This is a genomic window from Pseudonocardia sp., assembly GCF_029263155.1.
GTDB lineage: Bacteria > Actinomycetota > Actinomycetes > Mycobacteriales > Pseudonocardiaceae > Pseudonocardia.
This window is the reverse complement of record NZ_JAJCYB010000087.1, coordinates 1-46,745: the sequence shown is the minus strand read 5'-3', so window position 1 is coordinate 46,745 and position 46,745 is coordinate 1. Positions and strand designations below refer to the sequence as shown.

The following is a 46,745-nucleotide window of genomic DNA, read 5'->3' as shown; positions in this document are numbered from 1 at the left end:
GGCCACACTGCGGAACCTGGCCATCAGCCTGCACCGCCTCGCCGGAGCCACCAACATCGCGAAAGCGCTACGACATCACGGCCGCAACGCCCTCCGCCCACTCCGACTACTCATGATCAACTGACTTTGCCGACCCCCTGGCTGCCCTACCGGGAGAACCCACCGGACCGCGTGATCGGCGAGGACGACATCGTCTTCCTGGATTTCGGACCGATCTTCGCCGAGTGGGAGGCCGACTTCGGCCGCACATTCGTCCTCGGGCAGGACCCGGTCAAGCTCGCGCTGCGCGACGACCTGCCGCGGCTGTGGGCCGCGGGGCGCGCCCACTTCGAGGCCCACCCGACCATCACCGGCTCCGAGCTCTACGCCCATGTCGCCGCGCTGGCCACGGGTGCGGGCTGGGAGTTCGGGAACGTCCACGCCGGGCACCTCGTCGGCGAGTTCCCGCACGAGTTCGTCGACGGCGACAGGATCGACAGCTACATCGCGCCCGGCAACCCGCACCCGATGCGGCGCACCGATCGCGCCGGTCGGCTGTGCCACTGGATCCTGGAACTGCACCTCGTCGACCGCGCCCGGCAGATCGGTGGCTTCCACGAACAGCTCCTGACGCTGCGCTGACGACGCCGATACGGTCGTCGATCCGGCCGCTGCCGGCATGTCCCGCGCACGGACGCGACGGCCTGTCCTGCGCGCCTGTCCACGTCCACCGACATGATCAGATGGTCGAGCAGCGCCCGCGGACGACGAACGGCCCGATCATGGCGCATCAAGCCTCAGGCGACATCCGTGCGTGGTGAGACCCGCACGGTCAGGTCGGCGTCCAACGCCCGCGCGATCCGGCCCAGCACCGGCAGCGTCGGCACCGTGCCCCCCGCTTCGAACCGTGCCACGGCCGACTGCGTCATCCCCGCCGCCGACGCCAGCTCGGCCTGGCTCCACCCTCGCGCCAGCCGGAGCTCACGCACCGCTGACCCCAGCTCGAACGCCAACCGGGCGGCCTCGTACGCCTCCTCGGCACCCGGCTCGCCCATCCGCCGGTCCCGCAGCGCGGCCCACGACTCCCGCCCGTCGCCCGTTGTCTCACTCATCGTCGTCCTCCACCGTGTGCTCCTGCGCCATGCAGCGCGCCATCGCCCGACGTGCCCGCTCGACCTCGCCCGTCTCCCGCATTCGCGTCTTCGCGAACACCGTCAACAGGACGATCCGCCGCCCAGAGGCGATCCAGTACGTCACCCGCGCCGCCCGACCGTCCAGATGGCACCGCAGCTCCCGGAGCTTGCCGTCGAGCTGACGCGTGTACGGCTCGCCCAGCAGTGGACCGCGATCCGCCACCAGGTCGATATAGAACGCCGCGGTGGCGAACTGCGGGGCCGGCAGCGTCTCAAGCCAGTCCCGGACCTCCGGTTCCAGCTCGACGGAACCCCAATTTATAGCGACGATGCTATACGACGGCGAGGTTCGACAGCACCCGCTTGGGTGACCGACTGGGTGACTACCGACCTGCACAGAGGCGGTCGTCCGCGGACGAGCATGGACAGGTAAGCCCACTGAGCTGCGGAAACCCGGAGGTGCAGCACCCGTCAGACCGCCTTGACACCGAAGAGGTCACAAGTTCGATCCTTGTATCGCCCACCACGTAAGCACGGATGCCGAACGCGTTCGCCCCTGCCGAGGGAACGAGTGGTCGAGCTGCTCGCCGACTCCGAGCACCTGCCGAAGTGGCTGCGTGGCCCGGTGCTGCACGAGCCGCTGAGTGGGATGCACGGGCAGGTCGGCACCGTCTCGCGCGTCGTGATGACGATGGGGCAGCAGGAGATGGAGTGCACCGAGACCATCACCCGCCGCGAACCGGCGGACCTGCACGTAATGCCGAGCGACAGCATCGTTCACTTCGAACGCGAGATCGTCGCCGAGGGCATGTGGAGCGCCGCGCGCGAACGGCTGACCGAAGCCGAAGTGCCGGGCTGACCCCCGCGTCGGCGGTCAGGGGCGGCCGGGCCGATCTCCCCGACCGGCAGCGGTGGAGGACCCGGATCGTGGCGGCCACGGATCGTCCGCACGGCCGACATGCCGATCGAGGAGTTCGCGCCACTCCTGCCGGGCCAGTGCGAGCGCCGGCCGCGGGTCGCGCAGCGCGAACACCCCGAAGTCGCGCGTGCCACGCCAGCTGCGCAGCAGCGCCCCGAGCGACCGGGGCCGGGAGCGCAGCTGGGCCGCAGCGGCGAGCAGGTCGGGATGCATCATCACCTTCCGGCCGCTGACCGGGGCAGGCTGCGCGTCCAGGGGGAGCCCGGCCAGCGCGGCGTAGAGCCGCCAGGCGCCGTCGACGCCACAGGCCTCCGACAGCCCGAAGCTGGCCGGTATCCGCACGTTGATCTCGATGAGGTACAGCTCGCCCGTGCCCGAGTGCCGCTTCGCCTCGCAGCTGGACAGGCCCACGAAGCCGACGTGGTCGAGCAGTCGCCGGTTGAGCGCCAGCATCTCCGGTACGTCGGCCGACTCCAGCAGCGAGCCGGTGCCGTAGTCCGGTGGCCACTGGCGGATCTTGTGCCGGCCGTACTCGAGCGGGTACCGACCGTGGCCGTCGCGGATCGAGACCGCACCCTCCAGCGCGGTCTCGGGGCCCGGTACCAGCTCGGTCACCACCATGTCCTGGCCGTGGGCCAGCAGCGCGTCGGCGTGCGCGAGCAGGTGGTCCGCGGACTCGACGCGCACGGTCCCCACCCCGACCAGCTCCTTGGCGATGTGCCCCATGGACGGCTTGAGGATGCAGGGGAACCTCACCCGGTCGGCCAGCCCGGCGAGGTCGTCGCGGCTGCGCACGTGCCACATGCCGGGCGTACGGACCCCGGCCGCGGCCGCGTGGCGGTACAGCTCGTACTTGTCCATCAGGGCGAGGTGCACCCCGTCGTCCGACTCGAAGGTCCGCAGCGAACCCGGGATGTCCTCGCGGTTGCGGGCGAGGAACTCGGTGGCGGCGTCGGAGCCGGACAGCACCACCCCGTCCCGAGGCACGTCGCCGTCCGCGGCCAGGGCCGCCAGCTCATGCAGCCAGGCCTGCGGGTGCCGCCGGATGTCGGGCATCACCCGCCCCTGCACGCCTCGCGCGGCGAGGACGTAGGCGTACCGCCGGTCGGTGAACGCGTGCACCTCGATCCCGCGACGCACCAGCCTGCGGGCGACGGTCAGCGCGCCGTCGTTCGGGCAGAGCAGGACGACCCGGGGCAGATCGGGCTGATGCACCGGTCGGTAGCGGCGGGGGAGCGGCATACCTCCGACGGTAGGAGCACCCGGGTTAGGGGCCGGGTCGCAATGAATTAGGTGACGGCAAACTCGGATGCGGTTCGGCGTCAGGCCCGGCCGGGCTCCCGCACGACGACGATCACGACGGCGAGGACGGCCGGAAGGGCGCAGAGGCCGAACAGGACGGGCCGGTAGGAGTCGCTCGACGCCCGGCCGAGCGCGAGGAGCAGCGGCCCGAGAGCCGAGGCCCCCACGGCCACGGCGTGCACCACACCGCGGGCGGCGCCGATCTGCGCGGTACCGAACCAGCGGGGTAGCACGGCCGCCTCGACGGTGCGGAACGCGTTGCCGGCCACGCCGACGGCCAGCCCGTACCCGATCGCACCCCACCCCGGGTGGAGGTACCCGGCGGACAGCAGCGCGACCACCACCATGACCATCGAACCGAGCATCACCGGCTTCGCGGAGATCCGGTCGAGCGCGACGCCGACGAGCAGGGTCGCCGCGAGCCCGGCGACGGTCTGCGGCAGGAACGTCGCCGCCGCCTCCACGCTGGTCAGCCCGCGCTCACCGAGGACGTCGATCTGGTGGAAGGTCAGCGCGGTCACGATCAGCGACAGCGCGCCGACCCCTGCGGTCAGGACCCAGAACGCCGGCGTCCGCAGGATCGTCCCCAGTGCCGCGCCGCTCGCGACGCCCGGTTCGGGGCGTACCGCGCGCGGCGGCCGGCGCGGCAGCCCCAGCAACGCCAGCGGGACGAGCACCGCCCACACCGCGACGCCCTGGACGAACCACCCGGTGCTCGGACCGTGCGTGCTCACCACCCGCTCCATCAGCAGGGGGGCGAGCGATATCCCGGCGGTGCCGGCCGCGCTCACGATGCCGACGGCCGCTCCGAGGCGGTGGGTCACGTGGTAGGCGACGACGGTGGTCGCGGTCAGGGTCAGCGCGCCCTGCCCGGCGAACCGGATCCCGACGAAGCCCGCGGTGAGCCCGACGACCTCGGCCGCCGCGGCCATGCCGATGAGCACGGCCCCGAACAGCCCGGCCGTGGCCAGCAGCACGGCGCGGGCACCGAACCGGTCCAGGGCCCTGCCGACCAGCGGCATCCCGGCCGCGCCCGCGAGCGTGCCGATCAGGTACGCCGCGGCGACGGTCTCGCGGCCGATCCCCAGTTCCGCGACCATCGGGTCGACGAAGACCGACACCACCGCGGTCTGTCCCGGCGCGGTGAGCGCGTAGGCCACGGCCCCGACGGTCACGATGCGCGCATCACGCCGGACGCCGCTTCGAGGAGGTGCTACCCGGACGGCGGCGTCGTGGGTGGGCAGCGGAACTCCTGGGGCGTCTCGTGGCGGGGGCGGGCCGCGGTCCCGCTGGGCGTCACGCGTCGACCTGTCGCCGCAGTAGCATCCTATCCTTCCGCGACGGCAGATTCGGGCCGGCGCGGTAGTGTCGCCCGATGCGGCATGTGAGTTCGGCGACGTGAGGATCGGCGAGGTCTCGGCGAGGACCGGGCTGTCGATCCGGACGATCAGACACTACGACCACCTCGGCATCGTCGTCCCGTCCGGGCGCTCGGCCGGCGGGTTCCGCCAGTACTCCGAGGACGACGTGCGCCGCCTCGAACTGGTGAGGACGCTGCGTCCGCTCGACCTGTCCCTCGACCAGGTGCGCGAACTGCTGGCGGCGATCGACCTCGTGGCCTCGGGTGGGCCGGGGTCCGCCGAGGTCGACGCGGCGCTGGGGCGGCTGACCATCACGCGCGCGCTGGCCGAGAGCCGGATGGAGCTGATGCGCGCCCAGATCACCGGCCTGGAGCGCCTCGTTCGCGACCTGCGCACGCTCGAGCGCGGTGCCGACCGGTCGACCTCCCGACGATCCTGAACCTCACATCGGGATAGGGTTCGTCCTCGCCGACGAGTGGCGAACGGAGACGGTCCGCCGCAGGCGCCGCTACTGCTCGGCGAGCACCCGCATGATGGCCGACCTGCCCGATCCGTGGCTGCACCCGGCGCAGCTACGACGCGACAGGGGCCCGGCCGGAGGTGGGGCTGAACTCCAGGAACGACGTGAGCGGTCCGTGGTGGGTGAGATGCAGTTCGTGCATCGCCCTCGTGCAGGCGATGTAGAGCATGCACCGGTCCATGTCGGTGGCGTAGTTGGTGTCGTCCACCTGCGTGGCGATCACGGAGTCGAACTCGAGTCCCTTGGAGATGTGTGCCGAGGTGATCACGATTCCGCCCGCGAAGGCGGTGCTGTCGTAGTCGAGCAGCGTCGCCACGACACCGGCGTCCGCGAGGGACCGGTGGAGCTCCCGCGCTTGCGCGACGGTCTTGCAGATGACGCCGAGCGACCGGTTCTCGCCGGCCCGGTGCCCGCTCGACGAGACGCAGGATCTGCTGCTCCTCGTCCGGTCGCCCCGTGCACGCGATCACCCGCGGCGGCGCGCCGTGGCGCGAGACCGGGACGAGCTTGTCGTTGCGGGAGATCCGCTGGGCGAACTCGGTGATCTCGGTGGTGGATCGGTAGCTCTTGTTCAGCTCCAGGCAGTCGGCCTCGGGGAAGATGCGATGGATCGTCTGCAGCGACGACGAGCTGAACGGGTTGACCGACTGGTTGGAGTCGCCCAGGATCGTCATCGTGCAGGAGAACAGCTCGCGCAGCACCGCGTACTGGATCGGCGTGTAGTCCTGCATCTCGTCCACCACCAGGTGGCGGATGTGCCCGTAGTTCCGCATCCGGCTGGTCCGGACGATGGTGTAGATCAGCGGGAACACGTCGGCGTACTCGAGCTTCCTGCGGCCCAGCGGCACGAGGAGCCGCCTGCGCGCGGGGGAGCGGTAGAACCCCCGGTACATCGCGAGAGCGTCCTTGTAGGGGAACATCGCGCGGACCTGCTTGCGGACACCGTTGGTGTCGGCGGTGGACCAGGTGCCGCCGCGGTCCCGGACCTGGTTCTTGAGCAGGTCCACCGCGCAGTTGGCGACGTGCTCGAGCCGGGTGAAGATCGGGAAGGACCGGGACTCCTCGAACATGTCCTGCACCCATTCGGCGGACAGGCGCCGGTGCTTCTGCGCGATCTCGGCCGGGGCGAAGTCCTCCTGCACGGCCGAGTCGATGAACGCGCCCAGCTCGGTGACGAACTCCGAGGTCGCCTTGTAGCGCATCCGCTCCGCCGCACCGTCACCGCTGTCGCCCTCCAGCAGGGCGACCACCTGCTCGCTGAAGGTCTGATGGCCGATGAGCGAGCCGAGGAACTCCTCGGCGATCCGATCGAAGCCGATCTCCCCGATGCGCTCCTCGCCGAGCTCGGGGAGCACGTCGGCGATGTAGTCGCCGAAGACCCGGTTCGGCGAGAGGATCATGACGTTGTCCGAGCTGAGGGTGTCGTGGAACCGGTAGAGCAGGAACGCCACGCGGTGCAGCGCGATCGACGTCTTCCCCGAGCCCGCCACACCCTGCAGGATCAGCACCTGAGCCGTCTCGTTGCGGATGACGGCGTTCTGCTCGCGCTGGATGGTCGCGACGATGTTCTTCATCCGGTCGTCGGCGGTCTGGCTCAGCTCCCGCTGCAGGACGTCGTCGTTGATGTTCAGCGAGCTCTCGAGCATGTACTCGAGGTGCCCGCCCCGGATCTTGTACTGCCGCTTGCCGGTGATCTCCCCGCCGGTCGTGCCGGCGGGTGCCTCGAAGAACGCCGGACCCGACTCGAAGTCGTAGAACAGGCCCGACACCGGTGCGCGCCACTCGTGGACCACGATCTCGTTGGTGTCGGGGTCGGTGAAGCCGTGCATGCCGATGTAGAGGGGCGCGGGTTCCGCGGCGCCGTCCTCGCGGAAGTCGACGCGGCCGAAGTACGGGGAGTCGAGCAGTCGCTCGATCCGTGCGCGGCGCTTGACCGCGTGCTCGGCGGTCTTCACCGACAGGTCGATCGACGTGCGCAGGCTCGCCTTCTCGGCGAAGTCCATGTCACGCCGGTTCTCCCACATCTGTCCCTTCTGCTCGTCGATGGTCCGGGCCGAGGCCTCGATCGAGTCGGATGTGCGGTCCCGCTCCAGCGCCAGGAGCCGCAGGGTCTCGCCCAGCCTCAGGCGCTCCTGCTCCTCGTCCGTCGTCCGCGTGTCCGTCAACGTCACCTCCGCGTGGCCGCCCGTCGCTGAATCTTCCCCTGTGTGAGGGTACGTCGGCGTTCCGGGTGCGCTGACCGAGGCGGTGCGGCGTCGGTCGGCCCGGGGCCGGTCGCGGATGCGGGACCGACCGGCACAGGGCGTCGGCCCCGAACCGATCCGGCGAGGCGCCCGTCGACGCGGCCGGCCGGTGGCCGCGCCTGTTCGGAGAGTCACAACGGAGCCGGTGTTCCCTCCTGCGACGGTAGGGTTCGCGGCGACCGGGCCCCCACGGTGCGTGGCCCGCCCCTCCCGCTCCCCGAAAGTGACGATGACCTCCGCATTCCCGCGCGCGCTGCGCGCTGCCCGTCCCGCGTGGCTCACCCCGAAGACGCTGCGTGTCGAGGCCGTCTCCGGTCTCGTCGTCGCGCTGGCCCTGATCCCCGAGGCCATCGCGTTCTCCATCATCGCCGGCGTCGATCCCCGCGTCGGGCTGTTCGCCTCGTTCACCATGGCGGTCACGATCGCCTTCGTCGGCGGCCGTCCGGCGATGATCTCCGCGGCCACCGGGGCGATCGCGCTCGTCGTCGCCCCCCTCGCCCGCGAGCACGGCGTCGAGTACCTGCTCGCCGCGGTCGTGCTCGGTGGTGTGCTGCAGGTCCTGCTCGCGGCGGCCGGTGTGGCGAGGCTGATGCGGTTCCTGCCGCGCAGCGTGATGGTCGGGTTCGTCAACGCCCTGGCCATCCTGATCTTCACCTCGCAGCTGCCGTACCTGGCGGACGTGCCGTGGGCCGTCTACGCGCTGCTCGCGGTGGGGCTGGTGCTGCTGGTCGGACTGCCGCGGCTGACGACGGCGGTGCCCGCCCCGCTCGTCGCGATCGTGGCCCTGACCGGGTTCACCGTCGTCGCCGGCGTGCTGGTCCCGACGGTCGGCGACCAGGGAGCGCTGCCCGACACGCTGCCCGTCCTCGGCCTGCCCGCCGTGCCGTTCGACCTCGCCACGCTGCAGCTGGTCGCGCCGTTCGCGCTGGCCATCGCGCTGGTCGGGCTGATCGAGTCGCTGATGACGGCGAAGCTGGTCGACGACATCACCGACACCCGCTCCGACAAGACCCGGGAGTCGTGGGGCCAGGGCGTCGCCAACATCGTCACCGGGTTCTTCGGAGGCATGGGCGGGTGCGCGATGATCGGCCAGACGATGATCAACGTGAAGGACGGCGGGGCGCGGACCCGGCTGTCCACCTTCCTGGCCGGGGTGTTCGTCCTGGTGCTGGTCGTGGCGCTCGGGCAGGTGGTGGCCCTCATCCCGATGGCCGCGCTCGTCGGCGTCATGATCATGGTGGCGGTCGGCACGTTCGACTGGCACAGCATCAGGCCCGCGACGCTGAGGCGGATGCCGGGCAGCGAGACCGCGGTGATGGTGTCCACCGTCGTGGTCACGGTCGCGACGCACAACCTGGCCTATGGGGTCGGGGTCGGGGTGCTCGTGGCGATGGTGCTGTTCGCCCGCCGGGTGGCGCACCTGGTCGAGGTGACCAGCGTGCTCGACCCGGACGGCAGCACCCGGGTCTACCGGGTGACCGGGCAGCTGTTCTTCGCCTCCAGCAACGACCTGGTGTTCGCCTTCGACTACGCCGAGGACCTGGAGACGGTGGTCATCGACCTGTCCGCGGCCCACGTGTGGGACGCCTCCACGGTGGCCGCGCTGGACTCCATCACGACCAGGTACGAGGCCCGCGGCACCACCGTCACGATCACCGGCATGAACCACAACAGCCAGGCCCGCCACGACAACCTGGCCGGTCGGCTGGCGGCGCACTGATGGTCCCGGCTCAGGGTGCTCCCCGATACGTGCCGAAGGTCCACAGGTTGCCCTCGGCATCGCGCACCGTGCAGGCCCGGGTCTGGACACCCGACCCGAAGGCGGTCCGGTGGGGCGGCTCGACGATCTCGACCGCGGCCGCGCTCGCCCGGCGATGCACCGCGTGCCGCCGTGGACGGGGCTCTCGGTGTGCGCCGCCGACCCGAACACGACCGCCCCACCCTCGGGCCAGCGCAGCTCCGCGTGCACGATCGCACCCCGGTCGTCCCGGACGACCAGGGCCGCGCGGAAGCCGAGGACGTCGACGAGCAGGCGCAGGGCGCCGTCCGTGTCGGCGTAGTGCAGGATCGGCCAGACGGAGGGCTCCGGCGGGTTCGACATGCCGACACCGTAGATCGACCCGCAGGCACTCGCCGCGCTCCCCGGGGGAGGGCGCTCGCCACGGCGCTCGGGCGACGTGGCGTGGCGCGGTGGGGGTTCCTACGCCACGCGGGTGGCCCACCGGTCGAGCAGCCGGACCCCCCGGTAGCTGCCGGCCAGCGCCGCGACGAGGGCCGCCGTCGCCGCGACCGGCACCGGGTGCTCGGAGGCGAGCACCCCGAGGGCCGGCACGAACAGCAGCACCGTCACCCCGACGGCGACGCCGAGGGTCTGCAGCCCGACCACGGTGCGCAACAGCACGACGAGCAGCGCCGCGACCGGGATCAGGGCCAGCACCTGCAGGGCGTCGAGCGCGGTGCTGGAGGCGAGGAGCGCACCCAGGGCGGGCGCCTCCCGGGCGGTGCCGGGATCGCTCAGGAACCGCTCCCCGGCCACCACGACCAACCCGCCCAGCTCGGACCGGCCGATCACCAGCTCCGGCTCGCCGGGTTCCCGGTCGACGGCGACCAGGCGCGTGCTCCGGGCCTGCCCGGCCAGCTGCACGGTGGCCGGCACGCGGTCGCGGATCTGGACCCCGTAGGCCGAGGTGACGGTGACCCGGTCGGCGTCGTTGCGGGGCAGGCCGAGCTCGTCGGCCAGCACGGTGTCGATCGACGACCCGGCCACGCCGGTGCTGATCTGCGCCGGCACCACGACCGCGGCCCCGCCGGGTCCGGTGACCCGGACCAGCTCCACCTCCCCGACCTCGGCGCGGTCGTCGGTCGTGGCGGGCCCGCCCGGCATCAGGAGCGCGAGCAGGAGGGCGGCGACGAGGGCGGCCGCAGCAAGCAGCACGGTGGCCGCGGCGGGCAGGCGGCGGGGGAGCGCGGGCAGGGGGGGCGAGGTCGGCACCGGGCCGAGATTAGGGAGGGCCCATGAGCGCGGGATGCGGTGTCGATGAACGACCCTTCACCCGTCGGGGTGGGCGGACACCGGATCGACGCCGCAGCGTCATCGCCGGTCCATGCCGGGGATGACCGATGCTTCATCTTGGCCACCGACTGGCTTCATGCGGCACGGCCACGATGGATCGCATGAACCGGACCCCGCAGACTGCGACGGACGCCCGGTCGCGGCGGCCCGCGACCTCCTACCGACCCGAGCGCCGGACGCTGCGCTCCCGGCTCGCGCTCCCGCTGGCCGTGCTCGCGGTGCCGGTCGGGACGGCGCTGGGCGGCGTGTTGCTGTCGGTCGGCCCGCCACAGGCGCCGACCACGGCCGACCAGGTCGTCCGGATCGGCCGTGCCTCGGACCCGGTGGTCGCCGACGACGGCGGGCTCGCGCCCTGACGGGTGCCGCGGCGCCCGACCTCAGCAGCGCCCGAACCGCGGCAGCGCCGCAGGGACCGGCCGGTCGGCGGGCCCGCTCGTGGCGCCCGGGTCGCAGCCGTAGGGATCGGGCGGGTCACTCGCGGTGTACCGGTAGCCCAGGTCCTGCACCACCGGTTCCGCGACGACCGTCCAGGGCGAGTCGACCGACACCACGGTCGCGCCGTCGCGCATCGCCGTCGCGCGGACCGTCCCCGGGGCCAGCGGGGCGTCGAGCGTCGACACCCCCGCCGGCTGCCGTTCGGTCGTCTCCCGCCCGTCGACCTCCACCACGACCTCGGCCGGGGCGGTGAGCATCGCCAGCACCTCGACCTCGTCGCGGGCGGGGCTGCTGTCCTCGCGCAGTTCCATCAGCTCGGTCTGGCCCCCGGTCGGGACGGCGCCCGCGGGGTGGACGCGGTGCGACACGTACAGCACGTCTCGGGTGATCGGCGGCGGCGTCCCGGTGCGGAACCACTCGGTGTAGTGGGCGGTGATGTCCAGCAGCGCCGTGCCGGAGTTCGCCGACGGGGCGAACTGGGTGCCCTCGGCGTAGTCGTTCCAGGTCACCAGCTGCACCCAGTCCGCACCGTCGATCGCCTGTTCCCAGGTGAGCCGCAGGTTCTCGGAGTTGTTCGCCTCGTCGTAGACGCCCTGCGCGGGCCGCGCGTCCTGCACGGAGACCGGCTGCATCCACAGCAGCCCGCGCTCGTGCGCGTCGGCGGCGTAGGCCGTGCCGTCGACGCTGCCGGCGGGGCTGCGCTGGCCCCACCAGGACACGGCGTGGCTGATCGGCGCGAACTCCTCGACGCTCGCGCGGTAGTTCAGGAAGCACGGCACGAACGCCACCTCGACGCCGTGCTCGTCCGCGAGATCGGCCATCCACCCCGCCCACCAGTCGGCCCCGAATCGCTCCGGGTAGAACGGGGAGACCAGCAGGCGCCCGTCGTCGAGGCGGTGCAGCGACGGGTAGCGCAGGAGCTCGCCGACCAGGTCGACCAGCGCCGCCGAGGAGTCCTCGTCCAGGACGGCGCCGTCGGGCATCAGCGCGATCGTGAACCCGGTGTCCAGCTCCGCGGCGGCCCGGACGAGCAGTTCGAGGCGGTCGCGGTAGACCCCGTCGGTGGACAGGATGTCGACGGTGAACCCGTCGATCCCGGCGGACTGCGCCTGGAGGATCTCGACCTTGTAGTTGTCGATCTCCCAGGTGGCCGGCGCCCCGGGCGGGATCGGTGGCGGCCGGTCGCGGAGCAGGCCGCCGTAGGCGCGGTGGCGCCCGTCCTCACCGCCGGGGTCGAGGTACTCGCGGGTGTAGTAGTCCTGCGCGGCGGGCTCGTTGTCCGCGGAGAGCGGGTAGGGGGTGAAGTAGTGCGCGAACACCAGGCGATCCGCGCTCGGGCCGGGCGCCCCGGCGCCGGGTGCGGGCGTGGCCGCGCAGGCCAGGGGGACGAGCAGGGCGAGCAGCAGCGCGAGCGTCCTCATCGGCGGCCTGCAGCCGCGGCGTCCGGCAGCGTCCACATGGACCCGAGCGCGGTGTCGAGCCAGGCCGGGTCGAACGGGGACAGCCCGCCGCTGGGGTAGGGCGTGGTCTCGCCGAACCAGATGGTGTCGCCGTCGTCGTAGAGGTCGATGCGCATGAAGTCGAACGGCTCGCCCAGCGCGGCGGCGGCGGCGACCATCTGCTCGAGCCGCCGCGGACGGGGCACCTCCGGGCCCAGCGGCCAGCGCAGCGTGACCTCCAGGGGCGTCCAGTCCGGCCAGAACAGCCGCCGGCAGTGCCCGGTGAAGCGGCTGGTGTCGACCTGCACGAGTGCCACGCGGCCGCCGAACACGAAGAACTTGTAGTCCATCGGGGGCTCGTCGGACTCGCCGATCCACTCCTCCAGCAGCATCGTCGGCCGGGCCTGGCCGTACGCCCATTCACCCAGCTGCTCGGCCTGGTAGCTGCGCAGCCAGCCCTCGGTGAGCACGGCCAGCTCGTCGACGTCGGGATCCCCGGTACCCAGGTGCACCGTGGCGCTGCGGTGGTTGGGCTTGAGCACCCAACGCTTCGGCAGCTCCAGCGCGGCGATCTCGTGCACGTCCGTGCCCGACCACAGGGTCCGCGCCACCCGCACCCCGGCGTCGCTGCGCCCGGCGTAGTCCTTCATGGCGAGCTTGTCGCATGTCCACGCCAGCCCGGCGCGGCGGTCGCGCAGGATCCGCCAGTTGACCTTCTCGGTGAACCGCTGCGGGTGCCCGAAGCGGGGCATCCGCCGGTGGGCCCTGGTGTAGAGCAGGCGCCGTCGCGCGGCCACCGGCAACGCGTCGAGCACCGCGCGGTAGCTGCGTTCGGCCGTCTCGCGGATCGTCATGTGTCTCCCCCTCGTTCCCGGCGCCCGCTGTAGGCCACCACCGCGAGCGACAGCAGCACGACCGAACCGATGACGGGCGCCAGAGATCCCATCGGTCCGCGGATGAGCCCGAACTGCTGCGTCGCGACGACCGGCGCGAGCACGGCGAGCAGCGAGCCGGGCGCGGTGAGCCACGCGTGGTCCAGCCGCGCCCACAGCGCGCCGAGCGCGACCATGCCGACGACCACGCCCGCGACCCCGAAGTTGAGGTACAGCTCGGCCGACACCGGCAGCGACAGGTCGGTGAAGCCGTAGCCGCGGTACTCGGCGACCGTGATCGACGCCGGAACCGACTTGCCGTCCCAGACCGATCGCGGCACCCAGAACAACAGGGCCGACAGGATCGTCCGCCCCCACTCCGGGCCGCGGTCGCCGACGAAGAGCACGGTGTTGGTCCACTGCTGGAAGCCGTCGAAGTCCGGACCCGCCCAGTCCGCCAGCGAGAACGGGGAGTCCCCGGCCAGTCCCCCGGGCTTGCGCAGCGCATAGAGGATCGGATACGCGAACAGCAGCCCGACCACCGCGGAGCCGGCCAGCGCGGCCCCGGCGCGCACGCTGCGCGGAGCCAGTGCGGCCAACGCGCAGCAGCCGATCGCCGCGAAGCTGATGAACCGCGAGTTGGCCACCGGGTTGCTGTAGGTGAGCAGCATCGCCACTCCCGCCAGCGCGACGACGACCGCCCGCACGGGCCATTCCCCCAGCCGGCTGCGGCGGGCGTGCTCGCGCAGCGCCAGGATCGCGAAGTAGCACCCGACCGTGGCCAGCGCCGCGGGCAGCAGCGTGACCAGCCCGAGGGTGGCCCCGCCACCGTCGGCCGCGACCACCCCGGCCGCGTCGATCGCCGCCGACCGCTCCTGGCGGCTGACGAACAGGCTCGCGAAGCCGCCCCCGGCCCGGGCGGCGAGCGGCAGCAGCAGCACCGCCAGCCCCACCACCACGCCGGCGGCGCGCACGGTGCGAACCGGGTCGAGGTCGGCGACGCGGCGCACCTCCCGGATCGGGAGGTGGGACCCCGCGAGGAACGCCGCCAGCGACAGCAGCACGAGCAGCTGCGCGGACGTCACCGCGTCGCGCATGGCCAGCAGCGAACGGTCGCCCCACGCCACCTGCCCCACCGCGAGCTGGTAGAGCGGGGCCACCCCGAGCCAGGCCAGCGAGAACGCCCAGAACACGAGCTGGGCCAGTCGCGCGCCGCGGTCGAACGCGGCGACCAGACCCCACACGCACAGCGCGACGGTCAGCACGGCGAGCAGCCCGGAGGTCCACGGCCGGATCCCGGAGGCGGCCGGCACCGCCAGCGCGCCCGCGACGGCGACCGCGGTCACCCGGACCAGCGGTGCGCCCACCGGCGTCGGGGCGAGCAGCCGGGTCTCACGCATCGCGCCTCCACAGCAGCAGGATGCGGGCCGCGGCGACGAGGCAGAACACGCCCTCGCCCGCGGCGAACACGACGGTGGCACCCAGCGCGCCGTACGGCACGACCACCGCGACCATCGCCGCGACGCTCACCGCCGACTGCGCGGCCAGCAGCCGCGTGGTGAACCGCTCGTCGCCGAGCATCAGCAGCCCGTGCTGCTGCAGGCACCGGGCCATGGTGCCGGTGGCGACTCCCGCCGCGGTGGCCAGGCCCAGCGCCGGGTCGAGCACGAGCAGGTCCCCGAACAGGATCCGCAGCAGCAGCGGCAACGACAGGTAGACCAGCGCACCGAGCAGCACGCTGACCGCGAGGTCCACCGCGAGCGCGCCGCGCAGCCGGGCCCGCGGGTCTGCACCGAGCCAGGCCACGAGCGCCTGGGAGAACGCGGCGCTGGCGCCCAGCGCAGGCTTCTGGATGCGGTTGTAGGCCGCGAACGGGAACGCCGCGGCGGGCGCCATCGCGGCCACGATCGACACCGAGCCCATCGAGTACAACCCGTGCAGCAGCCGCGACCCGGTGGCCGGCAGCTGCGCGCGCAGGTCGGGAGCGGGCCCGCGCACCGGCACCCGCCAGGTGCCGAGGACGCGCCGCGAGTTCAGGCCCAGCGACAGGACCACCGCGGCGATGAGCAGCAGCGGGTAGACGCCCAGCGGGGCGCCCAGCGCGAGCGCCACCCCGGCCACCACGGTCGCGCCGACGCGCGGCAGCGTGTCGGCGACGACGATGCCCCGGGCGTCACCGGTTCCGGCGTAGAACCACGCCGCGGTGAGCCCGTACCCGGCGAAGGCCAGCCCGGACAGGCCCGCCACCAGCGCGTACTCGCCGACGAGCAGGTAGCCGACCAGGAACGACGCCGGGCCGAGCACGGCGAGCACGCGCAGCCGGCCGCGGATGCTGTCGGCGTAGGCCACCGCGCGCCGGGCCGGCTCGCGCGTCCGGGCCACCAGCGCCGGGCCGAGCAGCGGCCAGCCCAGCGCCACGGCGATGCCGGCCACCGCGCCGACCGACTGCCCGACGGCCGTCGCGACGATCCCCTCCGGGCCCGCGGTGCGCGAGATGACCGGGATGACGACCAGCGGGGTGACCACGGCCAGGACGGGCACGAGCCCGAACGCGCCGATCCGGCGCCCGGCCCGCGCCGCCTGCCGCACGCCGGTCTCCCGCTGCTCGGTCATGGTCGGGGTCCCCGGACGCTCACGCCGCCGCGGCCGTCGGGCGGGGCTCGCCCCGCCGTCGGGTCGCCGACGCCACCGCGACGCGGCGGCCGGTGGCCGTCCGCAGCACGTCGTCGATGCGCCGGGTGAACGCGTCGAGGGAGAACCCCGCCGCGTGCTCCAGGACGGCCCGCCGGTCGAACGAGGGCAGCGAGACCAGCGTGTCGCGCACCGACGCCGCGGTCGGCTCCTCGATCCAGCTGCCCGAGACGCCCTCCACCACCGAGTCCAGGTGCCCCCCGGCCCGCAGCGCGGCCACCGGCGTACCGAACGCGTTGGCCTCCAGCGGGGTCAGGCCGAAGTCCTCGAAGGCCACCGTGACCAGCGCGGTGGCGTGGGCGTAGAGCCAGCGCAGCTCGGCGTCGGACACCAGCCCGAGCCAGCGCACGTTCGGCGCGGGCTCCTCGTCCGGCGTCCCGGAGCCGATCACCACGAGCTCGGCGCCCGGGATCGACGCCACGGCCTCGGCGACCCGTGCGACGTTCTTGTAGCCGCGGGCCCGGCTCACGGTGAGGAAGAAGCCGGGAGCGATCCCCGCGACCGGCGCCTGCTCGCCCGCCGCGTCGATGGTGACCGGCGGGTGCACCACCTGAGCGTCGATGTCGTAGGCCTCCCGGATCCGGTCGGCGACCACGTTCGAGTTCGCCAGGTAGGTGTGCGCGCGCCGGGCGGCGCGCCGGTCCCAGCGCAGCAGGTGGGGGCGCAGCAGTCGCATCGCCGTCCGTTCCGCCGCCCCGGTCAGGTAGATGTCGGGCTGGTGCAGCCAGCGCGGCGGGTTGTGGCAGTACACCACCGTGGGCACGTCCGGCGGGCCGGCCACCCCGTGCGCCCAGCCGCTGCTGCTGATCAGCAGCGCCTCGGCGTCGTCGCTGACGACGGTGCGGTCCCATGCGGGGGCGAGCAGCGGAAGGGCCAGGCGCGGGTCGCGCCGCGCCGGGGCGAGGCGCTGCAGCGGGCCGCAGCGGACGTCGACCTCGGCGAAGTCCGGGTAGGTGCCGGCCGCGTCGTAGAGCGAGGTGTAGAGCGGGGCGCCGGGGTAGGCGCGGCAGAACTGCAGGGCCACGCGCTCGGCCCCGCCCCGCTGGGTGAGGTAGTCGTGTACCAGTGCGACCTTCATGACGTGGCCTCCCGCAGGCTGTCGACGATGTCGGTGAACACCCGGACCGAGTGGCCGGGGTGGAAGTCGGTGGCGCGTACCCGCGCGGCGCGGCCGAGGTCGCGGCGGCGGTGCTCGTCGCGCAGCACGGCGGTCAGCGCGGCGGCGAGCGAGGCCGGGTCGCGCGGGGTGTAGAGCAGCCCGCTGCCCGGCGTGACGATCTCGGCGGGCCCGCCCTCGCCCGCGGCCAGCACGACCCGGCCCCGGGCCATGGCCTGCACGACGACCTGCCCGAACGGCTCCGGCACGGTCGAGGTGTGCACGACGACGTCGTGGGCGTCGACCAGCTCGCGCACCGCGTCGACGTGGCCGAGCAGCTCCGGTCGCGGCCGGTCCATCGCGGCCGCCGCCGCCCGCACCTCACGGTGGTAGTCCTCCTCGCCGAACCAGGGACCGCCGGCGACGGTGAGCTCGAACGGGATCCCGGCCGGGACCAGGCCCGCGGCGTGCAGGCCGAGCAGCTGGCCCTTCCAGCGCGCGATCCGACCCAGCAGCAGCACCCGCGGCACGGCACCGCCGGGACGCGCGACGGGCTCGGTGAAGAACTCGCGCCCGATCACGGGGGGCATCACGTGCACCGGGCGCGCCGACCACAGCGACCACAGCGACCGCGCCGTCCACGCCGAGTTCGCGACGGCGACGTGCCCGGCGGCCGCGACCGCGGCACGGCTCGCGACCGCACGGGCGGCACCGAGGTACGGCGGCCGCAGCCCGTCGCGGACCATCGCGATCCGCCGGACGCGACGCGGCGGCCGGCACAGCGCCGCCAGCACGGCCGCGCGCAGCGTGTTGCACACCAGCACGTCCGCGCCGGAGTCGTCCAGTGCGGCCAGCAGCCGGGGACGGATCCGCGCGGCCTGGTCGCGCAGGGCCGACGCCCCGGCGAGCAACGGCCCGCCGCGACGGACACCGCCGGTGGCCGCTCCGGCCGGGTCCAGCAGGTAGGGCTCGACGCCGCGGCCGCGCAGCAGGTCGGCGAAGGGGCCGTCGTCGAGCAGCGCGACGTCCATGCCTCCGCCGAGCTCGGTCGCGAGGTGGCCGAGGCCGATCTCGGCGCCGCCCAGCTCGGCGGAGTGGTCCAGGGCCAGGACGCGGCGCGGCCGCCGGGCCGGGGCCCGCGACGGGCCGGGCGGCCGGGACGGGGCGGGCGGCGCCGATGCGGCGGGCGACGGCGTGGGTTCGGCGTGGCCCATGTCAGTGCCCCCCGCCGCGGCGCGGCCACGGCGCGGCGATCGGCGCCGGGAGCGGGCCGGCGTCGGCCGCGGGGCGGGCAGCGGGCGGGGCGAGGCCCGGAGCGCCGGCCGTTGGCCGTCCGGTCAGCCACGCCGCCCGCCCGACCGGGGTGCGGCGTGCGGGCAGGTCGACGAGCACGCCGCCGAGCACGCGCGACGACGTCGCGGCGAGGATGTCGACCGACTCCGCGACCTGCGCGTGCGAGGTCCGTCCCCGCCGGCAGACGACGAGCACGCCGTCGGCGGCGGCGGCCAGTGCCATGGCGTCGGTGACCGGCAGCAGCGCGGGCGAGTCGACGAGCACGGTGTCGTAGTGCATCCGCAGGTGCGCGAACAGGGTGCGCAGCGCCAGCGGGGACAACAGCTCCGTCGGATCGGCCGGCAGCGCACCGCTGGGCAGCACGTCGAACCCCGCCGGTACCGGGCGGGAGGCCTGCTCGGGCTCGACGCGTCCGGTGAGCACGTCGGTCAGCCCGATCGCGTCGTCGACGCCGAGCACCCGGGCCAGCGCCGGATCGCGCAGGTCCGCGTCGACCACGAGCACCCGGCTCCCGGCGGCGGCCTGGGCCGCGGCCAGGCCGATCACCGTGCTGGTGCGGCCCTCGCCGGGAACCGCGCCGGCCACCAGCAGCACGCGTGGCGGATCGGTGGGGTCGAGGAACGCCAGGGTGGCCCGGAGACGATGGAAACCCGCCGCCCGGGGGGACCGTCCGTGCAGGGCCACCGGGAGCGGGACGGTGCCGGCGTCGAGCTCGACCGTGGCCAGCGTCGGGACGCCGAGCACCTCGCGCAGCCGCTGTCCCGTGCCGATCGAGGGGTCCATCGCCCGGCGCAGCAGCACCGCGACGATCCCGATCGCCAGCCCGGCGAACAGGCCGACCAGCAGCGCGACCGCCAGGCCGGTCGACGAGGGGCTCGTGGGCACGGTGGCCGGCTGCACGACCTGCGCGGAGACGGGTGCGCCGCCCGCCACGGCGGTCGGCCGCTCGACCTCCTCCACCATGTCGGCCACGACGGCCCCGACGACGTCGGCGACGTGCGCGGCGTCCTGCGGCGAGGTCCCCGTCACGGCCAGCTCGACCAGGACCGAGTCCATCGGGCTGCTGGCGGTGATCCGGTCGCTCACCTGCTCGGGGGTGGCGTCCGTGCCGAGCCGGGCCGCCACCTCGGCGCCCACGCGGGGGCTGCCCGCCAGCTCGACGTAGGACACGACCCGCTGCTGGGACAGCTGCGCACCCTGGTAGGCCGCAGCGGGGTTGTCGGACTGCGTCGAGACGTAGAGCGTCAGGCGGGAGGTGTACTCGGCAGGCCGCACGAGCCACGACACCCCGGCGACCAGCACGGCGGCGAGCACGGCGACGGCCACGACCAGCCACTGCTCCCGCAGGATCTGCACGCTCTCGCGGACCGTCATCGGTCCACCTCCTGGTCGTCGCGAACGGTGTGCCGGCCCGGGGTGTCAGTACGCACCGGCACCGCCCAGGACGGCCCGCGCGGTGCGGGCGAGGATCTTCAGGTCCAGTGCGGGCGACCAGTGCTCGACGTAGGCGAGGTCGAGGGCCACCGCCTCGGTCCAGCTGAGGTCGCTGCGCCCGCTGACCTGCCAGAGCCCGGTCATCCCCGGGCGCACCGCGAGCCGCCGACGGGTGGCGGCCTCGTAGGTCGCCACCTCCTCCGGCAGCGCGGGCCGGGGACCGACCAGCGACATCTCGCCGGTGAGGACGTTGAACAGCTGCGGCAGCTCGTCGAGGGAGAAGCGGCGCAGCACCGCACCGACCCGGGTGACGCGCGGGTCCGCGCGCAGCTTGAACAGCGGCCCGGCGCCCTCGTCGGCGACGCGGAGGGTGTCGCGGAGCTGGTCGGCGTCGACCCGCATCGACCGGAACTTGAGCATCCGCAGGGGCACTCCGTCGCGCCCGACGCGGGTCTGCCGGTAGAACGCCGGCCCGCCGTCGCAGCGCACCGCGAGCGCGATGACCAGCAGGACCGGGGCCAGGACCAGGAGCAGCAGCAGAGCGCCTGCCGTGTCGGCCACGGACTTGAGCGCCCCGCCGATCCCGGTCACGGCGGCCGGGGCCGGGGCCGGGTCGTCGACGGCCGCATCCGCCGGCACGCACCGGCGGGACGGGCACGCCGTGGGCGGCGTCGGTCGGCCGCTCGGACGGCCGGCTGACCGGTGGGCCAGGAGGTCGGTCATCTGGAAGCTCCGCTCAGGTACGAGGGCACGTCCGAGTCGGGAGAGACAAGATCGACCACAACATTCTTGGTGGCCAGGCGTCTCGCCCGGTCGATCGCCCGGGGGGTCACTGGATCAAGAATGCGTACGGCCGGTGATAGGCCCATGAACGCCCGGTGAAGCAAACTTCATGTGACCCGGACCTGTCCGGCAGATGGCGCGCAGACACCGGCGCCCCGGGAGCCGCAGCTCCCGGGGCGCCGGTTCTCCCTGCTCAGGCCGCTGTCGTCGCCGCTGCCGCGCGAGGGGTCGCGACGGGTTCCGGGCGGCCCGGAGCCAGGTAGCGCCATCCCGCCGCCCGCCACGACCCGGCGGGCAACGCGTGCCGGGCGTCGATCACCACCGGCCTCGCCACGACGGCCGCGAGACCGCCGGGATCGAGATCGCGGAACTGCGGCCACTCGGTGGTCAGCAGCACCACGTCCGCGTCGGCGCACGCCGCCGCCACCGAGTCGGCGTAGGTGAGCTCGGGATGGACCCGACGGGCGGTGGGCATCGCCGCCGGATCATGGATCCGGACATCGATACCTGAGCGGTGCAGGGCCGCGGCGACGTCGAGGCCGGGCGAGTCGCGCACGTCGTCGGAACCGGGCTTGAACGACGCACCCAGCACGGCGACGCGGCGGCCGGACCCACGGGCGAGCTCGTCGAGCACCAGGTCGACGGCCCGGGTGCGGCAGCGCAGGTTGACCGCGTCGACCTCGCGGAGGAAGGCCAGCGCCGCGCCGGCCCCGATCTCCTCCGCGCGCGCGACGAACGCCCGGATGTCCTTGGGCAGGCACCCGCCGCCGAAGCCCAGCCCAGGGGCCAGGAAGCGGCCGCCGATCCGCTCGTCGAGCGCGAGCGCCCCGGCGAGGACGGTGACGTCGGCGCCCGCCGCGTCGCACAGCTCGGCCATCGCGTTGATGAAGGAGATCTTGGTGGCCAGGAAGCTGTTGGCCGCGGTCTTGACCAGCTCCGCGGTGGGGAGGTCGGCGAGCACCTCGGGCACGCCCGCGCCGAGCGCGTCGGCGTAGACCTCGCGCAGCGCGGTGAGGGCCCGCGCCGCGCCGGGCGCGTCCGGGCCGCCCTCCAGCCCGAACACCAGCCGGTCCGGGCGCAGCGTGTCCGCCACCGCGTGCCCCTCGCGCAGGAACTCCGGGTTCCACGCCAGGTGGACCTCGGGGCCGGCCGGAGCCGCCTCCCGCAGCGTCTCGGCCAGCTCCGCGGCCGTGCCGACCGGGACCGTCGACTTGCCGACCACCAGGCACGGGCGGCTCAGGTGCGGCGCGAGGGCGGCGACGGAGCCGCGGACGGCGCCGAGATCGGCGCCGAGCCCGTCACTGCGCTGGGGCGTGCCCACGCAGAGGAAGTGGACGTCCGCGGCCGCCGCCTCGGCGGGGTCGGTGGTGAAACGCAGCCGCCCGGTGGCGACGTGCTCGGCCAGCAGCGGTTCCAGGTCCGGTTCCACGAACGGCAGCCGGCCCGCCGCGAGCATCGCGACCTTGTGCGGGTCGCTGTCGAGCCCGACGACCTCGAAGCCCAGCTCGGCCATGCAGGCCGCGTGGGTGGTACCGAGGTATCCCGTACCGATGATGCTGACGGTGCGCACACGGCCCTGACTCACATCCATGCCGCAAGGATGTGGACGGAAGGTGAATGCCACCTGAGGGCTCGATGAGCGGATGCTCATGAGTCCTCGTCGCCGTCGCCGTCGCCGTCGCCGTCGCCGTCGCCGTCGCCGTCGCCGTCGCCGTCGCCGTCGCCGTCGCCGTCGCCGTCGCCGTCGCCGTCGCCGTCGGAGTCGGAGCCGCCGTCGTCACCCACCCGGTCGTCGCCCGTCTGGTCCTCGTCACCCGGCCCGGTGCCGTCGTCGCCACGCCCGGGGAGCGCAGCCGGCTCCTGCGGGTCGTCCGGCCGGGCGGAACCGGCATCGTCGGCTTCCTCGCGGTCCGCGTCCGGCGCCACGGACGAGCCGGAACCCCGGTCCGTGTCGTCCGGGCCTGCGTCGTCCGGGCCTGCGTCGTCCGGGTCTGTGTCGTCCGGGTCTGCGGCCTCGGGGATCAGGCTGGACAACTTCTCCTGCTCGGCGGGTTCGAGCACCACCTCGCGGGTGCTCGTGGGGTCCAGCGCGAGGGTGGGCGCGGACGGTCCGGGCTCGCCCAGCCACACCGCGCCGCCGAGCACCGCACCGGCGCCCGCCGCGACGGCCCAGCGTCCGGCCAACCACGGCCATCCGTGTTCCGGCTGCCAGGTCACGCCGCCACCTCCGCCGGCAGGATGTCGAGCAGTCCCCGGCCCGTCACGTTCTGGATCTGCAGGCCGGGCCGGGCGTTGACCTCCAGCAGCAGCGGTCCGCGGTCGGCGTCGACGACGACGTCGGCGCCGAGGTAGCGCAGGCCGGTGGCGGCCGAGCAGCGCCGGGCGGCTTCGACCACGGTGTCCCAGTGCGGCACCCGGCGGCCGGTCAGCCGGTTGCCGGTGTCGGGGTGCGTGTCGAGCGACTGCCCGCCCATCCACGCCCGCTCGACGGTGCCGGTCGCGAGGTCCACGGCCGCGCCGATCGCCTTCTGGTGCAGGTTGGCGCGGCCCCCGCTCGCGGAGGTCGGCAGCCGCAGCATCGCGGTCAGCGGCTCGTCGTCGACGCAGATCACCCGCACGTCGGGCAGCCCGCGGAACGACATCTCCTCGAGCACCGGGTGGGTGCGGATCAGCGGCTCGACGAACGCGACGTCGTCACCGCGGGGCGAGTACTCGCCGTCGAGGATGCAGCGGACGTGCTCGCGCACGTCGGCGACCGTGATCGCGCGCCCGGACGCGGACTCCCACCCCGAGCCCGCCGCGTCCCGCCGGGCCGCCAGCAGGATGCCCGAACCCCCGAGGCTCTGGCTCGGTTTCAGGGCGAACGAGTCGGGCAGGGCGGACCAGTCGACACGGCCGAGCGCTCGCCTGGAGTCGACGACGAGCAGGGTGTCGGCCACCGGCACGTCGTGCGCGGTCAGCGCCCGCTTCGTCGCCACCTTGTCGTTGACCAGGCGGACGGCCCGCGACGGGTTCGCCCGCGCGATCAGCTGGTTGCGGGCGTTGAGGCCCATGATCCGGTCCCAGCGGCGCACGGCGCGCGCGCGGCGGCGGAGGGTCGGGGTGCTGCGCAGGGGGGTCAGGATGCTCATCGGTTCGTCATCTCCCGGGTCGGGTGGGGGCCGGCGGTCACGGTGGTGTCCCGCGCGGCGGAGGGGATCGGGTCGGTACGGGTCGGCGCGGGAAGGCGCACCGTGTTGCCGTCGACCGGTGCGGGGGCGTCGGGCACGACGGGAGCGTCGTCGGGGCCGCCCCGGCCGAAGCGGACCAGCTCGGTGAGTCGCAGGCCGCGGTAGGTGCCGGCCACACCGGCCCAGACGGCGCAGGCGACGGCGAGGGCCAGCGGTACCGAGGTGGCGAGGTCGCGGACCGTCGGGGCGAGCAGCAGCGCGGTCACCAGCAGGGCGACCGCCGTGGTGGCGACGGCGTCGCGCGCGGCGTCGCGCCAGCCGTCGAGGTCCCAGGTCTCCCAGAGCCGCTCGACCATCACGGCCGTCACGACCACCGGCAGCGCGGTGCCCCAGATCGCGCCGGTGCCCCCGCCCGCGAACTGCGTGATCGCGACCAGCACGACCGAGACCACACCGACCAGCACGGCGAGCCGGGCGACCCGTGGCAACCGGAAGCGCCGCAGCAGCGGCTGCGCCACGAACCCGGCCGTGACGATCACGACCGTCAGTCCGACCCCGGCGACGAGCCCGGCCTGGGTGTAGCCGATCGCGAGCAGCACCGGCGAGAACGTGCCGAGGGTCTGCACGCCGACGAGCACCCGCAGCAGCACGACCACGAGCACCGCGAGCGGGAGCAGGGCCAGCAGCTGCATCGGTCCGAGTGCGGGCGCCTGCGAGAGCAGCGTCGCGAGCGTGGACGGCGCCCGGTCCGCACCGGGGGTGGTCAGCAGCTGCTGCCCCACCTGCACCTGCAGATCGGCGAGCTCCGCGCGGCCCAGCAGCACCGGGTTGGAACGCTCGCTGCGGTCGGTCACCGAGAACCGCACGCTCTGTGGCTGCCCGGCGATCTGCAGGGCCCCGTCGACGACCGGGCGTTCCTCGCGGCCCAGCGAGGAGGCGACGGTGATCGTCTCGGCGCTCTCCAGATCGAAGCCCAGGTCCTCGGCGATCGCGGTGTCGATGGAGGAGGCCGAGGCCCCGGTGTCGATGCGGGCCACGGCCTCGACCGTGCGCCCGTTGGGCCCGGTGATGCGGACGAGCTCCTGCTCACCGATCGTCGCGCCGGCGCCCGAGTTCGACCCGTGGTCCGGGGTGAACAGGACACTGAGCCCGACCACGAGCAGGGCGGCGACGGCGAGCAGGACCTGGATGACGGCGGGGGTGCGGACGTTTCTGTTCACGAGGACGAGCCTGCGCAACACAGATGAAACGTCGGCCCCCTCTTCGATGAAGCGGCTCTCATCCGGGCCCGATCCGGACGAGACGGTCCTCACACACGACGAACGCCCGGCCGGATGTCCCCGGCCGGGCGTTCGTCAGGTCGATCGATCCGTCAGTCCTCCTCGGAGCCCTCGCCGCCGTCCTCGTCGGAGTCGCCGCCGTCGGAGTCGCCGCCGTCGGAGTCGCCCCCGTCGGAGCCACCGTCCTCACCGGAGTCGCCGCCGCTCGGGCTCGCCTCCTCGCCGGAGCCGGACCGGTCCTCGGAGTCGCCGCCACTCCGGAAGCCCTCCTCCCCGCCGTCGGTGTCCCCGCCGTCGGTGTCCCCGCCGGAGTCCTCGCCGGCATCGGAGTCCGACCCATCCGGACCGGCAGCTGCGCCGCCGGCGCCGTCCTCCTCACCGGCGGGCCCCGACGCGGCGGGCGCGCCGGGACCCCCGGTGCCGTCCTCCTCGCCTGCCGGCGCCGCCGGCGCCGCCGGCGCCGCCGGTGCCGCGGTGAGCGGGTCCTCCCCGGGGGCGGGGAGCAGCGGCTGCGGTACGCCGGGCGCGGGCCCCGTGGGCACACCGCCGAGCAGCTCGGGCAGCTCGGGGACCTCGCCGATCGACGTGCCGTCGTTCCCTGCGGGTTGGACGACGGCGGCTCCGCCGTCGAACCAGCCGTCGGCGATGCCCCAGGTGGCCGTGCCCGCGATGAGCGGGAGAGCCAGTACCGACGCGAGCACGCCGCGTTGTCGTCTGATGTTGCTCCTCACCGGTTCCACGCCTCCCATCGTGACGAACGGTCGGGAAGCCGGCATGAAGATCGGATGAAGGTCCCTTCATCCGCGCTCAGCCGCACCGGTACCCCATGCCGCGCACCGTGGAGATCTTGTCGGCTCCGATCTTGCGCCGGAGCTGGCGGATGTAGACGTCGACGACGTTGGAACCGGGGTCGAAGTCGAAACCCCAGACGTGGTCGAGCATCTGCTCGCGCGAGAGCACCTGGCCGGGGTGGCGCAGGAGCATCTCGAGGAGCGCGAACTCCCGCGCGCTCAGGTCGACGGTGTCGCGGTCGTCGGTCCGGGCACGGCGGGTGCGCAGGTCCAGCGACAGTCCGTCCACGCTCAGCAGCGTCACCTCGGCGACCGCGCCCGGGGCGTTGCGCAGCCGCAGCCGGACCCGGGCCAGCAGCTCCTCGAAGCGGAACGGCTTGGTCATGTAGTCGTCGGCGCCGCCCTCCAGGCCGGCGACGGTGTCGCGCACACCGTCCCGGGCGGTGAGGATCACCACCGGCATCGCCATCCGAGCCTCGCGCAGCTCCCGCAGCACCGCGTACCCGTCCCGGCCGGGGAGGCCGATGTCGAGGACCATCAGGTCGTACTGGCCCGACAGGGCGTGGTCGACGGCGGAGTTGCCGTCGGCGACGACACAGGTCAGGAACCCGTTGGCCCGCAGGCCCTTGTCGACGAAGCGGGCGATGCGGTTCTCGTCCTCGGCGATCAGGATGCGGTTCACGCCGTGCCGTCCTCTCGGTCGTCGATGCGTTCGTGGTAGCCGGCGGGCTGGGGCAGGTGGAGCGAGAAGCGGGCGCCCTCGCCGTACACCGACCGCAGCTCGACGTGCCCGCCGTGGCCCTCCGCGATCGCGGTGACGATCGTCAGCCCGAGACCGGCGCCGGTGTGGTTCGCCCGGGCCCCGCCGCTGTGTCCCCGCGAGAACCGCTGGAAGATCGCCTCGCCGTCCTCGGGGCGGACCCCGTTGCCGGTGTCGGCGACCCAGAAGACCACCTCGGTGGCGGTCACCGAGGACCCGAACCGGATCGCGTCCCCGGGCCGGGTGTGGCCGACGGCGTTGTGCGCCAGCTGGATCACGGCCTGGGTCACGCGCTGGCCGTCCAGGCTGCCCGTGCCCTCGGCGATGGACTCCAGCGCCCAGCGCCGGTCCCCGAGCGCCCGCAACTTGGCGTGGATGTCGCTGGTCAGGTCCACCAGACCGACGTCCTCGGCCACGACGAAGTCAGGGCGCTCGGCCTTGGCCAGCAGCAGCAGGTCCTCGACGATCCGGCTCATCCGGTCGAGCTCGTCGGTGCACAGTCGCACGACCTCGGCCCGCTCGGCGGGATCGTCGTCCTCGACGAACTCCAGGTTGCCCCGGATGATCGTGATCGGGGTGCGGAGCTCGTGGCTGGCGTCGTCGAGGAACTGCCGTTGCGCCCCGAACGCGTGCTCCAGCCGGTCCAGCATGCCGTTGAACTGCGCGGAGAGTGCCGCGATGTCGTCGTGACCCTCGACCGGGATGCGCTCGGTGAGGTCGTCGTGGCTGATCTGCGCCGCGGCGCGGCGGACGAGGTTGACCGGCTCCAGGATCTGCCCCGACACCACCCACGACGCGATCGCCGCGACCACCAGCCCGATCGCGCTGACCAGCACGAGCGTGCGGATCGTCTCGTCGATCTCCCGGGTCTCCCGGTCGATCGCGTAGGCGACGACGAAGGTGCCGTCCGGGTTGCCCGCGTCGTCGACGATCGGCACCTTGATCCAGCGCAGCTGCCCGTCGCGGGTCGCGAGCACGTCCGTGACCGCCGGGTTGTCCACGATCTGCTGCCACCGGTTGTCCCGCTCGGCCAGCGCGATGGCCTCCCGGCCCCGCTGGGGCACGATCGCCCCCTCCCGGGTGATGCCCAGCACGATCTCGTCGTCGTCGAGGTACTGGCGCGAGATGTGGCGCTCCAGCAGCTCGGTCCCGTTCTCGTAGCGGGTGCCCGTGTCCTGGTCGACACCCGCCGCCGCGAACTGCTTGAACTCCTCGGCCTCCTGGTTCAGCGCCTCGGTGGCGTCGCTGTGCGCCTCGGCCACCAGCAGGTTGCGCGTGACGACCACGACGGTGACCAGCGCGACCAGCAGGAGCAGCACGAGCCACGCCATGATCCGTAGCCGGGCCGGGACGACGAGCCTGCGCCGGGCGGCGCCGCGGTGGGGAACCTCCTTCGAGGCCCTCAGCCTGCGTGTCGAGACATGCGTCAGCACCGGCCGTCCGGGATCGACCGGCGGCGCGCTCCGCACGTGCTCCTCGTAGGACACAGTTCCTGCATGGTGCCCGTCCGGACGTCACATCTGCTCAGTGGATGAGGAGACCTTCATCCGGACGTGAGGCTCTCCGGCGGGTCGGGCACCTGCTCCAGCCCGCCGGTGCGCCACCCTGGTGGAGGAGGCGCCGCGTCGGCCCGCGGCGGGAGGGGAGACCGTGATGGGCTCGTTCGATGTGCTCCTGGACGGGGAACGCACTCAGCTCGACGCGTTCGTCGAGGAGTATCGCAGCGCCGTCGAGGCGACCCTCGACGGCCTGACCGAGGAGCAGGCCCGCCGTCGGCTCGTCCCGTCGGCGACGACGCTGCTCGGGCTGCTCAAGCACGTCACGTGGATGCAGCGGGTGTGGTTCGAGGAGTGCGTCGGCGGCTCGTCGCGCCGGGAGCTCGGCCTGGTGCGGAGCCCGGAGGAGTCCTTCCGGCTCGCCGACGACGACACCGTCGCCTCCGTCGTCGCGGCCCACCGCGACGCCTGCGCGAGGGCGCGCGCGGCGGTCGCCGACCTGCCGCTCGACGTCGTCGTCACCGGCCACCGGGCCGGGCCCCGCACGTTGCGCTGGGTGTACCTGCAGGTCCTGCGCGAGCTGGCCCACCACTGCGGGCACGCCGACATCCTGCGCGAGCAGGTCCGTGCCGGCTGAGTCGGGAGACCAGGTCGCCACACCTGCCCCGGCGGACCGTCGCTCGCGGTCGCCGACCGGCGCCGGCACCGCTCGACACCTGACCTAGGCTTTCCGTCGTGGAGACCACGGGCGGGGCCAGGCGGCGGACGGTGACCCGGTGAGCGGGCTGTTCGCGCTGCTCGACGACGTCGCGGCGATGGTGCGCCTGACCGCGGCCTCCCTCGACGACATCGCGGGCGCGGCCGGGCGGGCCGGGATGAAGGCGGCCGGGGTCGTGGTCGACGACGCGGCCGTCACACCACGCTACGTGCAGGGCCTGGAGCCCCGGCGCGAGCTGACGATCATCCGCCGGATCGCCACGGGCTCGCTGCGCAACAAGCTCCTGGTCATCCTGCCGGTCGCGCTGCTGCTGAGTCAGTTCGCGCCGTGGCTGCTCACCCCGATCCTCATGATCGGCGGCACCTACCTGTGCTACGAGGGCGCGGAGAAGATCTGGGAGAAGATCTCCGGGCACGAGCCGGCCCCGGAGGAGACGCAGCAGGCGGCGGTCGCCGACCCGGAGGGCCACGAGAAGAAGGTCGTGTCGGGTGCGGTGCGGACCGACTTCATCCTCTCCGCCGAGATCATGGTCATCGCCCTCAACGAGGTCGCCTCGGAGGGACTGCTGTCGCGCGCGCTCATCCTGCTGGTGGTCGCGGTCGCGATCACCGCGCTGGTCTACGGCGCCGTCGCCGTGATCGTCAAGATGGACGACGCCGGGCTGGCGCTCGCGCAGCGCGAGTCGGGCGTGGTGAGCGCGGTGGGGCGCGGGCTGGTCAGGGCGATGCCGATCGTGCTCTCCGTCCTGTCGACGGTCGGGATCGCGGCGATGCTCTGGGTCGGTGGGCACATCCTGCTGCTGGGCGTCGAGGAGCTGGGCTTCGCCCCGCCGTACGCGTTCGTGCACGGTGTCGAGGTGGCCGTGCACGACGCCACCGGCGCGCTCGGCGGGTTCCTCGGCTGGCTCACCAACACCGCTCTCTCCGCGGTCTTCGGGCTCGTCGTCGGCGCGGTCGTCGTCGCGATCATGCACCTGATCCCGTGGCGCAGGCGCGGCGCCGCCCACGCCTGAGCCCGGCGGGGCCCGGGACCGTCAGGACGTGCGCCGTGAGCCGATCGTCAGCGGCAGGTCCAGCCGCTCCCCGTCGCGCAGCACGCCGATGTCGGTGGCGAGCCCGGGCTCGGTGTCGCGCAGCGCGCCCAGCACGTCCTCCCTGGTGGTGATCTCGGTCCCGGCGAGCTCCACGACGACGTCGCCGGGGGCGACCCCGGCGGCGGCGGCGGGGCCGCCGGGCTGGACCTCGATCACCAGGGCGCCCTCCTGCGCCGCGACACCCAACGCCTCGCGAACCTGCGGGGTGAGCGGCGCCAGCCGGGCCCCGAGGAAGGGATGGACGGCGACCCCGTCGGCGAGCAGCTGCTCGGCGATGTCCACGGCGGTGGCGGCCGGGATCGCGAACCCGATGGCCACCGCTCCGGTGGCCGGGGGCAGGTAGGCCTCGTTGATGCCGATGACCCGTCCCGTCTCGTCGAGCAGCGCGCCGCCGGAGTTGCCCGGGGAGATCGCGGCGTCGGTCTGGATGAGGTCGACCAGGGCCCGGGACTGTGCGGCGGAGCCGGGGATCTGGCGGTCCAACCCGGACACGATGCCCGCGGTCACCGTGCCCTCGAAGCCCAGTGGGCTCCCGATCGCGATGACGGGTTCGCCGGGTCGTGGAACGTCCGTGCGGTACTCGGGCACCGGCAGGTCGGTGCGGGCGGAGCGGATCATCGCCAGGTCCGTGGTGGCGTCGGTCGCCAGCACGGTGCCCGGTGAGGACGTGCCGTCGGCGTAGGTGAGCTCGACCTCGGTGGCCTCGCCGACGACGTGCGCGTTGGTGATGACGACGTCGGGGGCGTACACGACGCCGCTGCCCGCGCCCTCTCCGGTGCGGACCGTGACCACGCTGGGCGCGAGCCGGGCGACCACCTCGGCGCGGCCGGCGTCGGTCGGGGCGGGCCCGGTGGCCGTGGGACCGGCGGTGGGCGGTCCGGGCGGGGTGGTCGCCGGCTCGGCGGTGCACGCGGTCAGGGCCACGGCCGCCGCCGCGCCGACGACCAGTGCACGCAGCCGCAGCCGGGCCGGGCCGGGTGCCGCCGTGCCGCGGCCAGGTGCCGCCGCAGCGGGCCGGGGCATGCTCGCGGGCGGCGGCTGCCTGCTGTCGCGTTCCTCGGGTGGGCTCATGCGCGACCATACCCGCTGTCGCGGGTCCCACACCACGGCACCCGGGTGGATCCGCGCGGTGTGCACGGTTGCCGAGCCGGTTCCTCGGTGCCCGCACCCGTCGGCGGTGGGGTGCCGCCGCCCGTCGGCTGCCGTACCCTCCCGGTGTGCACCTCCCGGTCGACCTCGACGCCGTCCGGGCGACGCTGCGCACGCACGGAGCGGTGTTCGCGCTGGTGTTCGGTAGCCATGCCACCGGCGCCGCGCACGGGGGGTCCGACGTGGACCTCGCGGTGTGGGCCCGGGACCGTCTCGACGGGTGGCGGCTGCGCGGGGAGCTCCCCGACGTGATCGATCTGCTCGACCTGCGGGTCGGGCCGGAGGGGCTCGCGGGTCGGGTCGCCCTCACCGGGCGGGTGGTGCTCGACGACGACCCGCCGGCCCGGATCCGCTGGCAGGCCGAGACCCGCAAGCGGCACCTCGACGAGGCGGTGCGCCGCGAGCGGTTCCGGCGGGACTTCGTCCGAGCCCATGGTTGACGCCGAACGCCTGCTCGCGATCCTCGCCCGCGTCACCTCCCGGCTGCGCATCCTCGACGGGTACGCGGCCCAGGATTGACCGGCGGCCCGCGCTGCGAGCGTTCGTCGCTGCGATGACACAGCTCCTGGAAGCCTGACGTCCGGAGCCGGGCCCCCGGACCGATGTGCGCCTGGAACGCCGGCTCGACCGGTCGCCGCGCGACGCGACGGCGCCGGCGGGCCGCAGCCTCACTCGGAGGTCGCGGGTTCCGGCCGGTGCCAGCGGCCACCGTCGAGGATCGCGTCCGCCTCGCCGGGGCCCCAGCTGCCGGGGGCGTACGGGCGGACCGGTGCCCGGGGGTCGAGCGCGGGGTCGACGACGCGCCACGCCTGCTCCACGGTGTCCTCGCGGGCGAACCGGCGCGGGTCCCCGTCGAGGGCGTCGTCGAGCAGGCGCTCGTAGGGTCCGCGCCACTCGCCGAGCGCCTCCTGGAAGTCCACCTGCAGGTCGACGGGCCGGGTGCGGATCGCCCGGCCCGGCTGCTTGGCCTGCACGGTGAGGGTGACCCCGGCGTCGCGGCCCATCCGCAGCCGCACCAGGTTCGGTCCGGGCGCGCAGTCGGCGCCCGCGAACAGCAGGGTGGGCGGGCACCGCAGCTCCACCACGGCCTCCATCGCGGTGGTCTCCAGCCGCTTGCCGGCACGCACGTAGAACGGCACGCCCGCCCAGCGCCACGAGTCGATGTCCAGGCGCATCGCGACGAAGGTCTCGGTCGTGGAGTCCGCCGCCACCCCCGGCTCGTCGCGGTAGCCGTCGAACTGCCCGCGCACGAGGTGGGCCGGGTCGAGGGCCCGCATCGCCGTGAGGACCTTGACCTTCTCGTCGCGCAGCGCGTCGGCGCCCGCGTCGACCGGGGGCTCCATCGCCAGCAGGGTCACCACCTGCAGCAGGTGGTTCTGCACGACGTCGCGTACCGCGCCGACGTCGTCGTAGAACGCCCCGCGCCCGGCGATGCCGAACGACTCCGCCATGGTGATCTGCACCGAGGCGACGTGATGGCGGTTCCAGAGCGGTTCGAGCAGGGTGTTGGCGAAGCGGAAGGTCAGCAGGTTCTCCACCGACTCCTTGCCCAGGTAGTGGTCCACCCGCAGGATCGACCGTTCCGGGAAGGTCCCGTGCAGCACCGCGTTGAGTTCGCGGGCCGAGGCGCGGTCGTGGCCGAAGGGCTTCTCCACGATCACCCGCGCCCCCTCGTGCAGCCCCGCCGCCGACAGCGCCCGCACGACGGTGCCGAACATCGAGGGTGGGATCGCGAGGTAGTGCGCGGCGCGCCGGGCGTCGCCCAGCGCGGCGACCAGCGCGTCGAAGGTGGCGGTGTCGCGGTAGTCGCCCGTCACCAGGACGAGCCGGCCGAGGAAGGCCGCGAGCGCGTCGCCGTCGACGTCGTCGACCGCCGCCGCGACGGCGTCGCGGGTGTGCTCGCGGAACGCCTCCGTGTCCATGTCCGACAGCGCCACACCGACGACCGGGATGTCCAGCCGTCCGGCCTCGGCCAGGTGGTAGAGCGCGGGTAGGACCATCTTGCGGGCCAGGTCCCCGGTGGCGCCGAACAGCACGAGCGCGTCCGAGCGGGTCGGGTCGGTCACGGGGCCTCCGGCGGGTCGTCACGGATGTCACGAGCGGCCCACGGCCGCCCGGCTGCCGAGGCTACGTCCGGTGCGGGCGATGTGCCGGGGCCGCAACCCGCGGCCGGCGTCGCGGCGTCCTCGACGCCGCCGGACGGTCGGGACCGCGCGGGAGCGGGTACCTCGGCCCTGGGCCCGGGCCTCGCCCCTCGGGTCCCGGGTGCGACGGATCACCCACCGACGAGTGAACGCGGCCGACACGTGCGGACGAACACAGTCACGAGATGTTACGAGCCTGTGGAACGGGGCACCCGATCGAATGGCACCGGGTGCGAGCCCACGGGCCCGCGCGCAGGCGCCGTCGAGGGGCAACGACGGCGCGGCGCGTGAACGACGGTGCCTACGCCCCCCGACCAGGACGGATCTCGAAAGTGACACTGACCGAGCCCCGGTCCGCCCGCCGCCCGCAGGTGCCGCGCCTGCCCTCGCCGGAGCGCGAGCGCCGGCCCGCGCGGCCGGCGCGGCTGCAGCAGTTCCTGGAGGCGACCGCGAAGCGCGTGCCCGATGCGGTCGCGGTGCAGGACGGCGACCGCCGGATGACCTACCGAGAGCTGGACGAACGCGCCGACCAGCTCGCGCACCACCTGCGCCGTGCCCGGCTGCGGCCCGATGCCCGGGTGGGCATCCTGTTGCGCCGCTCGTGGCGCACCTACGTCGCGCTGCTCGGCGTGCTCAAGGCGGGCGCCGCCTTCGTGCCGATCGACCCGGCCGCACCGCCGGACCGGATCGGCTACATCGCCGAGGACGCCGGTCTCGAGCTGCTCCTGACCGGCGAGGAGCTGGTGCCGAACACCGCCGACCTCCGGTGCCCGGTGCTCGCACTCGATCGCGCACAGGGCGAGATCGACGCCGAGCCGCGCACGCGACCGGCGCTGCACACCGGCGACGACCCGGCCTGCTACGTGATCTACACCTCCGGATCCAGCGGGCGCCCCAAGGGCGTGGAGGTCGCCCACTCCAGCATCTGCAACTTCATCGACGTGGTGCCCGACGTCTACGACGTGCGCGAGACCGACCGCGTCTACCAGGGCATGACGATCTCCTTCGACTTCTCGATCGAGGAGATCTGGCCGACCCTCGCGGTCGGCGCCACCCTTGTGGTCGGGCCCGACGACTCCCGCAGGCTCGGTGCGGAGCTGGCCGACTTCCTCGACGACACCGGCGTCACGCTGTTCTACTGCGTCCCCACCCTGCTCGCGACGATCCCGCGCGACCTCCCGGCGGTACGGGGCCTGTTCGTCGGCGGCGAGGCGTGCCCGGCGGGCATCGTGGAGCGCTGGAGCCGCCCGGGGCGCCGCATGCTCAACACCTACGGCCCCACCGAGGCGACGGTGACCGCGACCTGGGGCGAGCTGTTCCCCGGCCGTCCCGTCACCATCGGCCGGCCGATGCCCACGTACTCGATCGTGATCCTCGACGACGACCGGCGCGAGGTCGCCCGCGGCGCGGACGGCGAGATCTGTATCGGCGGGCCCGGGGTCGCGAACGGCTACGTCGGGATGCCGGAGAAGACGGCGGACAAGTTCGTCCGCCACCGCGGCGAGCGGATCTACCGCACCGGGGACCTGGGCCGGATCGACGAGCACGGGGAGATCCTCTACCTGGGCCGGGCCGACGACGAGGTCAAGATCCGCGGGCACCGCGTGGACCTCGGGGAGATCGAGAGCCTGCTGCTCGACGACGCCGACGTCGAGAGCGCGGTCGCGACGATGCAGACCGTGGCCGGGTCCGAGGAACTCGTGGCGTTCGTCACCCGCCGGGGCACCGGGGGGGCCGCCGACGACGGCGAGCTGGTCGCGCGGTTGCACGCGGGGCTGCGCTCGCAGGTGCCCGACTACATGGTGCCGGGCTACCTGGAGATCCTCTCCGGGCTGCCGACGATGCCGAGCGGGAAGGTCGACCGCAAGCAGCTGCCGGCACCGGCCGGTCGGCGGATCGTCACGGTCACCGGCGAGGTCGTCGCCCCGGAGGGGCCGCTGGAGACCGAGGTGCGCGACGCGTGGGCGAGCGCGTTCGGGCTCGAACCCGAGGACCTGTCGGTGACCGCGGACTTCTTCGCCGACCTGGGCGGGCACTCCCTGCTCGCCGCGTCGGCGGTGACCGTCATGCGCGAGCGGGGCGTCGGGTCCGGCCCCGCGGTGCGCGATCTGTACGACCATCCCACGGTGCGGGCGATGGCCGCGCAGCTGGGCGCCCGCGCCGGCGGCACCGCGGGCGCCGTGGAGCCCGCCCCGCGACCCGAACGCCTCGCGCACTCCAGCGCTCGCTACGGCACGGCGGGCGCGGTGCAGCTCGGGTTCCTCTACGCGCTGCTGCTGGTGCTGTCGTTGCCGGTGGTCGCCATCTACCACTCCACCGAAGGGCAGGTGTCGCTCGGCGTGCTCGCGCAGATCGCGCTGACCGCCACCGCGATCTACCTCGGGCTGCGGTGGGTCGCCGCGCCGCTGCTGGTCCACGTGCTGGCGGTGGGTGTCGAACCGGGCCGCTACCGGCTGTGGGGCCGGGTCCACGTCCAGCTGTGGGCGCTGGATCTGGTGCTGTCGCTGACCCCGCTGCCCGTGCTGAGCGGGTCCCCGCTGATCGCGCCCTACCTGCGCTTCCTCGGCGCATCGGTGGGTCGCGACGTGCACGCGGGCACGTCGCTGGTGTCGGTGCCGGCCCTGCTGCGGATCGGGGACGGGGCGAGCGTGGGCTACGACGTGGCGCTGCGGCCGTGGGTCGTGGAGGACGGCTGGGTGGTCGTCGAGCCGATCACGGTCGGCGACGAGGCCTTCGTCGGTGCGGGCACGGTGCTGGAGCCGGGCTCTGTGGTGGGCGAGCGCGCCGTGCTCGCCGAGCAGTCGGCGGTCGTGCGCGGTCAGCGGGTCCCGGCGGGGGAGCACTGGGCCGGGTCGCCCTCCGCGCCGTCCGACCGGGTCGACCCCGTCGTGGAGCAGCTCGCCGCGGCGCTGCCTGCGGTCGGCTGGCGTCGCGGCCAGCGCCTCGGCGTGGCCGCCGGGCTGGCCCTGCTCGAGACGCTTCCCCTGCTGATGCTCGGGCCGACCCTGCTGCTCGTCTGGGGGGTGCTGCTGGCCTCGGGCGAGGTCGCCGGGCTGGTCGCGGCGCTGCTCGTCGGGCCCGTGTTCGTCACGACGGTCTGCGTGGTGATCCTCGCGATGCACGCGCTGGTGCTGCGCCGCACACCCGAGGGCGTGCACCCGGCGCGCTCGGCGCTCGGGGTGCGCAAGTGGATCGCCGACGCGCTGCTGCGGATGAGCCTGACCTACACCAACTCGCTGTACGCCACCCTCTACACGGTGCCGTGGCTGCGCGCGCTGGGCGCGCGGGTCGGCCGTGGTTCGGAGGTCTCCACCGCCTCGCACCTCGATCCGGACCTGCTCACGTTGGGGCGCAACAGCTTCGTCGCCGACATGGCGAGCATCGGGGGATCCACCTTCCACAACGGCCGGGTCGCGTTCCGCCGGACCGAGGTGGGGTCGCGGGCCTTCGTGGGCAACGCGGCCGTCCTGACCCCGGGCACGGTCATGGGCGACGACTCGCTGATCGGGGTGCAGACCGTCCCGCCCGCCGGAGGCATCCCCGGCGAGAGCGCCTGGCTGGGCTCGCCGGCCATGAACCTCCCGGCCCGTCAGGACAGCGGCGACTTCGACGAACGGCTCACCTTCCGCCCGACCCGCGGGCGCGTCGCGAGCCGGCTGGCCGTCGAGTTCCTGCGCGTCACGCTGCCCGCCTCGCTGATCGCGGTCACGGTGTACGCCTACCTGCTCGCGCTGGCCACGACCGCGGCCGCCGGGGCCGACCTGGCCACGCTGGTGCTGCTCGCCCCGGTGTTCGCCCTGCTGAGCGGGCTGCTCCTGGCCGCGGTCGTCGCGCTCGTGAAGTGGGTCGTCATCGGCCGGTTCCGGCCGCGGGTGGAGCCGCTGTGGAGCCCGTTCGTCCGCCGCGCGGAGTTCGTGACCGGGCTGTACGAGGCCGCGGCGGTGCCCGGCCTGCTCTACCTGCTCGTGGGCACCCCGTTCCTGCCGCCGGTGCTGCGCCTGTTCGGGGCCCGGATCGGGCGGCGGACGTTCCTGGCGACCACCTACCTCACCGAGTTCGACCTCGTCTCCGTCGGGGACGACGCGGCGGTGGGCCGTGACGTCTCCCTGCAGACCCACCTGTTCGAGGACCGCGTCATGAAGATGTCGACGGTCGAGATCGGGGCCGGGGCCGGCGTGGGTGACCGCGCCATCGTGCTCTACGACGCGTCCGTCGGGTCCGACGCCGCGCTCGAGCCCCTGTCGCTGGTGATGAAGGGCGAGCGCCTCCCGGAGGCCACCCGGTGGCGCGGCATCCCGGCCGAGGCGGTGGCGGCGGCGCCCGGTGAGCGTCGCGAGGCCACCGCGCACGCCGGGACCGACGCGCCCGGGAGCCCCGGTTCCGCGTGGCCCGTCGCGGCCTGACCGGCGCCCCGACCGGCCCGACCGGCCCCCGTTCCCGACCGACTCGCAGAAGGGAGCTGCTGTGAACACCCGGCTGCTCGTCTCCGACGCCGACAACTTCCGCGTCGACCATGAGATCAACCCGTACATGTCCGTGCACGACCAGCCCGACCGCGACGCGGTGATCGGCGAGCACGCGGCGATCGTCGACGCGCACCGGGACGCGGGCCGCCGGGTGGAGCGGCTGAGCTCGGCGGCCGAGTGCCCCGACATGGTCTTCACCGCGAACGCCGCGCTGGTCAGCGGCGACACGGCCGTGCTGGGCCGGCTGCCGCCCGCCCGCCGCGACGAGACGCCCCACCACCGGCGCTGGCTGCGGCACCACGGGTTCGAGGTGCACGAGGCCCCGCACGACTTCAGCGGGCAGGGCGACGCGCTGCCGTGCGGGAACCTGCTGCTGGCCGGTCACGGTCAGCGCACCGACCGCCGGATGCACGGGTTCCTGGCCGAGCGGTTGGGCTACCGGGTCGTCAGCCTGCGCACCGTCGGACCCCGCTGGTACGACCTCGACCTCGCCGTCGCGGTGATCGACGAGCAGACGCTGGCCTGGTTCCCCGCGGCCTTCGACGGGCCCAGCCGGGACCGCATCCGCGGGCTCGGTCTCGACCTGATCGAGGTGACCCCGGCCGAGGCCGGGCGGTTCGCGCTGAACCTGATCAGCGACGGGAGCACCGTGACGATGACCGACCGGGCCCCCGGCCTGGCCGAGCAGTTGCGCGACCGCGGCCTGGCGGTGGTGCCGCTGTCCACGCGGGAGCTGGCCAAGGGCGGCGGCGGTGTGCGGTGCACGGCGCTGACGCTGTACCCGGCGATCACCTGATGGGCGGCCTGGCGCTGGTCTACCGCGGCCCGGCGGCCCGCCCGGAGGGCTGCCCGGAGGCGGTCGCGGAGCTGCTGCGCAGCTCCCCGCACGGGTTCGACGTCCGCTACGTCGGGCCGAAGGAGGAGCTGCGGCTGCGTCCCGAGGTGCTGGCCCGGGCCGCGGTCTACGCCCAGCCGGGCGGGGGCGAGCTGCGCCCGGCCTACCGCCGCCTGCGTCGCCACCGCCGGGCCGTCCGCGACCACGTCGCGGCGGGTGGGGTCTACCTCGGGTTCTGCCTGGGTGGCTACCTGGCCGGGGCGACCCCGGGGTTCCGCCTGATCCCCGGCGACACCGACCGGTGGACCGGCGGCGGGAGGGGGCCCGTCGACGGTGGGCGCGACACCACCGTGGAGGTGCGCTGGCGCGGGCACCCCCGGCGGATGTTCTTCCAGGACGGCGCCCGGTTCCTGGTCCCGCCCGGCGCCGCGGACGTGCAGGTGCTGGCCCGCTACCCCGACGGGGCGGTCGCCGCCCTCACGGCCCCGTTCGGGGCGGGCGCCGTCGGCGTCGTCGGGCCGCATCCCGAGGCGGGCCCGGACTGGTACCGCGACGCCGGCCTGCGCGCGCCCGCCCGCCCCACGACGGACCTCGGCCACGACCTGATCGACGCGACGCTGGACGTCGCTGACCGACGACCCACCGGGAGCCGACCATGACCACCGCACCGTCCCCTCCCGCCGCCGGGCCCGCCGCCCCGGCCGCCGCGGCGTCGCGCCCGCGTCTCGTCGGGGTCGACGCGGCGCGCGGCGTCGCGCTGCTGGGCATGATGGCCGTGCACGCCCTCTACGCCTTCGGCGCGGACGGCGACCCGACCGTGGCGTACTCCGTGTCGACCGGGCGGTCGGCCGCGGTGTTCGCGGTGCTCGCCGGGGTCGGCATCGCCTTCACGACCGGGCGGGCGCGGGTCGGCGCCGACCGCGCGGTCCCCACGGCCGCCGGGCTGACCGCCCGGGCCGCCGTCATCGGCCTGGTCGGCCTGGCCCTCGGCTACACCGATGCCGAGATCGCGGCGGTGATCCTGCCCTACTACGCGGTGCTGTTCGTGCTCGCCGTCCCCCTGGTGTTCCTCGGGACCCGGACCCTGATCGGGCTCGGCGTGCTCGCGGCGTTCGGGATGCCGGTGCTGGGCCATCTCGTCCGCGACGGGCTGGCGCCGCCCCGGCTCACCAACCCCTCGTTCGGGTACCTGGTCACCGACCCGCTCGGGCTGCTGGTCGAGCTCACGCTCACCGGCTACTACCCGGCCCTGGCCTGGCTGGCCTACCTCTGCGTGGGGATCGCCGTGGGGCGGCTGACCCTGTCCTCCGCCCGGGTGGCGGCCGGCCTGCTCGGCGCGGGGGCCGCCGTGGCCGTCGCCGCGTGGGCGGGCTCGGCGCTGCTGCTCGGCCCGCTGGGTGGCCGCGCCCGGATCGAGGCCGCCGGAACCGGTGCCCTCGATGTCCCGGTCGCCGAGATGCTGGCGTTCGGCGGGGAGGGCGTCACCCCCACCACCAGCTGGTGGTGGCTCGCCGTCCACGCCCCGCACACCAGCACGCCCCCGGACCTGCTGCACACCGCGGGCGTCGCGGTCGCGCTGCTCGGGGGCCTGCTGCTGCTCGGTCACGTCCGCGGACCCGCGCACCGGGCCGTCACCGTGCTGCTCGGGCCGCTCGCGGCGGCGGGCGCGATGACCCTGACCCTCTACGCCGCGCACGTCGTGTTCCTGAACTCCCCCCTCGACGTGTTCAGTGCCGTCGGCGGTTACGTCTTCCAGGTCGTCGTCGCGCTGCTGTTCGCGCTCGCCTGGCGCCAGGCGGTGGGCCGCGGCCCGCTCGACTTCCTGGCCGGTTGGGCGGCGCGCCGGGCCCAGCGGGCGGCGCAGCCCCGGGCACCGGTCCACCGCGGATCACACCGCCTGCTCACGGGGTCCCGCCGATGATCGGAACCGTGCACTGCTCTCCACCTCGCCGGCGCGTGTCGGCCGCCCTGGCCGCACTGACCGTCGCGACCCTCGTGGCCGGATGCACCTCCGGTGGCGGCAGGGCCGGGGGCATCTCCGGTGGGGGCGGGGCCGAGGGGGGGCCGAGCGACGGCGAGGTCGGCCGGGCCCAGCCGTGGGAGCAGCGCCCGGTCGTCGGGTTGCAGTTCGACGTGGCCGCCGACCTCGCCTCGGTCACCGGCCGCGAGACCGTGCTGTTCACCCCGGACGCGCCGGTCTGCGAGCTGGTGTTCCGGATGTGGGACAACAAGCCGACGGCCGCGCAGGACGGCACCTCGATGGAACTGGGCGAGGTCACCGTCGACGGCCGACCGGTCGTCGCGGACGTCGTCCCCGCGGGCGCCCCCGACGGGGTGCCCGGCACGCTGGCCGAGGTGCCGTTGCCCGCCTGCGTCGATGCGGGCACGCAGGTCCGGGCCGAGCTGGGCTTCTCCGTCGAGCTGGGGGAGGACTCCGGCGAGCGGGTCGGTCACGCGCCCGACGAGGAGCTGGCCTGGTTCGCCACCGCCTTCCCGCTGCTGGCCTGGGTGCGCGGGGAGGGCTGGGCCCGGGACCCGGCCGTCGACATGTACGGCGAGACCGTCACCAGCGAGGACTTCCGGCTCGACGCGTTGGAGGTCACCGCGCCCCGCGAGTACGCCGTGCTGGGCAGCGGCAGTCCCGCCGGGACCGAGGCCGGCTCGTCGCCCGGCACGACCACCCACCGGTTCACCGCCGAGGCGCTGCGCGACGTCTCGGTCTCGGTGGGCCGTTTCGTGGTGCAGGAACGCCGGGTCGGCGACGTGGCGCTGCGCGTCGGCACCCCGGAGTCGGGCAGCCGGGTGGACGGGGAGGAGTGGACCGACGAGCTCGCCTACGCGCTGCGCGAGCTGGAGGAGCTGTTCGGGCCCTACCCGTACCCGGACCTGTGGGCCTCGGTCCTGCCGCCGCTGGCCGACGGGGTCGAGTTCCCCTCGGCCCTGCAGTTCGGGGACGTCCGCCGCTCGACGGTGTCGGCGCTGGTCGCGCACGAGCTGGCGCACATGTGGTTCTACTCGCTCGTCGGCAACAACCAGGCCCGGGACCCGTGGATCGACGAGTCGTTCGCGACCTACGGCCAGGTCCTCGTGACCGGGCGTGAGGACGCCTACCGGCTCGACGACGTCGGCCGCCGGGTCCGCGGCGAGCTGGGGCAGCCCATGGAGTACTGGGCCGAGGCGGGTGGCTTCGGCCGCTACGTGCGCGGCACCTACGACCAGGGCGCCGCGGTCCTGCTGGAGGCCAGGGACCGGGCCGGCGCGGAGCGGTTCGACGCGGCGGTGCGCGACTATCTCGCGACGCGGGCGCACCAGGTGGTCGACCCGTCCGAGGTGCGTGCGTCCTTCGAGTCCGTGCCCGAGCTGATCGACCTGCTCGGGGACGCGGGGGCCTTCGGCTGACCGGCGGGCGCCGAGCGCGCGCCGGCGGTGCGATGCGTCACCCGGTCGTGTGGGACCGGCCAGGACGGGTATCCGAACAGGTCGTCCGGCGCCGGGCCGGACGGGACGGAGAACGGTGATGCCGACCGGGACGCCCACCCCCGTCGTGGGCGGCGACGAGTGGAACACGCGGTGCCGCGACGAGGAGCCCATGCAGCGCGCCGACCGCAACTTCGCGGAGCTGCTGCAGGAGTTGCGGGTGCTCGCCACCAGCGTGCAGATCCTGTTCGGCTTCCTGCTCACGCTCGCGCTCAGCGCGCGGTTCGACGGGCTCGACACCACCCAGCGGTGGGTGTTCACCGCCACCCTGACGTTCGCCGCGCTGTCCTCGACCCTGCTGATCGCCCCGGTGGCCACCCACCGGTTGCTGTTCCAGCGGGGCCACAAGCGGGAGCTGGTGCGGGCCGGGCACCGGATGGCGGTGGCGGGGATGGCCTTCCTGGCCCTGACCCTGTCGGCGGGGCTGTTGCTGGTGCTCGACGTCGCGCTGGGGCGCTGGCCCGCGATGATCATGACCGGCGGGCTGTTCGCGGTCACGTCGGCGCTGTGGGTGGGGGTCCCGCTGCGCCTGCGCAGGCGCGGCCGCCCGGTGCGGGCGCAGCCCACCGGACGGTAGGCGGCCCGGCGCCGGGAACGGTCGCTACCGGTCGCGCCCCAGGTCGAGCTGCAGGCCGCTCGGCAGCATCCGCAGGTAGGCCTCGGGTGACCACTCCACCAGCAGCAGGGTGGCGTCGTCCTGCAGGCGGCCGCCCTGGTGGGCGAGCACCGCGGCGGTGAGCCTGCGCAACGTCTCCGGGGCGGACAGCCCGGACGCCGCCGCGTGCTCGGTGAACTCCACCAGCCGTTCCTCGCCGAAGAAGGTGCCGCTCGCGTCGCGGGCCTCGGTGATCCCGTCGGTGTAGAGCAGGAGCCGGTCCCCGGGTTCGAGCTGATCGTGCGAGACGGCGGCCGTCGCGGAACGCCCGGGCAGCAGGGTGACACCCAGCGGTGGGCGGGGTGGCGGGCCGAGCTCCTTGATCACCTTCCCGCCGCGCACCAGCAGCGGTGGGGGGTGGCCCGCGTTGAGCATGGCGAGCTCGCCGGTGGCGGTGTCGAGCCGGGCCAGCACGGCCGTCGCGAACTGCCGGGACCCGGCCTGGGTGGCGATCAGGGCGTCGGCGTGCGCGGCGATCGCCACGAGGTCCTGCTCGCCGGAGCGGCGGGCGTTGCGCAACGCCGTGATCGCCAGCGCCGTGGTCACGCTGGCCCGCAGGTCGTGCCCGGCGGCGTCGAGCGCGGCGAGGTCGATCACGTCGCCGTCGACGTTGTAGTCGAAGGCGTCGCCCGCCACCTGGTCGTGCGGTTCGAGGATGGCGGACACGACCACCCGGTCGGTGGCGAAGGTGAGCGGCGGCAGCAGCTGCCACAGCAGCTCCGACGGCGCGGACACGGCACCGTCGACCCGCCAGCGCCGCAGCCGGTCGCTGTAGACGCTCTTGGTCGCCACGACGTGGCCCACCAGGCCGGCGAGGGACCAGACCCGCTGCCGCAGGGCCGGGTCGTCGTCCCGGTCGTCCGCGCCCAGCCCGATGCGCAGCACGCCGATGCGGTCGGTGCCGTCGAGAATGGGCACCCAGAGCAACCGCTCGCCGTCCTCACCGGTCCCGGGGAGGATCTCGCCGAGCTGGAACGCCCGCCCCGCCAGGGTCGTGACGAGGTCCATGCGCGTCTCGCCGGCGCTGGACATCGAGGTGAGCACGAGCTGCGAGGCGTCGGCCACCAGCACGTCGGCGGTGAGCCCGACCCCGGAGACCGCGTCGTCCACGGTGGCGGCGAGCCGGTCGGCCACGACGATGTGCGCGGCGTCGATCACGCGCGCGAGGACCCGTATCCAGCTCGCGTCGTCCGTCGTGTCGCCCACCACCGTCGATGCTACGTGCCGCCCACCGGTGCGATCCGCGCCGGCGCCGACCGTCACGTCGGGCCGGTGTCCTCGACGATCAGCTCGAACTCCCCGCCGGCCGTGTCCACGCGCACGTGGGAACCGGCGGTGACCTTGCCGGCGAGCAGCAGGTCGGAGAGCCGGTTGTCGATCTCGCGCTGGATGGTGCGGCGCAGCGGCCGGGCCCCGAACTCGGGCTGGTGGCCCAGTGTCGCGAGGCGGTGCACCGCGTCGGCGGTGAACTCGACGGTGACGTCCTGCCCGGCCAGGCGGCGGCGGGTCCGCTCCAGCAGCAGCTCGGTGATCGCCTCGAGCTGGGCGTCGTCCAGCCTGCGGAACACGATGGTCTCGTCGATCCGGTTGAGGAACTCGGGCCGGAAGACCTCGCGCAGCCGCGGCATGATCTTGTCGCGGAGCTCCGTGCCGCCCGCGTCGTCCGCCGGCGGGGAGCCGAACCCCAGGGTCATGCCCCGGCTGGTGATCAGCTCCGAGCCGACGTTGCTGGTCATGACGACGACGGTGTTGCGGAAGTCCACGGTGCGGCCCTGCCCGTCGGTGAGCCGGCCGTCGTCGAGGACCTGCAGCAGGACGTTGAACACGTCGGGATGGGCCTTCTCCACCTCGTCGAGCAGCAGCACGGAGTACGGGCGGCGGCGGACCGCCTCGGTGAGCTGCCCGGACTCGCTGTGGCCCACGTACCCGGGCGGGGCCCCGACCATCCGCGCCACGGTGTGCGCCTCGCCGTACTCGCTCATGTCCAGGCGCACCATGCGGTCCTCGTCGCCGAACAGGGTGACGGCGAGCGCGCGGGCCAGCTCGGTCTTGCCGACGCCGGTCGGCCCGAGGAACAGGAAGCTGCCGACCGGGCGGTCCTCGTCGCCGAGGCCGGCGCGGGAGCGGCGGATGGACTCGGCGACGGCGCGCACGGCGTCGTCCTGTCCGACGACGCGGTCGTGCAGCTCGTCCTCCAGGCGCAGCAGCCGGTCCCGCTCGGCCTCGGTGAGCTGCGAGACCGGGATGCCGGTGGAACGGGACACGACGTCGGCGATGTCGGTGACGCCCACCTCGGGCACCCCCTCGGTCGCGACGCCGGTCGCCGGGCCGCGCAGCCGGGTGCGGACCTCGGCGATCTGGTCGCGCAGGTCGCCCGCCCGCTCGTACTGCTCGTCGGCGACGGCCTGGTCCTTGTCCCGGGTCAGCTGTTCGAGGCGCTGTTCCAGGCCGCGCCGGTCGGTCGACGGGGTCCGGGTGCGCAGCCGCACGCGGGCCCCGGCCTGGTCCATCAGGTCGATCGCCTTGTCGGGCAGGAACCGCTCGGTGACGTAGCGGTCCGACAGCTCGACGGCGGCGCGCAGCGCGTCGTCGGCGTAGCGCACCTGGTGGTGGGCCTCGTAGCGGTCGGCCAGCCCGTGCAGGATCGCGACGGCGTCCTCGCAGCTCGGCTCGGGGACCAGCACCGGCTGGAAGCGGCGGGCGAGCGCGGCGTCGGTCTCGATGTGGCGGCGGTACTCGTCGAGAGTGGTGGCCCCGATGACGTGCAGCTCACCGCGCGCCAGCGCCGGCTTGAGCATGTTGCCGGCGTCCATGGACCCGCCGCCCTCCCCGCCGCCGGTGCCCGCGCCGACCATCGTGTGCAGCTCGTCGATGAACACGATCAGCCCGTCGCCGTGCGCCCGGATCTCGTCGATGATCCCGCGCAGGCGCTCCTCGAAGTCGCCGCGGTAGCGGGTGCCGGCCACGACGCCGGAGAGCTGCAGCTCGACGACGCGGCGGCCCGCGAGGGTGTCGGGCACGTCGCCGTCGACGATGCGCTGGGCGATGCCCTCGACCACGGCGGTCTTGCCGACCCCGGCCTCGCCGATCAGGACCGGGTTGTTCTTGGTGCGGCGCGAGAGGACCTCGATGGTCTGCTCGATCTCGTCGGCCCGCCCGACGACCGGGTCGAGCCGCCCGCCCCGTGCGGCGGCGGTGAGGTCCTGGCCGTACTGGTCCAGGGTCGGGGTCGCCGTGGCGGCGTCGCGCGCCTGGTCGGGGCCGCCGCTGTGCGCGCGCGGCTCCGGGCGGCCCGGCCGTCCGGGTGCACCCTCGGGGGTGGGCCGCGCGTGGGTGAGCAGCTGCCCGGCGGCGGACTCCTGGTTGGCCGCGATCGCGAGCAGCACGTGGTCGGGTCCGATGTAGCTCGACCCGAGCGAACGGGCGACCTGGTGGCCGTCGAGGAGGGCCCGCTTGGCCGCGGGGGTGAGGCTCGGCGCCCGGCCGGTGGGCTCGGCGCGGCGCAGGCCCTGCTCCAGCGCCTGCGCGAGCGAGTCGGGCGTCACCCCCGCGCGGTCGAGCCAGCGCCGGGTCGGCTCCAGACGGGTCGCGGCCAACAGCAGGTGCAGCGCGTCGAGGTCGGTGTCGCCGCGGTCCATCGCCAGCTGGGCGCCCGCGGCCACCAGCTCGCGCGCGGCCGCGCTCATCAGCCGGGTCAGGTCGATGCGGCGCACCGGTCCGCGGGGCCCGCCGCCCAGGAATCGGGCGAGCTGGTCGTCGTCCGGGTCGGAGTCGTCCGGCCCGAGGAAGCCGGTCATGAGGCACCCTTTCGTCGAGTGGGGGGACTCGGGACGGGTTTCCCGCAGGCGCACCGACGAAACGGATCAGCCGGTCCGGCTCACTGGGCGGTCACGGCGGCGATGTCCTCGGGCTGCCCCACGCCGCTGTACCGGGAGAGCCTCCGCAAGGGCTCGCTCGGCCCCGCGAGTTCCTCCGCGGCCTGCCCTGAGCAGACCCGGCCGGATGCTCCTATGGATGTCAAGCTGCGGATGAAGGTCGTTCCTGTTGAGCGACGGGTGTTCTGCCTCCCTCCCGGGTAGATCGTCTTCCGCCGCTGGTCGGTGTCAACGTCGTTCGTCCTCGCTGCGCTGCGGGCGCT

At 74.2% G+C, this 46,745-nt stretch carries 39 protein-coding genes and 2 pseudogenes; 14 read left to right on the top strand and 27 right to left on the bottom strand.

The features are described 5' to 3' along the window. Nucleotides 1-126 precede the first annotated feature (126 nt). Entirely contained in the window at nucleotides 127-621 is a 495-nt protein-coding gene (locus Q1K26_RS18240; RefSeq protein ID WP_300014180.1) for a M24 family metallopeptidase, read from the top strand. 155 nt (nucleotides 622-776) lie between these two features. Here Q1K26_RS18240 and Q1K26_RS18235 read toward each other — a convergent pair whose 3' ends face one another. Together Q1K26_RS18235 and Q1K26_RS18230 are read right to left on the bottom strand one after the other, a co-directional pair. Then, a complete protein-coding gene (locus Q1K26_RS18235) occupies nucleotides 777-1,091 on the bottom strand; it encodes a helix-turn-helix transcriptional regulator (protein ID WP_300014177.1) in 315 nt (104 codons plus the stop codon). Then, a complete protein-coding gene (locus Q1K26_RS18230; protein ID WP_300014173.1) occupies nucleotides 1,084-1,509 on the bottom strand; it encodes a type II toxin-antitoxin system RelE/ParE family toxin in 426 nt (141 codons plus the stop codon). The genes Q1K26_RS18235 and Q1K26_RS18230 overlap by 8 nt, the downstream gene beginning before the upstream one ends. Nucleotides 1,510-1,683: 174 nt before the next feature. Between Q1K26_RS18230 and Q1K26_RS18225 the strand changes: the two genes are divergently transcribed. After that, complete coding sequence (locus tag Q1K26_RS18225; protein WP_300014170.1) at nucleotides 1,684-1,971, top strand: hypothetical protein; 288 nt, start codon at nucleotides 1,684-1,686, stop codon at nucleotides 1,969-1,971. Nucleotides 1,972-1,986: 15 nt separating this feature from the next. On the opposite strand, the gene Q1K26_RS18220 is transcribed toward Q1K26_RS18225, so the two are convergent. Beyond that, nucleotides 1,987-3,273, bottom strand: coding sequence for a hypothetical protein (locus tag Q1K26_RS18220; protein ID WP_300014168.1), 1,287 nt, complete (start codon nucleotides 3,271-3,273; stop codon nucleotides 1,987-1,989). Nucleotides 3,274-3,353: 80 nt separating this feature from the next. Further along, nucleotides 3,354-4,508 carry an MFS transporter gene (locus tag Q1K26_RS18215; RefSeq protein WP_300014165.1) on the bottom strand — a complete coding sequence of 385 codons (1,155 nt, stop codon included), beginning with the start codon at nucleotides 4,506-4,508 and terminating at the stop codon, nucleotides 3,354-3,356. Nucleotides 4,509-4,698: 190 nt separating this feature from the next. On the opposite strand from Q1K26_RS18215, the gene Q1K26_RS18210 reads away from it, so the two are divergent. Then, nucleotides 4,699-5,133 carry a MerR family transcriptional regulator gene (locus Q1K26_RS18210; RefSeq protein ID WP_363320491.1) on the top strand — a complete coding sequence of 145 codons (435 nt, stop codon included), beginning with the start codon at nucleotides 4,699-4,701 and terminating at the stop codon, nucleotides 5,131-5,133. A 133-nt stretch (nucleotides 5,134-5,266) separates the two neighbouring features. On the opposite strand, the gene Q1K26_RS18205 is transcribed toward Q1K26_RS18210, so the two are convergent. Further along, nucleotides 5,267-5,437 (bottom strand): hypothetical protein, encoded by a 171-nt coding sequence (locus tag Q1K26_RS18205; protein ID WP_300014183.1) that lies wholly within the window; start codon nucleotides 5,435-5,437, stop codon nucleotides 5,267-5,269. A gap of 439 nt (nucleotides 5,438-5,876) precedes the next feature. After that, a pseudogene (locus Q1K26_RS18200) lies at nucleotides 5,877-6,788 on the bottom strand (UvrD-helicase domain-containing protein); the annotation flags it as partial. 898 nt (nucleotides 6,789-7,686) lie between these two features. Here Q1K26_RS18200 and Q1K26_RS18195 point away from each other — a divergent pair. Continuing rightward, entirely contained in the window at nucleotides 7,687-9,177 is a 1,491-nt protein-coding gene (locus Q1K26_RS18195) for a SulP family inorganic anion transporter (RefSeq protein ID WP_300014160.1), read from the top strand. 480 nt (nucleotides 9,178-9,657) lie between these two features. Here Q1K26_RS18195 and Q1K26_RS18190 read toward each other — a convergent pair whose 3' ends face one another. Further along, nucleotides 9,658-10,449: a hypothetical protein gene (locus tag Q1K26_RS18190; RefSeq protein WP_300014157.1), complete on the bottom strand. Its 792-nt coding sequence runs from the start codon at nucleotides 10,447-10,449 to the stop codon at nucleotides 9,658-9,660. Between the two features lie 182 nt (nucleotides 10,450-10,631). Between Q1K26_RS18190 and Q1K26_RS18185 the strand changes: the two genes are divergently transcribed. Then, nucleotides 10,632-10,886, top strand: coding sequence for a hypothetical protein (locus Q1K26_RS18185; RefSeq protein ID WP_300014154.1), 255 nt, complete (start codon nucleotides 10,632-10,634; stop codon nucleotides 10,884-10,886). Between the two features lie 21 nt (nucleotides 10,887-10,907). Here Q1K26_RS18185 and Q1K26_RS18180 read toward each other — a convergent pair whose 3' ends face one another. The 15 genes and pseudogenes from Q1K26_RS18180 to Q1K26_RS18110 form a co-directional block, all read right to left on the bottom strand. Further along, nucleotides 10,908-12,386, bottom strand: a complete 1,479-nt coding sequence (locus Q1K26_RS18180) for a glycoside hydrolase family 71 protein (RefSeq protein ID WP_300014151.1) — start codon at nucleotides 12,384-12,386, stop codon at nucleotides 10,908-10,910. Next, nucleotides 12,383-13,258, bottom strand: a complete 876-nt coding sequence (locus Q1K26_RS18175; RefSeq protein WP_300014148.1) for an ATP-grasp fold amidoligase family protein — start codon at nucleotides 13,256-13,258, stop codon at nucleotides 12,383-12,385. The genes Q1K26_RS18180 and Q1K26_RS18175 overlap by 4 nt, the downstream gene beginning before the upstream one ends. Then, nucleotides 13,255-14,676 (bottom strand): hypothetical protein, encoded by a 1,422-nt coding sequence (locus Q1K26_RS18170; protein WP_300014145.1) that lies wholly within the window; start codon nucleotides 14,674-14,676, stop codon nucleotides 13,255-13,257. The genes Q1K26_RS18175 and Q1K26_RS18170 overlap by 4 nt, the downstream gene beginning before the upstream one ends. Beyond that, nucleotides 14,669-15,889: a hypothetical protein gene (locus Q1K26_RS18165; protein ID WP_300014142.1), complete on the bottom strand. Its 1,221-nt coding sequence runs from the start codon at nucleotides 15,887-15,889 to the stop codon at nucleotides 14,669-14,671. Before Q1K26_RS18165 ends, Q1K26_RS18170 begins: the two co-directional genes overlap by 8 nt. A 19-nt stretch (nucleotides 15,890-15,908) precedes the next feature. Continuing rightward, complete coding sequence (locus tag Q1K26_RS18160) at nucleotides 15,909-17,045, bottom strand: glycosyltransferase (RefSeq protein WP_300014139.1); 1,137 nt, start codon at nucleotides 17,043-17,045, stop codon at nucleotides 15,909-15,911. Continuing rightward, nucleotides 17,042-18,277, bottom strand: a complete 1,236-nt coding sequence (locus Q1K26_RS18155) for a glycosyltransferase family 4 protein (RefSeq protein WP_300014136.1) — start codon at nucleotides 18,275-18,277, stop codon at nucleotides 17,042-17,044. The genes Q1K26_RS18160 and Q1K26_RS18155 overlap by 4 nt, the downstream gene beginning before the upstream one ends. A gap of 1 nt (nucleotide 18,278) precedes the next feature. Then, nucleotides 18,279-19,730 (bottom strand): polysaccharide biosynthesis tyrosine autokinase, encoded by a 1,452-nt coding sequence (locus Q1K26_RS18150; protein WP_300014133.1) that lies wholly within the window; start codon nucleotides 19,728-19,730, stop codon nucleotides 18,279-18,281. A gap of 45 nt (nucleotides 19,731-19,775) precedes the next feature. Then, nucleotides 19,776-20,357, bottom strand: a pseudogene (locus Q1K26_RS18145) (sugar transferase); the annotation flags it as partial. A 409-nt stretch (nucleotides 20,358-20,766) separates the two neighbouring features. Continuing rightward, a complete protein-coding gene (locus tag Q1K26_RS18140) occupies nucleotides 20,767-22,164 on the bottom strand; it encodes a UDP-glucose/GDP-mannose dehydrogenase family protein (RefSeq protein WP_300014130.1) in 1,398 nt (465 codons plus the stop codon). A 56-nt stretch (nucleotides 22,165-22,220) separates the two neighbouring features. Continuing rightward, nucleotides 22,221-22,790, bottom strand: a complete 570-nt coding sequence (locus Q1K26_RS18135; protein ID WP_300014127.1) for a hypothetical protein — start codon at nucleotides 22,788-22,790, stop codon at nucleotides 22,221-22,223. Continuing rightward, on the bottom strand, nucleotides 22,787-23,704 hold the full coding sequence (locus Q1K26_RS18130; RefSeq protein ID WP_300014124.1) for a sugar-transfer associated ATP-grasp domain-containing protein: 918 nt from the start codon (nucleotides 23,702-23,704) through the stop codon (nucleotides 22,787-22,789). The genes Q1K26_RS18135 and Q1K26_RS18130 overlap by 4 nt, the downstream gene beginning before the upstream one ends. After that, nucleotides 23,701-24,963, bottom strand: a complete 1,263-nt coding sequence (locus Q1K26_RS18125; RefSeq protein ID WP_300014121.1) for a 7TM domain-containing protein — start codon at nucleotides 24,961-24,963, stop codon at nucleotides 23,701-23,703. Before Q1K26_RS18125 ends, Q1K26_RS18130 begins: the two co-directional genes overlap by 4 nt. 152 nt (nucleotides 24,964-25,115) lie before the next feature. Beyond that, the gene (locus Q1K26_RS18120; RefSeq protein WP_300014118.1) at nucleotides 25,116-25,754 is read right to left on the bottom strand and encodes a hypothetical protein; all 639 of its coding nucleotides are present in this window, start codon (nucleotides 25,752-25,754) and stop codon (nucleotides 25,116-25,118) included. A gap of 76 nt (nucleotides 25,755-25,830) precedes the next feature. Next, complete coding sequence (locus tag Q1K26_RS18115) at nucleotides 25,831-26,496, bottom strand: response regulator transcription factor (protein ID WP_300014115.1); 666 nt, start codon at nucleotides 26,494-26,496, stop codon at nucleotides 25,831-25,833. Further along, nucleotides 26,493-28,007 (bottom strand): HAMP domain-containing sensor histidine kinase, encoded by a 1,515-nt coding sequence (locus tag Q1K26_RS18110; RefSeq protein ID WP_300014112.1) that lies wholly within the window; start codon nucleotides 28,005-28,007, stop codon nucleotides 26,493-26,495. Before Q1K26_RS18110 ends, Q1K26_RS18115 begins: the two co-directional genes overlap by 4 nt. A gap of 220 nt (nucleotides 28,008-28,227) precedes the next feature. Between Q1K26_RS18110 and Q1K26_RS18105 the strand changes: the two genes are divergently transcribed. After that, the gene (locus Q1K26_RS18105; RefSeq protein WP_300014110.1) at nucleotides 28,228-28,707 is read left to right on the top strand and encodes a DinB family protein; all 480 of its coding nucleotides are present in this window, start codon (nucleotides 28,228-28,230) and stop codon (nucleotides 28,705-28,707) included. A gap of 139 nt (nucleotides 28,708-28,846) precedes the next feature. Then, on the top strand, nucleotides 28,847-29,800 hold the full coding sequence (locus Q1K26_RS18100) for a DUF808 domain-containing protein (RefSeq protein ID WP_300014107.1): 954 nt from the start codon (nucleotides 28,847-28,849) through the stop codon (nucleotides 29,798-29,800). 21 nt (nucleotides 29,801-29,821) lie between these two features. On the opposite strand, the gene Q1K26_RS18095 is transcribed toward Q1K26_RS18100, so the two are convergent. After that, nucleotides 29,822-30,952, bottom strand: coding sequence for a trypsin-like peptidase domain-containing protein (locus Q1K26_RS18095; protein ID WP_300014104.1), 1,131 nt, complete (start codon nucleotides 30,950-30,952; stop codon nucleotides 29,822-29,824). Nucleotides 30,953-31,098: 146 nt separating this feature from the next. Here Q1K26_RS18095 and Q1K26_RS18090 point away from each other — a divergent pair, with 146 nt between their 5' ends. Next, nucleotides 31,099-31,470 carry a nucleotidyltransferase domain-containing protein gene (locus Q1K26_RS18090; protein ID WP_300014101.1) on the top strand — a complete coding sequence of 124 codons (372 nt, stop codon included), beginning with the start codon at nucleotides 31,099-31,101 and terminating at the stop codon, nucleotides 31,468-31,470. 228 nt (nucleotides 31,471-31,698) lie between these two features. Here the strand turns inward: Q1K26_RS18090 and zwf are convergent, their stop codons facing one another. Further along, nucleotides 31,699-33,096 (bottom strand): glucose-6-phosphate dehydrogenase, encoded by a 1,398-nt coding sequence (zwf, locus tag Q1K26_RS18085; RefSeq protein ID WP_300014099.1) that lies wholly within the window; start codon nucleotides 33,094-33,096, stop codon nucleotides 31,699-31,701. 410 nt (nucleotides 33,097-33,506) lie between these two features. Here zwf and Q1K26_RS18080 point away from each other — a divergent pair, with 410 nt between their 5' ends. The 6 genes from Q1K26_RS18080 to Q1K26_RS18055 all read left to right on the top strand — a co-directional run bounded on the left by Q1K26_RS18080 (nucleotide 33,507) and on the right by Q1K26_RS18055 (nucleotide 42,529). After that, nucleotides 33,507-37,577 (top strand): Pls/PosA family non-ribosomal peptide synthetase, encoded by a 4,071-nt coding sequence (locus Q1K26_RS18080; protein ID WP_300014096.1) that lies wholly within the window; start codon nucleotides 33,507-33,509, stop codon nucleotides 37,575-37,577. A gap of 61 nt (nucleotides 37,578-37,638) precedes the next feature. After that, nucleotides 37,639-38,436, top strand: a complete 798-nt coding sequence (locus tag Q1K26_RS18075) for an arginine deiminase-related protein (protein ID WP_300014093.1) — start codon at nucleotides 37,639-37,641, stop codon at nucleotides 38,434-38,436. Next, nucleotides 38,436-39,134: a BPL-N domain-containing protein gene (locus Q1K26_RS18070; RefSeq protein ID WP_300014090.1), complete on the top strand. Its 699-nt coding sequence runs from the start codon at nucleotides 38,436-38,438 to the stop codon at nucleotides 39,132-39,134. Before Q1K26_RS18075 ends, Q1K26_RS18070 begins: the two co-directional genes overlap by 1 nt. Further along, complete coding sequence (locus Q1K26_RS18065) at nucleotides 39,131-40,396, top strand: heparan-alpha-glucosaminide N-acetyltransferase domain-containing protein (protein WP_300014087.1); 1,266 nt, start codon at nucleotides 39,131-39,133, stop codon at nucleotides 40,394-40,396. Before Q1K26_RS18070 ends, Q1K26_RS18065 begins: the two co-directional genes overlap by 4 nt. Beyond that, on the top strand, nucleotides 40,393-41,874 hold the full coding sequence (locus tag Q1K26_RS18060; protein WP_300014084.1) for a M1 family aminopeptidase: 1,482 nt from the start codon (nucleotides 40,393-40,395) through the stop codon (nucleotides 41,872-41,874). The genes Q1K26_RS18065 and Q1K26_RS18060 overlap by 4 nt, the downstream gene beginning before the upstream one ends. Nucleotides 41,875-41,992: 118 nt before the next feature. Then, nucleotides 41,993-42,529: a DUF6328 family protein gene (locus tag Q1K26_RS18055; protein ID WP_300014081.1), complete on the top strand. Its 537-nt coding sequence runs from the start codon at nucleotides 41,993-41,995 to the stop codon at nucleotides 42,527-42,529. A gap of 24 nt (nucleotides 42,530-42,553) precedes the next feature. Here Q1K26_RS18055 and Q1K26_RS18050 read toward each other — a convergent pair whose 3' ends face one another. From Q1K26_RS18050 to Q1K26_RS18040, 3 genes are all read right to left on the bottom strand, one after another. Then, nucleotides 42,554-43,813 carry a PP2C family protein-serine/threonine phosphatase gene (locus tag Q1K26_RS18050; RefSeq protein WP_300014078.1) on the bottom strand — a complete coding sequence of 420 codons (1,260 nt, stop codon included), beginning with the start codon at nucleotides 43,811-43,813 and terminating at the stop codon, nucleotides 42,554-42,556. 53 nt (nucleotides 43,814-43,866) lie between these two features. Then, nucleotides 43,867-46,404, bottom strand: a complete 2,538-nt coding sequence (locus Q1K26_RS18045) for an ATP-dependent Clp protease ATP-binding subunit (RefSeq protein ID WP_300014076.1) — start codon at nucleotides 46,402-46,404, stop codon at nucleotides 43,867-43,869. Nucleotides 46,405-46,484: 80 nt separating this feature from the next. Continuing rightward, a partial coding sequence (locus Q1K26_RS18040) for a hypothetical protein (RefSeq protein ID WP_300014073.1) occupies nucleotides 46,485-46,745 on the bottom strand: 261 nt, incomplete at its 5' end.

What these genes read in the sequence shown, in the direction of transcription:
- Q1K26_RS18235 (WP_300014177.1), bottom strand. Translation starts at nt 1,091, where the DNA reads ATGAGTGAGACAACGGGCGACGGGCGGGAGTCGTGGGCCGCGCTGCGG.
- Q1K26_RS18220 (WP_300014168.1), bottom strand. Translation starts at nt 3,273, where the DNA reads ATGCCGCTCCCCCGCCGCTACCGACCGGTGCATCAGCCCGATCTGCCC.
- Q1K26_RS18195 (WP_300014160.1), top strand. Translation starts at nt 7,687, where the DNA reads ATGACCTCCGCATTCCCGCGCGCGCTGCGCGCTGCCCGTCCCGCGTGG.
- Q1K26_RS18185 (WP_300014154.1), top strand. Translation starts at nt 10,632, where the DNA reads ATGAACCGGACCCCGCAGACTGCGACGGACGCCCGGTCGCGGCGGCCC.
- Q1K26_RS18180 (WP_300014151.1), bottom strand. Translation starts at nt 12,386, where the DNA reads ATGAGGACGCTCGCGCTGCTGCTCGCCCTGCTCGTCCCCCTGGCCTGC.
- Q1K26_RS18175 (WP_300014148.1), bottom strand. Translation starts at nt 13,258, where the DNA reads ATGACGATCCGCGAGACGGCCGAACGCAGCTACCGCGCGGTGCTCGAC.
- Q1K26_RS18170 (WP_300014145.1), bottom strand. Translation starts at nt 14,676, where the DNA reads ATGCGTGAGACCCGGCTGCTCGCCCCGACGCCGGTGGGCGCACCGCTG.
- Q1K26_RS18165 (WP_300014142.1), bottom strand. Translation starts at nt 15,889, where the DNA reads ATGACCGAGCAGCGGGAGACCGGCGTGCGGCAGGCGGCGCGGGCCGGG.
- Q1K26_RS18160 (WP_300014139.1), bottom strand. Translation starts at nt 17,045, where the DNA reads ATGAAGGTCGCACTGGTACACGACTACCTCACCCAGCGGGGCGGGGCC.
- Q1K26_RS18155 (WP_300014136.1), bottom strand. Translation starts at nt 18,277, where the DNA reads ATGGGCCACGCCGAACCCACGCCGTCGCCCGCCGCATCGGCGCCGCCC.
- Q1K26_RS18150 (WP_300014133.1), bottom strand. Translation starts at nt 19,730, where the DNA reads ATGACGGTCCGCGAGAGCGTGCAGATCCTGCGGGAGCAGTGGCTGGTC.
- Q1K26_RS18140 (WP_300014130.1), bottom strand. Translation starts at nt 22,164, where the DNA reads ATGGATGTGAGTCAGGGCCGTGTGCGCACCGTCAGCATCATCGGTACG.
- Q1K26_RS18130 (WP_300014124.1), bottom strand. Translation starts at nt 23,704, where the DNA reads ATGAGCATCCTGACCCCCCTGCGCAGCACCCCGACCCTCCGCCGCCGC.
- Q1K26_RS18105 (WP_300014110.1), top strand. Translation starts at nt 28,228, where the DNA reads ATGGGCTCGTTCGATGTGCTCCTGGACGGGGAACGCACTCAGCTCGAC.
- Q1K26_RS18095 (WP_300014104.1), bottom strand. Translation starts at nt 30,952, where the DNA reads ATGAGCCCACCCGAGGAACGCGACAGCAGGCAGCCGCCGCCCGCGAGC.
- Q1K26_RS18070 (WP_300014090.1), top strand. Translation starts at nt 38,436, where the DNA reads ATGGGCGGCCTGGCGCTGGTCTACCGCGGCCCGGCGGCCCGCCCGGAG.
- Q1K26_RS18065 (WP_300014087.1), top strand. Translation starts at nt 39,131, where the DNA reads ATGACCACCGCACCGTCCCCTCCCGCCGCCGGGCCCGCCGCCCCGGCC.
- Q1K26_RS18060 (WP_300014084.1), top strand. Translation starts at nt 40,393, where the DNA reads ATGATCGGAACCGTGCACTGCTCTCCACCTCGCCGGCGCGTGTCGGCC.
- Q1K26_RS18055 (WP_300014081.1), top strand. Translation starts at nt 41,993, where the DNA reads ATGCCGACCGGGACGCCCACCCCCGTCGTGGGCGGCGACGAGTGGAAC.
- Q1K26_RS18045 (WP_300014076.1), bottom strand. Translation starts at nt 46,404, where the DNA reads ATGACCGGCTTCCTCGGGCCGGACGACTCCGACCCGGACGACGACCAG.